This is a genomic window from Aldersonia kunmingensis, from assembly GCF_001646865.1.
GTDB lineage: Bacteria > Actinomycetota > Actinomycetes > Mycobacteriales > Mycobacteriaceae > Aldersonia > Aldersonia kunmingensis.
In genome coordinates this window covers 1-42,266 of sequence record NZ_LRRB01000104.1, presented here as the reverse complement: position 1 = coordinate 42,266, position 42,266 = coordinate 1, and the positions used below count along the sequence as shown (strand labels likewise).

At 66.9% G+C, this 42,266-nt stretch carries 36 protein-coding genes, 1 tRNA gene and 2 pseudogenes; 11 read left to right on the top strand and 28 right to left on the bottom strand.

Going from position 1 to position 42,266, the window contains the following annotated elements; all coding sequences use genetic code 11:
- Positions 1 to 270: pseudogene (locus A8G08_RS07825) on the bottom strand (PH domain-containing protein); the annotation flags it as partial.
- Between the two features lie 72 nt (positions 271 to 342).
- A complete protein-coding gene (crgA, locus tag A8G08_RS07820) occupies positions 343 to 606 on the bottom strand; it encodes a cell division protein CrgA (RefSeq protein ID WP_068272381.1) in 264 nt (87 codons plus the stop codon).
- A gap of 122 nt (positions 607 to 728) precedes the next feature.
- Between crgA and A8G08_RS07815 the strand changes: the two genes are divergently transcribed.
- The gene (locus tag A8G08_RS07815; RefSeq protein ID WP_068272380.1) at positions 729 to 1,496 is read left to right on the top strand and encodes a DUF881 domain-containing protein; all 768 of its coding nucleotides are present in this window, start codon (positions 729 to 731) and stop codon (positions 1,494 to 1,496) included.
- A 41-nt stretch (positions 1,497 to 1,537) separates the two neighbouring features.
- Entirely contained in the window at positions 1,538 to 2,182 is a 645-nt protein-coding gene (locus A8G08_RS07810; protein WP_068272377.1) for an aminodeoxychorismate/anthranilate synthase component II, read from the top strand.
- Positions 2,183 to 2,252: 70 nt separating this feature from the next.
- Here the strand turns inward: A8G08_RS07810 and pknB are convergent, their stop codons facing one another.
- From pknB to A8G08_RS27955, 8 genes and pseudogenes are all read right to left on the bottom strand, one after another.
- On the bottom strand, positions 2,253 to 4,145 hold the full coding sequence (gene pknB, locus A8G08_RS07805; protein ID WP_068272374.1) for a Stk1 family PASTA domain-containing Ser/Thr kinase: 1,893 nt from the start codon (positions 4,143 to 4,145) through the stop codon (positions 2,253 to 2,255).
- Positions 4,142 to 5,551: a serine/threonine-protein kinase gene (locus A8G08_RS07800; protein WP_245672716.1), complete on the bottom strand. Its 1,410-nt coding sequence runs from the start codon at positions 5,549 to 5,551 to the stop codon at positions 4,142 to 4,144. The genes pknB and A8G08_RS07800 overlap by 4 nt, the downstream gene beginning before the upstream one ends.
- Positions 5,552 to 5,698: 147 nt before the next feature.
- Positions 5,699 to 7,183, bottom strand: a complete 1,485-nt coding sequence (locus A8G08_RS07795; protein ID WP_068272372.1) for a peptidoglycan D,D-transpeptidase FtsI family protein — start codon at positions 7,181 to 7,183, stop codon at positions 5,699 to 5,701.
- A 52-nt stretch (positions 7,184 to 7,235) separates the two neighbouring features.
- Positions 7,236 to 8,690 carry an FtsW/RodA/SpoVE family cell cycle protein gene (locus A8G08_RS07790; RefSeq protein WP_068272371.1) on the bottom strand — a complete coding sequence of 485 codons (1,455 nt, stop codon included), beginning with the start codon at positions 8,688 to 8,690 and terminating at the stop codon, positions 7,236 to 7,238.
- A complete protein-coding gene (locus tag A8G08_RS07785; protein ID WP_068272368.1) occupies positions 8,690 to 10,129 on the bottom strand; it encodes a PP2C family protein-serine/threonine phosphatase in 1,440 nt (479 codons plus the stop codon). Before A8G08_RS07785 ends, A8G08_RS07790 begins: the two co-directional genes overlap by 1 nt.
- A 52-nt stretch (positions 10,130 to 10,181) precedes the next feature.
- Positions 10,182 to 10,646, bottom strand: coding sequence for an FHA domain-containing protein FhaB/FipA (locus tag A8G08_RS07780; RefSeq protein ID WP_068272362.1), 465 nt, complete (start codon positions 10,644 to 10,646; stop codon positions 10,182 to 10,184).
- Positions 10,647 to 10,851: 205 nt separating this feature from the next.
- Positions 10,852 to 12,060 carry an FHA domain-containing protein gene (locus tag A8G08_RS07775; RefSeq protein ID WP_245672717.1) on the bottom strand — a complete coding sequence of 403 codons (1,209 nt, stop codon included), beginning with the start codon at positions 12,058 to 12,060 and terminating at the stop codon, positions 10,852 to 10,854.
- Positions 12,061 to 12,168: 108 nt separating this feature from the next.
- A pseudogene (locus A8G08_RS27955) lies at positions 12,169 to 12,510 on the bottom strand (DUF3662 domain-containing protein); the annotation flags it as partial.
- 227 nt (positions 12,511 to 12,737) lie between these two features.
- On the opposite strand from A8G08_RS27955, the gene A8G08_RS07770 reads away from it, so the two are divergent.
- The 3 genes from A8G08_RS07770 (at position 12,738) to A8G08_RS07755 (ending at position 14,691) form a co-directional block, all read left to right on the top strand.
- Positions 12,738 to 12,823: transfer RNA gene (locus tag A8G08_RS07770), tRNA-Leu, on the top strand.
- A gap of 151 nt (positions 12,824 to 12,974) precedes the next feature.
- Entirely contained in the window at positions 12,975 to 13,331 is a 357-nt protein-coding gene (locus A8G08_RS07765) for a hypothetical protein (RefSeq protein WP_157108456.1), read from the top strand.
- Positions 13,332 to 13,596: 265 nt separating this feature from the next.
- Positions 13,597 to 14,691: an ABC transporter ATP-binding protein gene (locus tag A8G08_RS07755; RefSeq protein ID WP_068272346.1), complete on the top strand. Its 1,095-nt coding sequence runs from the start codon at positions 13,597 to 13,599 to the stop codon at positions 14,689 to 14,691.
- A gap of 46 nt (positions 14,692 to 14,737) precedes the next feature.
- On the opposite strand, the gene pcaC is transcribed toward A8G08_RS07755, so the two are convergent.
- The 7 genes from pcaC to A8G08_RS07720 form a co-directional block, all read right to left on the bottom strand.
- On the bottom strand, positions 14,738 to 15,100 hold the full coding sequence (pcaC, locus tag A8G08_RS07750) for a 4-carboxymuconolactone decarboxylase (protein WP_281182132.1): 363 nt from the start codon (positions 15,098 to 15,100) through the stop codon (positions 14,738 to 14,740).
- The gene (locus A8G08_RS07745) at positions 15,097 to 16,299 is read right to left on the bottom strand and encodes a lyase family protein (protein WP_068272341.1); all 1,203 of its coding nucleotides are present in this window, start codon (positions 16,297 to 16,299) and stop codon (positions 15,097 to 15,099) included. The genes pcaC and A8G08_RS07745 overlap by 4 nt, the downstream gene beginning before the upstream one ends.
- Positions 16,296 to 16,850, bottom strand: a complete 555-nt coding sequence (gene pcaG, locus A8G08_RS07740; protein WP_068272338.1) for a protocatechuate 3,4-dioxygenase subunit alpha — start codon at positions 16,848 to 16,850, stop codon at positions 16,296 to 16,298. The genes A8G08_RS07745 and pcaG overlap by 4 nt, the downstream gene beginning before the upstream one ends.
- On the bottom strand, positions 16,847 to 17,641 hold the full coding sequence (pcaH, locus tag A8G08_RS07735) for a protocatechuate 3,4-dioxygenase subunit beta (protein WP_068272336.1): 795 nt from the start codon (positions 17,639 to 17,641) through the stop codon (positions 16,847 to 16,849). The genes pcaG and pcaH overlap by 4 nt, the downstream gene beginning before the upstream one ends.
- A 39-nt stretch (positions 17,642 to 17,680) precedes the next feature.
- Complete coding sequence (locus A8G08_RS07730; RefSeq protein ID WP_068272335.1) at positions 17,681 to 19,027, bottom strand: MFS transporter; 1,347 nt, start codon at positions 19,025 to 19,027, stop codon at positions 17,681 to 17,683.
- A 42-nt stretch (positions 19,028 to 19,069) separates the two neighbouring features.
- A complete protein-coding gene (locus tag A8G08_RS07725) occupies positions 19,070 to 19,942 on the bottom strand; it encodes a shikimate dehydrogenase (protein ID WP_068272334.1) in 873 nt (290 codons plus the stop codon).
- Positions 19,943 to 20,072: 130 nt separating this feature from the next.
- Entirely contained in the window at positions 20,073 to 20,717 is a 645-nt protein-coding gene (locus A8G08_RS07720) for a TetR/AcrR family transcriptional regulator (protein ID WP_068272333.1), read from the bottom strand.
- An 82-nt stretch (positions 20,718 to 20,799) separates the two neighbouring features.
- Here A8G08_RS07720 and A8G08_RS07715 point away from each other — a divergent pair, with 82 nt between their 5' ends.
- The 3 genes from A8G08_RS07715 (at position 20,800) to A8G08_RS07705 (ending at position 24,642) form a co-directional block, all read left to right on the top strand.
- Positions 20,800 to 22,587: a sugar phosphate isomerase/epimerase and 4-hydroxyphenylpyruvate domain-containing protein gene (locus tag A8G08_RS07715; RefSeq protein WP_068272330.1), complete on the top strand. Its 1,788-nt coding sequence runs from the start codon at positions 20,800 to 20,802 to the stop codon at positions 22,585 to 22,587.
- A gap of 32 nt (positions 22,588 to 22,619) precedes the next feature.
- Positions 22,620 to 23,483 carry an exodeoxyribonuclease III gene (locus A8G08_RS07710; RefSeq protein ID WP_068272392.1) on the top strand — a complete coding sequence of 288 codons (864 nt, stop codon included), beginning with the start codon at positions 22,620 to 22,622 and terminating at the stop codon, positions 23,481 to 23,483.
- Between the two features lie 97 nt (positions 23,484 to 23,580).
- Positions 23,581 to 24,642 carry a zinc-binding metallopeptidase family protein gene (locus tag A8G08_RS07705; protein WP_068272328.1) on the top strand — a complete coding sequence of 354 codons (1,062 nt, stop codon included), beginning with the start codon at positions 23,581 to 23,583 and terminating at the stop codon, positions 24,640 to 24,642.
- Here the strand turns inward: A8G08_RS07705 and A8G08_RS07700 are convergent.
- A complete protein-coding gene (locus A8G08_RS07700) occupies positions 24,639 to 25,958 on the bottom strand; it encodes an MFS transporter (protein WP_222844248.1) in 1,320 nt (439 codons plus the stop codon). The two genes, A8G08_RS07705 and A8G08_RS07700, sit on opposite strands and share 4 nt — an antisense overlap.
- Before the next feature lie 36 nt (positions 25,959 to 25,994).
- Positions 25,995 to 26,552 (bottom strand): TetR/AcrR family transcriptional regulator, encoded by a 558-nt coding sequence (locus A8G08_RS07695; protein WP_068272326.1) that lies wholly within the window; start codon positions 26,550 to 26,552, stop codon positions 25,995 to 25,997.
- 186 nt (positions 26,553 to 26,738) lie between these two features.
- Between A8G08_RS07695 and A8G08_RS07690 the strand changes: the two genes are divergently transcribed.
- On the top strand, positions 26,739 to 28,235 hold the full coding sequence (locus tag A8G08_RS07690) for an MFS transporter (RefSeq protein WP_068272322.1): 1,497 nt from the start codon (positions 26,739 to 26,741) through the stop codon (positions 28,233 to 28,235).
- Between the two features lie 50 nt (positions 28,236 to 28,285).
- On the opposite strand, the gene A8G08_RS07685 is transcribed toward A8G08_RS07690, so the two are convergent.
- The 8 genes from A8G08_RS07685 to A8G08_RS07650 form a co-directional block, all read right to left on the bottom strand.
- Positions 28,286 to 28,777: a metallophosphoesterase family protein gene (locus A8G08_RS07685; RefSeq protein WP_068272318.1), complete on the bottom strand. Its 492-nt coding sequence runs from the start codon at positions 28,775 to 28,777 to the stop codon at positions 28,286 to 28,288.
- A 186-nt stretch (positions 28,778 to 28,963) separates the two neighbouring features.
- On the bottom strand, positions 28,964 to 30,142 hold the full coding sequence (locus A8G08_RS07680; RefSeq protein ID WP_068272315.1) for an MFS transporter: 1,179 nt from the start codon (positions 30,140 to 30,142) through the stop codon (positions 28,964 to 28,966).
- A gap of 53 nt (positions 30,143 to 30,195) precedes the next feature.
- Entirely contained in the window at positions 30,196 to 31,569 is a 1,374-nt protein-coding gene (locus tag A8G08_RS07675) for an LLM class flavin-dependent oxidoreductase (protein WP_068272388.1), read from the bottom strand.
- Between the two features lie 179 nt (positions 31,570 to 31,748).
- Positions 31,749 to 33,122, bottom strand: coding sequence for an LLM class flavin-dependent oxidoreductase (locus tag A8G08_RS07670; protein ID WP_068272312.1), 1,374 nt, complete (start codon positions 33,120 to 33,122; stop codon positions 31,749 to 31,751).
- 9 nt (positions 33,123 to 33,131) lie between these two features.
- Positions 33,132 to 33,863 carry an ABC transporter ATP-binding protein gene (locus A8G08_RS07665; protein WP_068272311.1) on the bottom strand — a complete coding sequence of 244 codons (732 nt, stop codon included), beginning with the start codon at positions 33,861 to 33,863 and terminating at the stop codon, positions 33,132 to 33,134.
- A complete protein-coding gene (locus A8G08_RS07660) occupies positions 33,839 to 34,684 on the bottom strand; it encodes an ABC transporter permease (RefSeq protein ID WP_084436023.1) in 846 nt (281 codons plus the stop codon). Before A8G08_RS07660 ends, A8G08_RS07665 begins: the two co-directional genes overlap by 25 nt.
- Entirely contained in the window at positions 34,684 to 35,766 is a 1,083-nt protein-coding gene (locus A8G08_RS07655; RefSeq protein WP_187344444.1) for an ABC transporter substrate-binding protein, read from the bottom strand. Before A8G08_RS07655 ends, A8G08_RS07660 begins: the two co-directional genes overlap by 1 nt.
- Positions 35,767 to 35,899: 133 nt before the next feature.
- Entirely contained in the window at positions 35,900 to 36,106 is a 207-nt protein-coding gene (locus A8G08_RS07650; RefSeq protein ID WP_068272309.1) for a PspC domain-containing protein, read from the bottom strand.
- 151 nt (positions 36,107 to 36,257) lie between these two features.
- Between A8G08_RS07650 and A8G08_RS07645 the strand changes: the two genes are divergently transcribed.
- The gene (locus tag A8G08_RS07645) at positions 36,258 to 36,596 is read left to right on the top strand and encodes a hypothetical protein (RefSeq protein ID WP_068272382.1); all 339 of its coding nucleotides are present in this window, start codon (positions 36,258 to 36,260) and stop codon (positions 36,594 to 36,596) included.
- A gap of 138 nt (positions 36,597 to 36,734) precedes the next feature.
- Here the strand turns inward: A8G08_RS07645 and A8G08_RS07640 are convergent, their stop codons facing one another.
- Positions 36,735 to 38,258, bottom strand: a complete 1,524-nt coding sequence (locus A8G08_RS07640; RefSeq protein ID WP_084436022.1) for a DUF4407 domain-containing protein — start codon at positions 38,256 to 38,258, stop codon at positions 36,735 to 36,737.
- Between the two features lie 542 nt (positions 38,259 to 38,800).
- On the opposite strand from A8G08_RS07640, the gene gltB reads away from it, so the two are divergent.
- On the top strand, positions 38,801 to 42,266 hold a 3,466-nt coding region (gene gltB, locus A8G08_RS07635), incomplete at its 3' end, for a glutamate synthase large subunit (RefSeq protein ID WP_068272298.1).

Genomic DNA, 42,266 nt, shown 5'->3' with positions numbered 1-42,266 from the left:
GAACGTGTGCACGCCGGTCAGTCGCCGCACGATCAGCTCGGCCGGTGGGCCCGGGCGGATGGCGAGGCGCGGTCGCTGGAGAAAGCCGAAGGCCGCGACCACGAGCAGGCCGAGCGCGGCGAGCCCTATCAGCAGTCGCCCTGCGGGCTCGTTGTCGACAAATACCGCCGCAACGAGCAGCACCAGGCCGCCGACCAAGACCGCCACCAGCGCAGGCGCGGGCGTTGACCAGTTCAGGTCGCGACCCGCGGTCGGGTCAGGCGCTGCCACGGTTATCCACAGGAGAAGTCCACAGTGTGGAAAAACGACAGCGGTGTAATTCGCGGCGATCCAGGGTTGCGATCAGCGCCATCGCATCGTCATGACCAGGCCGATCACCATCAGCCCGAATCCGATCGCGAAGTTCCACGCGCCCAGATTGTTGATCCACTCGATGCTCTCGGCGGCGAGGTAGTACACGATCAGCCACACCAGGCCCGCGAGCATGAAGCCCAGCATGATCGCCACGTACCAGGCCGGCGACGGACCGGCCTTCACCTTGACCGGCGTCCTGCTGGCGGGATTGGAGGAGTAATCCGGCTTCTTCCGGACCTTCGACTTCGGCATGACTTCTTTCACCCTTTCGGCTGTTCGAGGCGCTGCGGCGTGTTCGCGCGCGCCGTGCCCGGCGCGGTCGCGCTCCAGATTGGTCGCATCGCAACGTCCCTCTAAAGGCTAACCTAGCTGCAATGACACCCCCTCCGGAAGCCGGCGACCGGGCCTCGCGCAGGGCCGGCGGCACCGCATGGAAGGTGCTCGTGCTCGCCGTGCTCGCCCTGGCGGGGATGTTGTTCGCGACTACCCGCACGGTCTCGCACGGAAATGAACTGCGCAGCAGCGATTCCGGACGGCTATCGGATCTGGTTCGTGCCGCGCAAACCGATGCCGATGACGCCGAGCACGAGCGGGACGCCTTGCTCGACCGAGTGCAGCAGATGCAGCGCGACGTCGCCTCGTCCGACCGCGAGGTGGCCGGATTGCTCGAGCAGTCCGACGAGCTCGATGTCACGGCCGGTCTCGCCGAGCAGCGTGGGCCTGGGGTGATCGTGACGCTGACCGACGCGACCCGGGATGCGCGGGGGAGCTATCCGGCCGATGCGGTGCCCGACGATCTCGTGGTGCATCAGCAGGACGTGCAGAGCGTGCTCAACGCGCTGTGGGCCGGCGGGGCGGCCGCGGTAGGGATGCAGGACCAACGCATCGTCGGCACATCCGCGCCGCGCTGCATCGGCAACACGTTGCTGCTGCACGGCCGCACCTACAGTCCGCCGTACCGCCTCACCGCCGTGGGTGATCCGGCTCGGCTTCTTGCGACTCTCGACGCGGAACCAGGTATTCGCACGTTCCGGCAGTACGTGGCGAAGTTCGGCCTCGGTTTCGCCGTCGAGGTGCGTGATGACGTGACCGTCCCTGCTGCGCCCGCACCGGGTCCGGCGCATTTTGCACAGCCCGGTTAGGGCCTATGAGGGGGCGAAGGGCGTTCGCCTACCCTTGGTCCATGCGGATTCTCGTTGTCGACAACTACGACAGCTTCGTGTTCAACCTGGTGCAGTACCTCGGCCAGCTGGGCACGGACGCAGTGGTGTGGCGCAACGACGTCCCCGAACTCGCCGATCCCGTCGCGGTGGCAAAGGATTTCGACGGCGTGCTGATCAGCCCGGGGCCGGGCACGCCGCAGCGCGCGGGGTCGAGCATGGCCATGGTGTCGGCGTGCGCGGAGACCGAAACGCCGCTGCTCGGCGTGTGTCTCGGCCACCAGGCGATCGGTGCCGTTTTCGGCGGCACGGTCGATCGCGCGCCGGAGCTGCTGCATGGCAAGACGAGCCTTGTGCACCACAACGATGTCGGCGTCCTCGCCGGACTGCCCGATCCGTTTGTCGCGACGCGGTACCACTCCCTGACGGTCCTGCCGGAGACGATTCCCGCGGAACTCGAGGTGACAGGGCGTACCGAGACCGGCATCGTGATGGCGATGCGGCACCGCGAGCTACCGATCCACGGCGTGCAGTTCCACCCGGAGTCGGTGCTCACGCAGGGCGGGCACCGGATGCTGGCGAACTGGCTCGGTGTGTGCGGCGCCTCGCCCGCCGATGGGCTGGTTCGCTCGCTCGAAGCCGAGATGAACGCACTCGCGAACTACTGAATCCAGCGCGCGGCCGAAAACTTCGGCTCGCCGGTCCGGCGAAATCAGCCCGGACCGGCGAACCATTGGCTCAGCCCGGAATGCCGAGTGCGCCGACGCCCACCATGAGTGCAGCGGTTTTGCCCACGTCGGTACCGGCTGACGGCGTCTGGGACAGGATGCGGCCAACCTGTCCGGGATCCAGCGTGCGCTCCGGGCGCTGCTGAAGGTCTATCGCGGAACCCTGCCAGCCGGCGGCCCGCAATGTCCCGAGCGCCTGCGGAACTGTTTGCCCGGTGAGGTCGGGCATGCGAATCCGATCGCTGTCGGACACCCGGACGGTCACTGTCGCGCCCTTGTCGGCCTCGGTACCGCCGCCAGGACTGGTGGACAGGACCTCGCCAGCGGGGCGAGGGGAGATGGTCGGCTGGATCAGCACCTTGAACCCGGCACCCTCGAGGTTGGGCTGGGCCACGTCGATGCTTTGCCCGACGACGTTGGGTACCCGCACCTGCTCGGGCCCGCCACCGAGGGTGATGACGACGGCGCTGTCAATGTCGAGATTCACGCCCGCGCCCGGACGCTGGTCTATTACCTTGTCCAAGTCGACGGCGCTCGACGGTTGGCGCTCAGCGTTGTCGTCGATCCGCAACCCGACGGCTTCGAGCGCCGCCTTGGCCTGGTTGCGGTCCAACCCCGTCAGCTTCGGCACCTGCACCTGCTTGGGCCCAGTGGACACCTCGAGGATCACGGTGCTGCCCCCGTCGGCGCGTGAGCCGGCCAGCGGCCGCGTAGCGATGACCCGGCCCGCCTCGATGTCGCTGTCGGGTTTCTGCTGGATCTCCACGCGGAACCCGAGATCCTGCAGATTCGACTGTGCCTGTGCTGATGGCGCGCCTGTGAGGTCGGGAACGGCCACCTGGTCGACGGACCCGGTGGATCGCCACAACCAGCCGCCGCCGACGAGCAGGATGGCGGCCACGAGCAGGGCGAGCACCGTGTAGCGCCGCCGCCGGTTGGGTTTCGCTTCGCCGTTGCCGTCCGCTTCTACGCCGTTGTCGTAGCCACGGCGCGGCGGCGGGTTGTCCGGGCCGAGCAAGGTGGAGCGGTCCTCGTCGGTCATCACCATCGGCGCACTCGGCTTCTGGCCGCCGAGTACGCGGATGAGGTCGCTGCGCATTTCGGCCGTGGTCTGATAGCGGTTCGCCGGGTTCTTGCTCATCGCCTTGAGCACGACCGAATCGAGTTCGCGCGGAACGCCGTCATGGACCAGCGACGGCAGGCGGGGATCCTCGCGCACGTGCTGGTAGACGACGGCTACAGGTGAGTCACCGGTGAAGGGCGGTTCGCCGGTGAGGATCTCGTAGAGCACGCAGCCGACCGAGTACACATCCGAGCGGGCATCGACAGCGCTACCCTGCGCCTGCTCGGGCGACAGGTACTGCGCGGTGCCGATCACCGCGGCGGTCTGCGTCATCGGGCTGCCCGCATCCGCGATCGCGCGGGCGATGCCGAAGTCCATCACCTTCACCGCGCCGGCGCGGTTGAGCATGATGTTCGCCGGCTTCACATCGCGGTGCACGATGCCCTTGCGATGGCTGAAGTCGAGCGCGGCGCACACGTCGGCGATGATCTCCATCGCGCGCCGCGGCGGGATCGGTCCGTTCTGCCGGACCATGTCGCGCAGGGTGACCCCGTCGACGTACTCCATCACGATGAATGGCAGCGGGCCGGTCTCGGTCTCCGCCTCGCCGGTGTCGAACACCGCGACGATTGCCGGGTGATTCAGCGCTGCCGCGTTCTGCGCCTCGCGGCGGAACCGCAGGTAGAACGTGGGGTCGCGGGCGAGATCGGCACGCAGCACCTTGACTGCGACGTCCCGGTCGAGCCGGAGGTCGCGAGCCTTGTGCACCTCCGACATTCCGCCGAAGCCCAGAATCTCGCCCAGCTCGTAGCGGGCGGAGAGCTTGCGCGGAGTCGTCATCGGGCCCCTGCCGGTGGCGTCGTGGTCGTGGTGGCGGGCAGACGGCGGCGCTGCGTCGTCGTGGTTGTGGGCTCGTCCGTCGGCTCGTCGCCGCCGAACGCACCCGGAATCCTCGGTGGAGGAAAGTTCGGGAACAACCCGCGCGTGGTTGTGGTGGTGGTCGGTTCCGTCGTCGTCGGTTCCGTGGTGGTCGGTTCCGTCGTCGTCGGTTCCGTGGTGGTCGGTTCCGTCGTCGTTTCTTCGGTGGTCGTCGTCGGCTCCGGCTCGGTGGTGACTTCGCGGGTGGTCGTCGGCGGCGGGAGCGGCGGAGGTTCGACGACGGTGGTGGTCGGCGCGATCGGTTCACTGCCGCCGTTGTCGAGTAGCAGGAAGACCCCTACGAGCAGGGCAGCGAGCAACAGTCCACCCGCGGTCCAGGCAAGGAGCTTCTGGGTCGGGGTGAAGCCACCACTGTCGTCGTCGTACTCGGCCGGCTCCTGGCCGTACTGGCCCGTCTGCGAGGTGAGCAGGGCGGTGCTGCCGGCCGCGACCGGCGGCAGGACCCGCGACGACGTTCCGCCGGGAAGCGGCGGATTGTGTCCGGCCGCGACGGCTGCGACGGCATCGGCGAACTCTGTCCCGTCGCCGTAGCGGGTGGTCGGGTCCTTGGTGAGGGTGATCTCGATCAGCTGCCGGATATTGGCCGGGATGTCGGCGGGCATCGGCGCCGGTGCCTCGCGCACGTGCTTCATCGCGACCGTCACCGGGCCGTCACCGATGAACGGCCGCTGTCCGGCGAGCGCCTCGTAGCCGACCACCCCGAGCGAGTAGATATCGCTGGCCGAGGTCGCTTCCTGGCCCATCGCCTGTTCCGGCGCGATGTACTGGGCAGTGCCCATCACCATGCCGGTCTGGGTGACGGGCGAGGAGTCGACGGCCTTGGCGATACCGAAGTCGGTGATCTTCACCTGGCCGGTGGGCGTGATGAGGATGTTGCCCGGCTTCACGTCGCGGTGCACGACACCCGCGGTATGCGCCACCGCGAGCGCGCGGCCGGTCTGCTCGAGCATGTCGAGGGCGTGCGGAATGGAGAGTCGCCCGACCCGGCCGAGCACCGAGTTCAACGGCTCGCCGCGCACGAGTTCCATTACCAGATAGGCGGTTTCGGCACCGGCCGCATCGCGTGTCTCGCCGTAGTCGTAGACGCCCGCGATGCCGGGATGGTTCAGCTGCGCGGTGGTGCGCGCCTCGGACCGGAACCGCTCACGGAAGGTTGGGTCGCTGGAGAACTCGGTCTTGAGCACCTTGATCGCAACTCGACGGTCGAGCCGGTTGTCGGTCGCTTCCCACACCTGCCCCATGCCGCCGGTAGCGATCAATCGCTGCAGCCGATAGCGATCGGCGATCACCGCGCCGTTGTTCAGCACTGCTCCGCCTCTCGATCGCTCGTGTCCGGTACTGCTGGGATCGGTATTGCTTCGGTCCGCCGGGTCTTGCATCGTAGTGGCGGATTTTGTAGTGCCATCGTCCACGGTGGCCGCGTTCGTTTCGTTACCTGGGTCGTGGTGTCCATCTCACCCGGCCAATCCGGCTGCGATGACCGCGCGCCCGATTGGGGCGGCCACCGAGCCGCCGGTTGCTGCCAGTGCCCGGTCGCCGCCATTCTCGACGAGAACCGCTAACGCGATCTTGGGGTTCTGCGCCGGCGCGAAGGCGATGTACCACGCGTGCGGCGGGGTGTTGCGCGGATTCGCCCCGTGCTCGGCGGTGCCGGTCTTGGACGCGATCTGGACTCCGGGGATCTTGCCACCGCCGCCGGTGTTGTTCTCCGAGCCGATCATGAGATCGGTCAGGGTCGAGGCGACCTCGGGGCGAATCGCCTGCCCGACGGCTACCGGCTGGGTGGTAGCCAGCGCGGTGAGGTCCGGGCTCTGCAGCTGCGACACCAGGTGTGGCTCCATCCGGGTACCGCCGTTGGCGACTGTCGCGGCGACCACAGCGTTCTGCAGTGGAGTCAGCGCGACGTCGCGCTGGCCGATGCTGGACTGGCCGAGCGCCGCGTCGTCCGAGATCGAACCGACGGTGCTGCCCGCAACCGGAAGCGGGATGTTGCTCGGCGAGGCGCCGATGCCGAAGCCGAGGGCCTGCTCGCTCAGCGTGGAGGCGCCGGTCTTGATCCCGAGCTCGACGAACGCGGTGTTGCACGATCGTGCGAAGGCCTCGCGCAGCGACGCTGTCGGAGCCGGGCCGCACGGCGTCCCGTTGTAGTTCTCCAGCGTGGTCGACGTGTTGGGCAGCGTGATGTTCGGCGCGGCGGTCAGCTGTTCCTCCGGATTGCGACCCGAGGACAGCGCGGCCGCCGTCACGACCACCTTGAACGTCGATCCGGGCGGGTAGGTCTGCGAAATCGCACGGTTGAGCAGCGGCATGTTCGGGTCGCTGCTGAGCTCGTCCCAGGCTGCCGTCGTCGTCGCGCCGTCGTGGCTCGACAGCAGGTTCGGGTCGTAGCTCGGGGTCGACACCATCGCGAGGATATTGCCCGTACTCGGCTCGATCGCGACCACCGAGCCGGTGTAACCCTTCGCGGTCAGCTGGTCGTAGGCGACCTGCTGCATCGCCGGGTTCAGCGTGGTGACGACATTGCCGCCGCGCGGGTCGCGCCCCGCAAACAGATCGAAGAACCGGCGGCCGAACAGGCGGTTGTCCGACCCGTTCAGCACCGGGTCGGCGGCGCGCTCGAGGCCTGTGCTGCCGTACAGGAGCGAGTAGAAGCCGGTCGCCGGGGCATACGCGAGCGGGCTGCTCGGCGCCGACGGGTTGACCGGGTAGGTGCGCAGGTACTTGTAGCGGTCGTCGGTCGGCACCGACACCGCCAGGATCTGACCACCCGCGGAGATCTGGCCGCGCTGGCGCGCGTACTCGTCCAGCAGCACGCGCGAGTTCCGCGGGTCGGCGCGCAGGTCGTCCGCGTTGATGACCTGGACGTAGGTGGCATTGGCGAGTAGCGCGACGATCATGACCATGACGGCGATGGCGACACGGCGAAGCGGAGTGTTCATGAGGCGTAGCCCTGACGGAGGAGCGCCGGTGCGGCGTGGTCGAAGAATCGCCTCATGTGCGCCTCAACATTTCTGTTGGCGCGTCAGCGATCGGTCCGGGTGCCTTCTTCTTCGCGGGTGCAGGTGCTCGGGCTGCGTCGGAGATCTTGATCAGCAGCGCGAGCAGGATGTAGTTCGCGAGCAGCGACGAGCCGCCATAGGAGATGAACGGCGTGGTCAGCCCGGTGAGCGGGATCAGCTTGGTGACGCCGCCGACGACGACGAACAGCTGGATCGCGATGGTGAACGCAAGGCCGGCGGCGAGCAGCTTGCCGAAGCTGTCGCGCACGGCGAGGGCGGTGCGCAGGCCGCGGACGATGAACACCGCGTAGAGCATGAGTACCGCAGCCAGCCCGATCAGCCCCAGTTCCTCACCGATCGTGGCGACGATGAAGTCGGTCTTGGCGAAGGGCACTTGCCCCGGCCTGCCGCCGCCGAGCCCGGTGCCCGCCAGCCCGCCCGTGGCGAGGCCGAATAGCGACTGCGAGATCTGATACCCGGTGTTGTTGTAGTCATCGAACGGGTGCAGCCAGGTATCGACGCGAATCTGCACGTGTCCGAACGCCTGGTAGGCGAAGACGAATCCAAGTGCGAGCAAGCCGCCGCCGATGATGAGCCAACCGACGCGTTCGGTCGCGATGTAAAGCATCACCAGCACGGTGCCGAAGATCAGCAGCGACGTGCCGAGGTCCTTCTCGAACACCAGCACACCGACCGAGACGACCCAGGCAACGAGGATCGGGCCGAGGTCGCGGGCACGCGGGAAGTCCATGCCGAGCACATGTCTGCCGGCGGTGGTGAACAACTCGCGCTGCGAGACGAGGACCGAGGCGAAAAAGATGATCAGGAGAATCTTCGCGAACTCGCCGGGCTGGACGCTGAAGCCGGGCAACCTGATCCAGATCTTCGCGCCGTTCGTCTCGGACAAGGTGCCGGGCAGGAGCGCCGGAATGGCCAGCAGAACGAGCCCGGTGAGGCCGAGGGTGTAGCCGTAGCGCGCGAGCAGTCGGTAGTCGGTCAGCAGGATCAGGACCGCGAGGAACCCGATCAGCGCGAGCGCGGTCCAGAGCACCTGCTGGTTGGCATCAGGCGACGGAATCGGCAACGCGTTGAACCGGGCGTTCTGTGCCTCTGCAAGGTCGAGGCGATGGATCAGCACGAGGCCGAGCCCGTTGAGCAGCGCCACGATCGGCAGAAGCAGCGGATCGGCGAAGGGCGCGAAGCGACGCACGGCCAGATGGGCGACCGCGAACATCCCCGCGTAGGCCGCGGCGTACTTCACCAGGTCCAGGGTCAGTGCCTGCTCCTGACTTGCCTCGACCAGCACGAGCGACAGCGTCGTGATGAGCACCGCGAACCCGAGTAGCAGAAGCTCCGCGTTGCGCCGGTTGGACGGGCGCGGAGCTGGTGCGAAGCCACTCGGTGGACTGGGGATCGACCCGGTCGACGGAGATTGCGGTTCCGCCATCAGTTCGCTTCCCTGCAGTTCTGGCCGGGAATCAGGCTGGGTGTCGGAGTGGGGGTCGGTAGCGGGATCTGCTCGGGCGGCAGTGGGGCCGCCGGGACGACGGGCGGCGGTCCCGGCTCACCTGGCGGCACCGGGGGGGCCGGCGGGGGAGGAGGAGGGGTGGTCGTGGGTTCAGGCGGGCAGGTCGGCAGCAACTCGCCCTTGACCAGGTGGGCCATCTGCGCGCGCGCCTCGGCGAGCGAGCCGGACGGCAGCCCGGACATCACTTGCTCGCGGGCCGTCGGCTGGAGATCGTCGACGGTCAGAACACGGCAGGCGGTGGGTCGTGCATGCGGAGCGACGAGGGTGAGTTCACCCTGATCGCTCACGCAGCCGACGAGGCTCACCTCTTGCAGCGAGTAGCCGAAGATCGAGCTCGGGATACCGCGCATCACAACGACCCGGTTGACGTCGTCGCCGACGTAGTAGTTGGCGCGGACCAGTTTCGTCCCGACGCCCGCGCCGATTGCGAGCAGGAGGATGATCCCGGCGGAAATGAGCAACCAGCGCAGGCGGTGGCTCTTGCCCTCCTCGGGTTCCGGTTCGGCCACCACCCGCTTTGGCGCTGGCGGCGGCGGTGGCCGCAGCGCTGCGGCGCGACCGGCGGCCGTGTTCGGAGCGGGTCCGGGCTCTTGGTCCTCGCCGGACGCGGCACCCGCGACGATCGGGTGGCTCTGCCCGTAGTCGAGGTCGATGACATCGGCGACGACGACCGTGACGTTGTCCGGGCCGCCGCTGCGCAGTGCCAGCTCGATGAGGCGGTCCGCGCACTCGTCCTGCCCACCCTCGCTCAGCGCATTCGCGATCGTCTCGTCGCTCACGACATCGGAGAGGCCGTCGGAGCACAGCAGGTAGCGGTCACCTGCGCGGGCCTCGCGCATCGTCAGCGTCGGGTCGACCTCGTTACCGGTCAGCGCGCGCATGATCAGCGATCGCTGCGGATGTGAGTGAGCCTGCTCGGGCGTGATCCGGCCCTCGTCGACCAGGGACTGAACGAAGGTGTCGTCACGCGTGATCTGGGTGAGCACGTCGTCGCGCATCATGTAGGCGCGCGAGTCGCCGATGTGCACGAGGCCGAGCTTGCGGCCGGCGAAGAGAATGGCGGTGAGCGTCGTGCCCATGCCGTCGAGCTCGGGTTCGGCCTCGACGTGTTCGGCGATGGCGGCGTTGCCGTCGTACACCGAGGTCTCGAGCTTGCCGAGCAGATCGTCGCCGGGCTCGTCGTCATCGAGGTGCGCGAGCGCGGCGATCATCAGCTGCGAGGCGACCTCGCCCGCCGCGTGGCCGCCCATTCCGTCGGCGAGCGCGAGGAGGCGTGCACCGGCATAGACCGAGTCTTCGTTGTTGGCACGAACGAGACCGCGATCGCTACGCGCTGCGTACCGGAGGACGAGAGTCACCCTGCGTGGTCCTTCCGGTATGCAATGCGGACCGAGCTCGGGGCGTACGTGCTCACGACCGAAGCTCGATCACAGTCTTTCCGACGCGCACTGGGGTGCCGAGCGGAACGCGGACAGCGGTGGTCACCTTGGCACGATCGAGATATGTGCCGTTGGTGGAACCGAGATCCTCTACATACCAGTCGGAGCCGCGCAACGATAGCCGCGCGTGCCGAGTGGAGGCGTAATCGTCGGTGAGGACGAGCGTCGAATCGTCTGCCCGTCCGATGAGCACTGGCTGGGTACCGAGCGAAATACGGGTGCCGGCCAGCGACCCTTGCGTGACCACGAGATACCGGGCGTCCTTCTGGCGGTTGAACGATGACCACACCGTTGCGCTGCGCGATGAGCGTACGGGCACGCGCATACCGGACGCTGCGTAGATGTCGCTGCGCAGCGTGCGCAGCACGGCCCAGACGAACAACCAGAGGAGGATCAGGAACCCCGCCCGTGTGAGCTGCAAAATCAGACCCTGCACAGGGATACACCTCCTCCCGCGTCGACCCCGACATCGACGGCTTCCGAGCACGCATCCGAGCGGGATCGTGCTGGCAGCATCATAGGGTCTGAGGGATTGCGATCACGACAAGTTGTGGGCGCCGCGGCGGTGCGGTCCCGCGACAATCCGATCAAACGTCGTCTTGCGTGGTAACCGCATGCCGCGGCGACGACTACGGCGTGGATCAGGCGATCCGGACGATGATGTCGGAATGACCGGCCCGAACGACGTCGCCGTCGGCGAGCTGCCAGTCCTGCACGGTCGCGCCGTTCACCGAAGTGCCGTTGGTCGAGCCGAGGTCGCCGAGCATCGCGACCTGACCATCCCAGCGAATCTCGAAGTGCCGCCGCGAAACTCCCGTGTCGGGAAGCCGGAAGTGCGCCTCCTGGCCACGTCCGATCACGTTGCTGCCTTCGCGTAGCTGGTATGTGCGCCCGCTGCCGTCGTCGAGTTGCAGGGTTGCCGTGTATCCGGCCTGGTAGCCGCCCTGCTGGTCGTAACCACCCTGCTGGTTGTTGTAGCCGTAGTCGCCGCGACCGTACCCGGCGTTGTACCCGGGGTAGGCGTACCCCGGCTGCTGCGCGTACGACTCGCCGCCGTAACCGGCACCCGGCTGGGCGGGCGGCGAGTAGGAGCCGTCGTAGCGCGGATCCTGGTAGGAGGGCTCGGGCGTGTGTCCGCGATCGCGGTAGCCCTCGTCGGCCGGCGGCTCGTGGTCCGGGTAGCCGTGGTCGCTGTAACCGTGATCCGCGTACCCGGGCGCGTAGCGCTGGTCCTGGTGCGGCTCATTCGGGTACCGCTCCTGGTAGGCGGGTGCCTCCGGCGTCTCCCAAGGGGCGGGCGAGTCTTGCGCGTGCGACTGCTGCCCGTAGCCGCCGCGATCGTAGGCCTGGTAACCCTGCTCGCGGTACGGCTCACTTTCGTACGCGGGCTGTTGGGGCTGGCCACCCCGCTGGGCGTACGGATCGCCGGCGTGCCCGCCATCGGAGTAGGCCCGATCGGCCTGGCCGTAGCCCGCGGAGCCACCGGCCGCCGGACCGGGATCGACCGTTCCGCCTGCGGCGGGGCGGGGATCAATCGAATCGCCCGCGGAGAGACCACGATCCGGGCCGCGGTTCGTGCCCGGCTCGCGCTGCGGCAGGCGTGGGCGGTCGGCCTCGGGCTGCGGCGCCTGCTCCCGCTCCTGCGGTCGATCGCCGGGGACCTCGTAGCTGCTCGGGTGCTGCTGCGCCGCTCCACCGGCAAAGCCGCCATACGCCCGGAAGGCACCGCCTTCGTTCGCCCGGAAGGAGCCGTTGCGCTGTGCGCCGACATCCGCCGGCACGTAGGCACGGGACTCGTCGCCCGGTTCACCGGCGGAACTGCCGGGACCGTGGCCGGGGTTCTGCGTCATGGGACCTGCTCCTGGTTGAGGGGGGTTCGGACGGCGATCCGGACCTCGTGGTGGCCGGTTCGCAACGTTCGGACCAACGTCTGGATCGACGCGCCCGCGCGTGCGGAACTGACCGGTGTGCAGATTAGGCGACGGCTCGAACTCGACGTGCACGTCTCCATATGTCTGCCACCCTTGCTCACGGATGTAGCCATCAAGATGCCGTGAAAATGTGCGGACCGCCAGGTCGTGATCGGCCGCAAGGCGTTCGTGATCCGATGTGTTGATCGAGATGACATAGCTATTCGGCGCGAGGCGATGACCGCCGTCGAGGTCTCGCACCTGATCTGCGGCCTCCCGCTCGAGTGCGCTCTCCACTTCCTGAGGCATCACACTGCCACCGAAAACCCGGGCGAACGCATCGCCGACAGCGCTCTGGAGCCTGCGTTCGAACCGCGAGACGATTCCCATCGCTGCCTCCTTTCGACGACTTTCGCCGACCGCATTTTGCTCAGCAGTCAGCGTGTCGGCACATGCCGGACGTACCCGTCATGATATCGAGCAATTGCCTCATGGGTAACAGTGGAACGGTGCGCTGGGTCACCGTGGCCCGCCGCAGGTCAGCGCACGTTACGTGAGGTGGGACGACCGTTTTCAGTTCTCGCGGACTAGCGTGATAGTGTTCCGGTTCGTTGCTCGGGCGAGTGGCGGAATGGCAGACGCGCTGGCTTCAGGTGCCAGTGTCCTTCGGGACGTGGGGGTTCAAGTCCCCCTTCGCCCACCACAGCAGTTCGACAAACTGCAACACCACGGCCACAACCGATCAGGTTGTGGCCGTTCGTGTATCACCCCCGTTATCTGCACATGTACTCTGTGCCAGCCAACCTGTGGCAAACGCTCATTTAGACATTCCGAGAAACGGGGGGGATATACCGTTGAAGCTTCGTGCAGGCATGGCCGCGCTGGGTATCGCGGCAGCGATGGGTTCGATGATCGGATTCGCCACTCAGGCTCAGGCGGGTCCAGCTACGTTCCCCGGATTCGGAGACCTGAGCTTCCCAGATTTCGCCGTGCCCACGTGTGCACACGCTTCTGAGGGATCCCTCGCGGTGCTCAATTGCGATAACCCGTCGGATAACGCCGCTGCGTTGGCCATGGCGGTGAAGTGCAGCAACGGCGTCACACTGAACTTCGGTGACGTCATTGCGGCCCACGAGAATCGTCGCTTCGTCCAGGACTGCGGCCCTGGTGCTTCGGCCGTGTTCTGGGGTGGCGGCGTTCGCCTGCTCTGATCCTTCGCAGACAACTTTTGGCTACACATGTTCCAGCGTGTACAGGCTTTTCTCGTGCGCAGCGTCGGCAATGCCGGCGCTGCGCAGTCGTTTGAGCAGAAACCTATCCGGGCAACCATCCAGCGCGGCAGTTCGGCGACGTTTGCCCAACGTCTCGGAACTATCTCTATCTCGAGAGACTCAGAAAACATTCTGTCAGGTATGGTGACCCAAGCCACAACCTACGGCGGGTGATGCTTGCCGGATCGATTTGGGGAGGACAAGCGTGGGCGTCGAAGTCAGCACCCATCACGTAACGAAGCGATTCGGGTCGCAGACGATCTGGCAGGACGTGTCCCTGACATTGCCGTCCGGTGAGGTGTCCGCGCTGCTTGGCCCGTCCGGTACGGGTAAGTCCGTCTTCCTCAAGTCGTTGATCGGTCTGCTTCGCCCCGAAGAGGGCTCGATCCTGATCGACGGCACGGACATTACGACCTGCTCGCACAAGGAGCTCTACGAGATCCGCAAGCTGTTCGGTGTGCTGTTCCAGGACGGCGCGCTGTTCGGCTCGATGGATCTCTACGACAACGTGGCGTTCCCGCTGCGGGAGCACACCAAGAAGTCCGAGTCCGAGATCCGCAAGGTCGTCATGGAGAAGCTGGATCTCACCGGTCTGATCGGCGCGGAGAACAAGCTGCCGGGTGAGATCTCCGGCGGTATGCGCAAGCGCGCCGGCCTGGCCCGCGCCCTCGTGCTCGATCCGCAGATCATCCTGGTTGACGAGCCGGACTCGGGTCTGGACCCGGTGCGTACCGCGTACCTGTCTCAGCTGTTGATCGATATCAATGCCCAGATCGATGCGACGATTCTGATCGTGACGCACAACATTTCGCTCGCGCGCACCGTGCCGGACAACATCGGCATGCTTTTCCGCCGATCGCTGGTGATGTTCGGTCCTCGTGAAGTGCTGCTGACCAGCGACGAGCCGGTCGTCAAGCAGTTCATCAACGGTCGCCGGCTGGGTCCCATCGGAATGTCCGAGGAGAAGGACGAGACCCAGATGGCCCAGGAGCAGGCCATGGTCGACGCCGGTCATCACGACGGCTCGGCCGAAGAGGTCACCACGATCATCCCGCAGATCCGGGCCACCCCGGGCATGCCGGAGCGCCAGGCCGTCGGACGTCGCCGTGAGCGGGTCCGCGAGATCATGCACACCCTCCCGCCGGAAGCTCAGGCCGCGATCCAGGACAGCCTCGACCACGCCGACGAGTACAACCACGACTACGGCGACTACGACGAGAAGCCGGACTACGGCGGCGACGACGCCCAGACTCAGGCGATCCCGGCGTACCGGGACGAGAACTACCAGAGCGCCGGCTAACCGATACGTCAAACCGGGTGCCCACTGACGTGGGCACCCGGTTTTGCTATTCCGCTGCCAACACTTCCGCGGCAATCCGGAACGCGGAGTTCGCATCCGGCACACCGCAGTAGATCGCCGACTGCAGGATCACTTCCTTGATCTCGTCGGCAGTCAGCCCGTTCCGCCGGGCCGCGCGCACGTGCATGGCCAATTCCTCGTGATGGCCGCGAGCGATCAAGGCCGTCAGGGTGATCATCGAGCGGGATTTGCGGTCCAGGCCGGGCCGGGTCCAGATCTCGCCCCACGCGTAGCGGGTGATGAAGTCCTGGAAGTCGGCGGTGAAGTCGGTGGTATTGGCGATGGCGCGGTCGACGTGCGCGTCACCGAGCACTTCGCGGCGTACCGCCATGCCTTCGTCGTAACTCACGAGCTCCCCTTCAGATAGTTCCGGCCGCGTTCGACGGCGGTTTCGACAAGGAGGTCGGTGGCACCGAGGTACGACGCCGTGGGTGGCCTGCCGGTCAACCCGGCCATCGTCTGCTGCTCCGCCAAAATCCCGTGTGCCGCTTCAAGATTCGCTGCGGCGCGTGCGGTATCGAAGCGCAGGTTCGCGAGCAGATCTGCGGCCTGGTCCGCGGCGACGACGGTCCGCCGTGCCAGCGTTCGCAGCGTTGCCCACTCGGCATGCCATCCGCCGTCGGTGCGCTCATCGAGGCTCGCCGCGGACGCGGCATGCAGCGTGGCACCGAGGCCGGGCGCGGCGAGTGCCGCCCGGCGCAGCAACACGGTGAGGACGGGATTGTTCTTGTGCGGCATGGTCGATGAGCTGCCACCGGACCCTTCGGCGAACTCGCCGATCTCCGCGCGAGCACCCACCGAGATGTCGTTGGCGACGTGGCCCCAGGCGTCCGTGCACGTGACGAGTGCATCCCCGATGCGCGTCACAGCTGCTCGGCTCGTGTGCCACGGATGCGCACGAGCCAATCCGAGGCGGTCGGCCAACGCGTCGGCCAGCGAGACCGCTGCGGCCGCAGAACCACTCAGTTCGGTACCGGCGGCCAACGTTCCCGCAGCACCGCCCACCTGAACCGGCAGCGGGACCACCGCCTCGAGCGCGTCGGCAGCGTCGAGGATGCTCTGCAACCACACCGAGAACTTGCGACCTGCTGTGGTCGGCAACGCCGGCTGCGTCAGCGTGTGCGCGAGTATCGGTGCGTCCCGGTGCTTTTCGATCAAGCCGAGCAATGCCTGGACCTGCGTGACGAGCCGGGCGGCCACGACATCCAGCGCGTCGCGCAAGCACAGCAGGAGGGCGGTGTCGACGACGTCCTGGCTGGTGAGGCCTCGGTGGAGCCACCTCGCGGGCTCATCGCCGGCCCGATCGCGCAGGAGCGCCACGAGGCCCGAGACCGGGTTGCCATCCTGCTCAGCCCCTTCGGCAAGCGCAGCGACGTCTTCCGCGCCGACCAGACCGGTCAGATCGGCTGTCGCGGCGGTAGGTGCCACGGCGGAGTCGACAAGCACTGCGAGCCACGCGTTCTCAACCGCTACCAGCGCGTCGAGATACGCCCCGTCGCTCAGCAGCGCGCCGGCGCGGTGGTCTCCCGGCCACAACAGATCGCTCATTCGTGCCCGGGGTAGCGCAGGAACACCGTCTCGTCCTCGCCCTGCAGTCGGATATCGAACCGCAGACCCTGCTCGTCGCGTTCCGCGATGAGGGTGTTGCGGCGCTCCTCCGGAAGAGACTGCAGTAGAGGATCATTCGCCACACCATCGCCCGGCACGTACGCGCGGGTGAACAGCCGGTTGAGCAGTCCGCGGCCGAAAACGGTGACCATGATGAACGGCGCCTTGCCGGGCTCGGTAGGGCCCGGTTGGACCGTGGTGAAGCTGAAATGACCGGCGTCGTCGGTGGATGCGCGGCCGAAGCCGGTGAATGTCCAACCGTCGCGATGCAGCGATCCGGGTGACCGGGAAATCTCACCGTCGGCGTCGGCCTGCCAGATCTCCAGCATCGCATCAGGCACGGGCTTGCCGTCGCCGTCGGTCACGGTGCCGTGGAAGCGAATCGAACCGGGCGACTGCGGCGGAACGAGTTCGTCGCCGCGTTCGAAGGGGAGGGCGTAACCGTAGAACGGGCCGATCGTCTGTCCCGGGGTGGCAATCATGAGACTCATCGCGCCTCTCCCTCAGCGTTTTCGAAGACGGTGCGATTCGATCCGGTGAGCACGATGTCCCAACGGTAGCCCGTGCACCATTCGTGGGTGGTCACGTCGTGGTCGTAGCTCGCGACGAGCCGGTCGCGGGCCTTCTGATCGGTGATCGACTGGTAGATCGGGTCCAGCGCGAACAGTGGATCGCCGGGGAAGTACATCTGCGTGATCATCCGCTGAGTGAATTCGGTTCCGAACAGCGAGAAGTGGATATGCGCCGGTCGCCACGCGTTGCGATGGTTCTTCCACGGGTACGGTCCCGGCTTGATGGTCGTGAAGCGGTACCAGCCGTCGTCGTCGGTCAGGCAGCGTCCGACACCGGTGAAATTGGGGTCTAGCGGCGCCGGGTGCTGATCGCGCTGGTGCACGTAGCGGCCAGCGGCATTGGCTTGCCAGATCTCGACGAGCTGGCCGCGGATCGGATGTCCCTCGCCGTCGACGATGCGTCCGGTTACCACCGCGCGCTCGCCGATCGGCTCGCCATTGTGCTGAATCGTGAGATCCGATTCCAGCTTGTGCACGTCGCGCGCGCCGAACACGGGTGTCCAGAGTTCGAGTGTCTCCGGGTCCGCGTGGTGCAGGTCCTTGGTGGGATGGCGCAGGAGGCTGCTGCGGTACGGAGGGTAGTCGAGGCGCGGCTGGGTCTCTTCAATCCCAGCTTGCTGGTAGCCGGCCTCGATCGCCTCGATCTCGGCGTTCAGATCGGCCTGGCTGGCCGACGCGCTGTCCGGGTTGGTGTTGATGGTGCGGGTCATATCACTGCTCCGGGAATCTGGAATCCGAGGGGACCGGTCCTACTGGAGGACAAGCTCTTTTGGGGCGACGGCGTCTTTGCGCAGGCCGAGCTGTGCGGTGGGCACGTCCTTGGTCTCTCGCGCGGTCAGCGCGGCGGCCGCGGCAATGAGGCAGATGACGGCGGTGAAGAGGCTGATGACGGTCCAGCCGCCTTCCCGGACGCCGCCGAGCGCGGTGACGATCGACGGTGCGAAACCAGCCATCAGGAAGCCGAGCTGGGTGCCGATTGCCATGCCGGAGAAGCGGACCCGGGTGGAGAACATCTCGCCGTAGAACGAGGGCCACACCGCGTTGGCCGCTGCGTAGCCGCACGAGAAGGTGGCGACGGCGAGGGCGAACGTGATCAGGTGATTCCCCTGGCTCATGGAGATCATGTAGAACGGCATCAGTGCCGCCGAGGACAGCGCGCCGTAGATGAAGACCGGCTTGCGGCCGATCTTGTCGGCGAGCTTGCCGAAGAACGGCTGAGTGAGTAGGGCACCGATATTCGCCACAACCACGAGCCACAGTGTCAGGTCCGCGTCGAGACCGACCTTCTTGCCGTAGGCGAGGGCGAGGTTGGCGAAAACCGTTGAGACGACGGCGATGAACGCGCAGAGGATCACGCGAAGCACGTCCCGCCAATGGTCACGCAGCAGCGGTACGAGCGGCATCTTCGCGATCTCGCCGGCTTCCTTGGCCTGGGTGAATTCCGGGGTCTCGTGCAGCTGACGGCGAATGAAGTAGGCGACGACCACAACAGCGGCGGACAGCCAGAACGGCACGCGCCAGCCCCAGCTGTACTTGGCCTCATCGGGCAGCGCCATGAACGGGATCATGATGAGCGAGGCCAGGATCAAACCGCCCTGGGTTCCGGTCAACGTCCATGAGGTGAAGAAGGAACGTTGATCGTCGGGGGAGTGTTCGAGGGTCAGCGAACTCGCGCCGGCCTGTTCGCCGGCCGCGGACAGGCCCTGCATCAATCGGCACAGCACCAGCAGCACGGGAGCCAGCCAGCCGATCCTGTCGTAGCTGGGCAGGCAGCCGACCATGAAGGTCGAGATACCCATCAGCACGAGGGTGAACATCAGCACCCGTTGGCGTCCGACGCGGTCACCGAAGTGACCGAGGATGACTGCACCGACCGGTCGGGCGATATAGGCGAACCCGAATGTCGCGAACGACATGACCAGAGCCGCGTCATCGTCGGAGGGGAAGAACACGTGCGGGAAGATCAGCGCCGCGGCAGCGCCGAAGAGGAAGAAGTCGTAGTACTCCACCGCGCTGCCCATGAAGCTGGCCAGCGCCGCCCGTCGTGGCGTTCGCTGCGGAGGCGCCTGCGGGTGTGGTCGGGAAACAGTGCTCATATCGGGGCTCCTGGGTATGAATTCTGCTGGCTGCGGCGGAGTTCAGGAAGGGTTTGCGACGAGTCGGCGGAAGTGACGCGACATGCGAGCCGCGTCCGGGGTGATGCCGGTGATCAGAGCGAATGCATCGACGGCCTGATAGACGGCCATATGACCGCCGTCGAGGGTCCGGCATCCTGCTGCTCGCGCGGCCTGGAGCAGCGCGGTGTCGAGCGGACGGTAAACGATGTCGGCGACCCACAGGTGCGGGTGCAGGAGAGCGGGATCGAAGGCGATGCCGGGGTGTTCGGCCATGCCCATCGGTGTCGCGTGGACGACGCCGTCGGCGGCGGGGAGCAGCACCGACAGCTTGTCGAACGATGAGGCGTCGATGTGGGCGAGCGGGTGGCGCTGCGCCAGTCCGGCGACGAGTGCGGTGGCTTTGTCGATGTCGACGTCGACGACGGTGAGGTGCCCGGCGCCGAGTCGCAGGAGTGCGTCGGCGACGGCGGTGCCCGCGCCGCCGGCACCGACCAGTACGACGTGATCGAGTGCGGCGTCGGGCAGGCCTTCGACGAATCCGCTGGCGAAGCCGGTGGTGTCGGTGTTGTGGCCGACCAGACCGTCGGCGGTGAAGAGCACGGTGTTGACGGCGCCGATCGCGGCGGCGACAGGATCGATCCGGTCCAGATGCGGCAGCACGATCTGCTTGCACGGGTGGGTGACGTTCACGGCGTTGTAGCCGAGAGTGCGCGCCCAGTCGAGGATCTCGCCGACGCGGGTGGGGGCTACGTTCAGGGCGTCGAGGTCGAGGGTCCGGTAGACGTAGTCCAGACCGTGGGCCCGACCCTCGGCCATGTGCAGGGCCGGGGTCAGTGACGGGCCGACGCCGGTGCCGATCAATCCGACGACGTAGCCGGTGGGGCGCTGGTTCATGAGCCACTCTCCGTAATGTACGAACTAGTACGTTCAGAAAGCAGTACAGCACCGTGCGCCACGCCGCGTCAAGGCAAAAGTGTGATCGAGATCTCGGTCGATTGACCGGTTCGGCGCGAGGCGCCGGGATTCAGGCCCGGTTGGTTAGCCAGCCGACGACCATGTCGCCGAGCATTCTGCGCAGGTGGGCGCGCTGAGACGTCTCGGTCAGGTCGACGTCGAAGAGGTATCCGAAGGTGAACTGGTTCGCTACCTGGAACACGCAATACGAGCTGATCACGAGGTGGACATCGAGGGCGACCACGTCTTCACGGAACACCCCGGCATCACGACCGTCGCGCAGGATCTCGTCGAGCAGCGAGGTGGCCGGCGCCGACAGTTCCGGCAGGTCGGCGAGCTTCCGGATGAACTCGCCGCGGTGGATGTTCTCGATCGAGACCAGCCGGATGAACTCGTCGTGGGCGATGTGATGGTCGAAGGTGACCTCGGCGAGACGCCGGATGGCCTCGACGGGATCGCGATGATCGACCTTCAGCTTCTGCTCGGCCTCACGGATGCCGCGATATGCATTCTCGAGAACGGCCAGGTAGAGGCCCTCTTTGCCGCCGAAGTAGTAGTAGATCATCCGCTTAGTGGTGCGGGTGCGCTCGGCGATCTCGTCCACCCGGGCGCCGGAGTAGCCGGACTCGGCGAACACCTCGGTAGCGATCGCCAGCAACTCGGCGCGGGTGCGCTCGGCGTCGCGCAGGAGTTCGGCTTTCGGCTTTGCGGCCACGGCGGATGAGCTTACTGCGCTCGCCCGCAGTTCCGGTCGCGCCACCCTTGTTCGCTAATTAACTAATTGGTACATTCGAGTGATGCAGACCTCGATCGCGACCGTGTCGCTGTCCGGATCACTCGTCGAGAAGCTGCACGCATGCGCGGCGGCTGGGTTCGATGGAGTGGAGATCTTCGAGCCCGATCTCATAGCGAGCGACCACTCGCCGGAGGAGGTCCGTGCACTCGCCGGCCGGCTCGGCCTCGAGCTTTACCTCTATCAGCCGCTGCGCGATCTCGAAGGCGTCGACGAGGAGACCTTTGCCGACAACCTCCGCCGCGCCGGCGCGACCTTTCGTACCGCACAGCGGCTCGGTATCGACCTGGTCCTGGTGTGCAGCAATGTCGCCACGGCGACCGTCGACTCGGATGAGGTGTCGGCCGATCAGTTGCGTCGGATCGGTGACCTGGCGCAGGAGTTTGGGATCCGCATCGCCTACGAGGCATTGGCCTGGGGTCGTTTCGTCGACGACTACCGGCGCGCGTGGCGGATAGCGGAACTGGCCGACCATCCGGCCGTCGGCGTATGCCTGGACAGTTTCCATGTCCTTTCCCGTGGCCACGACCCAGCGGCGATCGAGCAGATTCCTGCCCACAAGATCTTCTTCCTGCAACTCGCCGACGCCCAGCCGTTGAGCATGGACGTGCTGTCGTGGAGTCGGCACCATCGCAAGTTCCCAGGTGAGGGCGCGTTCGATCTCGCCGGCTTTGTCCGGCATGTGCTCGCCGCCGGTTACGACGGCCCGTTGTCGCTCGAGGTATTCAACGACACCTTCCGGCAAACCGACCCCGGTCCCACCGCAGTGCACGCGCTGCGCTCGTTGCTGTGGCTGCAGGACGCGCTGCACCTCATCCCGATCACGGACGCGAAGCCGCCGGTCGGCTTCGACTTCGTCGAGATCAAGGCCGAGGACACGAGCGAGGTCGAGGTGCTGCTGGGCCAGCTTGGCTTCACCCCGCGCGGCAGGCATCGCAGCAAGCCGGTGTCGTTGTGGACCGCCGGGGCGGCGCGTGTGGTGCTCAACGAACAGCAGGCGCGCGACCAACTGCCGCACGTCGCCGCAATCGGACTCCAGGTGCCCGACGCCGACGCGACCTCGCGCCGCGCCGCCGAACTCATGGCGCCCGTCGCCTACCGGCGGACCTACGCCTCCGAACAACCCTTCGGCGCCGCGATCGCACCCGATGGCACCGAGTTCTTCTGGGTCACCGATCCACCCGACGGTGTCCCGGCGTGGGTCGGCGAGTTCCGCGATGGCCTGACCGAGGCGCCGGGCGCCGTGCATCGGATCGACCACGTGAACCTGTCGCAGCCGTGGCAGACCGCCGACGACGCGGTGCTGTTTCTCGCCGGCATTTTCGGCCTCTCGGCGGACGCTCCCGGTCAGTTGCCCGGGCCGACCGGCCTTATCCGGAGCCAGGTGGTGCGGACGGACGACGGTGCAGTGCGTATGCCGCTCAACGTCGCTCCGCAGGCTATCGACGCCGCGCAGTTGCCACAGCACGTCGCGTTCGGCTGCAGTGACGTGATCGGACTCGCGCGCGCGGCGCGCGGAGCCGGACTCGAATTCCTCGCCGTCCCCGACAACTACTACGACTATCTGCGCGGGCGGTTCGGCCTCGACGAAACCCTTGTCGCCGAACTCCGCGACCTCAGCCTGCTCTACGACCGGGGGCCGGGCCGGGACGGCGGACATTTCGTGCACTTCTACACCCGCACGGTCGGTTCGGTGTTCTTCGAGTTCGTGCAGCGCTTCGACGGATACGACGGCTACGGGGTCGACAACGCGCCGGTGCGGCTCGCGGCGCAGCGTCCACGGCGAAGCTGACCGATTCGTGGGTGCCCACTAGCGTGGACACCATGCGGGTCGCGACCTGGAATGTGAACTCCGTCAAGCAGCGGCTTCCTCGCCTGCTGCCCTGGCTCGATGAGCGCGCCCCGGACGTCGTCTGTCTGCAGGAAACCAAGCTCGGCAACGAGGCCTTCGCCGAACTGCTCGCCGACCAGCTAGCCGAGCGCGGATACGAGTACGCGGCGAATGGCGAAACACAGTGGAACGGCGTCGCACTCCTGTCGCGGGTCGGTCTGACCGATGTCGTCAGCGGACTCCCTGGCGCGCCGGGCTTTCCCCATCTCGAGGCGCGTGCGGTGTCGGCGACGTGCGGCGGCGTTCGGGTGCACTCGCTGTACGTGCCGAACGGCCGCGAGCCCGATTCCGACCATTACCGGTACAAGCTCGAGTGGCTGGACAAGCTGCGCGCGGATGTCGAGTCAGGGCCGGACGAGGTGCTGGTGTGCGGCGACATGAACATCGCTCCTACCGATGCCGACGTGTTCGATCCCGATGCTTACATCGGGCAGACCCATGTCACCCCGCCCGAGCGGGCGGCGCTCGCTGCGCTGCACGACCTCGGCCTCCGCGATGTCGTGCGGGATCGCTGGCCCGACGAGCGGGTGTTCAGTTACTGGGACTACCGCGCCGGGATGTTCCACAAGGACCTCGGAATGCGGATCGATCTCGTTCTCGCAGGTGCCCCGGTCGCGGAGCGGGTACGCGCGGCGTGGATCGATCGCCAGGCGCGCAAGGGGACCGGCCCGAGCGACCATGCGCCGGTGATGGTGGACCTCGACGAAGCGCCGGATGGGGACATCGGGCCGATGGTGCCGCCACCGTCGGCGCACGCGCCCAAGCGTGGTGCACACAAGCTGCCGCAGGCCCGCTGAACGAGATTCGGCCCGGCCGATTGTTGGCCCGCGCGGCGCGCTGCTGCGTGCAAGACTGGGCCGAGCCCGCCGCGGGCGGGCAGACGAGTGAGGCCCGATGATCGCATTCGCTTGCCCCCGTTGCCGCGGGTTCGTTGCGTTCGAGGACAAGTCCTGCAAATGGTGTGGCTGCGAGGTCGCACTGCACCTGCCGAGCGAATCCATGGTGCTCGTCGAAGGCGAAAACGGCGCGGTGACCGTCGACGGCAGCGGCTGGCATGCCTGCTCGAACCGGCACTGGTTGTGCAATTGGCTGGTGGCCGACGACTCGGGGACCCCGCTGTGCCTGGCCTGTTCACTGGTCCGTCGCCGACCCGATTCGGATGACACGATCGCCATGGAGAAGCTTGCCGAGGCGCGAACGGCATTGCGCCGGTTGGTCTTCCAGTTGCGTGATCTCGAGTTGCCGATCACTCCGTTCTACGACCGTGACGGCGGACTGGCCTTCGACCTGCTCTCGACGTACTCGAACAATGAGAAGGTCCTCATCGGTCACGCCAACGGCGTGATCACCATCGACCTGGTCGAGACCCTCGACGACTACCGGGAGCGCCTACGCGTCGCACTCGGTGAGCCGTACCGGACCATGCTCGGGCACTTTCGGCACGAGATCGGCCACTACTACCAGGCGGTCCTCGTCCGTGACGGGGCTTTGCTCGACCGCTGCCGGGAACTCTTCGGCGACGAGCGCGCGAGCTACTCCGACGCGCTGGACCGGCATTACGAGTTCGGTGCCCCGGAGGACTGGCGCAGGGCGTACATCTCCGAGTACGCGACGATGCACCCGTGGGAGGACTTCGCCGAATGCTTCGCGCACTATCTGCACATCACCGACACGCTGCAGACAACCGCCGAGGCCGAGGTGGTCTGGCACGCGAATCCGCAACGGGGATACCCGATTTCGGACGTCGTGCCGCAGCGTAGCTACCGAGGCGAGAACGCCGACCGGATGCTGTGGGACTGGACCTGCGCCACCGTGTTCTTCAACCTCGTGAACCGGTCGATGGGTAAATCCGACCTGTACCCGTTCGAGATCAACGGTGTTGTCGCGGAGAAGATTTCCTTTGTACATGACGTCGTTCGGCACGCCGCAGACAGAAATGTGTCCGGCGCTCGCTAGCCGGGATCTGCCGCTTTGCCGGGGATGGAATCGCGCAGAGCGAGCGCCGCGAGCGCACCAAGCACCAGCACCACGGGCATGACCCACAGCGCCGCACGGAAATCGCCGAGAGTGGGATCGTTCGGCAGCAGATAACCCGGGATCACCTGCAGTGCACCGCCGACGATGAAGCAGACACCGTTGACGACGGCCGCAGAGCTGCCGATCAGGTTGGGCGACACGGATTCTCCGGCGACGGTGAATCCGAGCATGTGCGTTCCGGCGAACAGGCCAACGGCGAACATGACCACCATGCTCGCGCCTGGACCGTTCGCCGGGCCGTAGATGAAGAGCGTGACGGCGACTGCTTGTAAGAGCAGACCGATCACTGCGGGGCGGCGGCGGCTGTGCCACCGGTTCGAGACCACGTTGACCAGTGGAGCACCGAACGCCATACCCAGCCATGCCAGCGCGGTAAGTACAGCCGCGAATCCCGAAGACGCACCCCGCGCATCCTGAACGCGCGGGCCCCACAGCACCCCCACCGAGAGCATCGTGCCGAACGCCGCCCCGGCGAAAAGCGCGGACAGCACGACCTGCCGATTGCCGATGCAGGCACGGAGGTTGCGCAGGATCCCGACCCACACATTCGTGGTGGGACGGGCGATACGAGCGGTCCCCGGGGCGGGCGCGGGATCGCGGACGAGAAAGCCGAACGCGATGGTGAGCAACACTCCCGCCGAGGCGAATCCGGCGAGTAGTTGCTTCCAGGTCATCAGCTCGAGCAGCGCGGAGATCGTGGGCTGGCCGATCGCCGACCCCACCGATGCGCACATCTGCACCAACCCGAACATGAGGCCGTACCGGGCGGCGTCGAACCATTTGCCGCCGACATAGCCGGCGCCGACGAAGCCGAAGGACGCACCGAGAGCCAGGACGATCTGAGCGAGCACGAGCATGCCGAACCCACTGGTTGCGGCGTAGAGGAAGGCACCGACCGTGACGAGCGCGACGGCTAGTGCGAGCAGCGGTCGGGTGCCGTATCGGTCGAGTAGCGAGCCCGAGAAGAACTGAAAGATCGCGAAGAACACGGTGTAGACCGAGGCCGCGGCGCTGACCTGGGCGAGGCTCAGCCCGGCGTCCTCTTGGATCTGTGGCGAGACGATCGCATAGCCGGTCTGGATCGCGAACAGCCACACGACGAACGCGGTGGCGAGGAGCCAGATGACCCAGGCCTCGGGTCCGCCGAGTCGCGCGGTGTCCTTGCCGAAGAACGACGTTGCCGCGCGGGTGTAACCGTCGGTGGGGTCCGACATCACGACCACAAACTCTTCCACCGATGCGGAGGCCGCGGGGTGGAATGAGCGGCGGGGCTAGGGGCGCTTCGCCTTGATGGGTTTCGCGCCGGTCGCGCTGAGCAGGCGCTTCACGACCTTCCGGTGCAGCACGGGTTCGCTTTCGGGCAGTCCGAGCAGGGCGGCGAGGTAGATGCCGTCGCCGACCAGTCTGACGATCTCGGCCTGGACTGGATCGTCGATCTCGCGCTGCAGTCCGGAATCCCACGACCGCATTACCTCGACGAGGGCCTGCTGCACCTCGCTATCGGTGCCGTCGACACTGCGCATCACGGCGAGCATCGAGCGGAACAGTGCGACCTCGCGCGCGTCGGTCGAATCGCCGGGTGCGAGGTACCACTCTGCAACCGATTCGCCCTGTTCGACGGCCTCGGCGAGCTGGGAATCGGCCCGTTCCCCGAGACGCCGAACCATCCCCGCGAACAGCGCGTCCTTGGATTTGAAGTGGTAGAGCAGGCCGCCCTTGGACACGCCTGCGGCTGCGGCAACCGCTTCCAGCGTGACCTGTTGCGCGCCGCGCTCGAGCAGCAACTGTTCGACGGCGTCGAGGATTCGATCGCGGGTGCCTGCGGCCATGGCGTCAGTCTAGCTACTGTACCGGCTGGACGGTTTAGTGCTAGGCTGACTGTACCGGCTGGACGGTTTACTCGCGCTCTGGCCGACCCCGTGTGAACGGAAGATCCGTTGCGTTGAACGGAGTGAACGCTTCCGTTCACTCCGGAAATCGGCGCGCGGCGAAGAGCAATTTGGAGAGGTGCAGAAATGACTGTCGTGGCCGAGCGCGCCGTTGTGCGCGCAACAGCCGGGGCAAAGGAATGGCTCGGGCTGGTGGTGCTCGCCTTCGCGGTGCTGCTCATCGCGATCGACGCCACCGTTCTCGACGTTGCGCTGCCGTTCATCAGCGCCGACCTGGAGCCGACTGCGCCGCAGCTGCTGTGGATCATCGACGTCTACTCGTTCGTGCTCGCCGGCCTGCTCATCACGATGGGCACGCTGGGCGACCGCATCGGCCGACGCCGGCTGCTGCTCATCGGCGCCGCCGGATTCGGCGTCGCGTCGGCGATTGCGGCGTTCGCCGTCAGCCCCGAAATGCTGATCGCCGCACGTGCATTGCAGGGTGTCGCCGGTGCGACGCTCATGCCCGCGACACTCGGCTTGATCCGCGCGATCTTCACCAACCCGCGGCAGCGCACCACGGCGATTGCCGTGTGGGCGGCGATGGCCGGTGGTGGCGCGGCGGTCGGCCCGCTGCTCGGCGGCTGGCTGCTCGAGCACTTCTGGTGGGGCTCGGTGTTCCTGATCAACCTGCCGCTGATGCTCGCGCTGATCGTGTTCGGGCCGTTGGTCATTCCTGAGGCGCGCGATCCGAAGCCGGGCAAGTTCGACATCCTCAGTGCGGCGCTTTCGATGCTCGCTGTGCTGCCGATCGTGTACGCGATCAAGGAGATTGCGGCACACGGCCCGAGCCTTGTCGCGGGTGTCGCGGCGATGCTCGGCGTGCTGGCCGGCGCGGTATTCGTAGCGCGTCAGCGCAGCCTGACCGACCCGATGCTCGACCTGAGCCTGTTCGGCAACCGCGCCTTCCGCATGGCGGTGACCACCGACTTCCTGTCGGTGTTTGCGCTCGCCGGACTGCTGTTCTTCGGAGCGCAGTACCTGCAGGTGGTCGCGGGGCTGTCACCTCTCGAGGCGGGCCTTGCGATGCTGCCCGGCACTGCGACGAGCGTCGCCGCCTCGATCGGCGCGGCCTGGCTCCTCCGCAGCTTGCGGACGGGTCTCGTCCTGGCTTCGGCCGTAGCCACATCGGCGCTCGGCTCGGCGGTCCTGCTCGCCACCCAGGCGGGCGGCAGCATCAACGCCTTCGTCATCGGATTCGTGCTCGTCGGCGCCGGTGTGGGTACCGCGCTGACGGTGACCTCCGACATCGTCGTGAGCTCGGTCGAACCGGCACGAGCCGGTGCCGCATCGGCGGTGGCCGAGACGGCCTATGAGCTCGGTGCCGCGGCCGGTGTCGCCGTGCTCGGCAGTGTCGTCCTCGCGGTGTTCCGTGGCGGCATCGACCTTTCGGGGCTGACGCCGGAGCAGGCGGTGACCAGCGAAACGCTCGGTGGCGCGGCCGAGGTCGCGGGCGAACTCGGCAACCCCGCGTGGTTTGTCGAGGCAATGCACGGCGCGTTCGTGAGCGGCATGCACGTCGCCGCCGCAATCACCGCGGTGGTGCTTGCGGTCGCGGCAATGCGGGCCATCCGCCTGCGCTGATCGGCGAAGCATCCAACCGGTCGTCATCGGCCGGTTGGGTGTGGACCCGATCAAAGCCGGTGCAGCTCAACCTCACTCAGCACCCCGTCGGCAACGACGGCAGTCATGTAGGTGCAAGACGGCTGCCGCCTCCGATCGGTCGGTGACCCGGGATTGAGCAACCGCAGCCCGGTCTCAGACGTCGTGTCCCACGGAATGTGGCTGTGCCCGAACACCAATACGTCGGTGTCCGGAAAGGCGGCCGACATTCGTCGCTCCCGTCCGCTCGAGTTGCCGGTCTCGTGCACGACGGTGAACCGCACGCCGTCGAGCGTGGCATCGGCGCGTTCGGGCAGTCGAGCTCGAATGTCGGCGCCGTCGTTGTTGCCCCAACAGGCGAGCAGCAGGCGGGCACGGGATTCGAGCGCGTTGACCAGGTCGACGTTCATCCAGTCACCCGCGTGGATCACCACATCCGCACGGTCGACCTCGTCCCAGACCGGCGTCGGCAAATCGCGCGCACGCTTGGGCACGTGTGTGTCGGAAATGATCAGCAGCCGCACGGGTCCAGTCTGCCGGTGCCCAGCGTCACAGCGCCCCTGGAATAGCTAGGCGGCCTATGCGTTGTAAACGTGTGGGTCGGTGCGTTCCGAATCCCCCGGGCTCAAACCTTTGCCTCCGCAGAGTTCCGTTCGGCTGGAACTGCGGTGTGCCACACGCCGAGAGGCGATCGAGCGCATCGACCCTTTTCACGTCTTCTCCAGGTCCGCCAACCCCGGCGCGCGTGCCGCGAACTGCGGCACCGGATCGATGATCCACCGCCGCATTGCCGCCGCGCCCAGTCCGGAGACCCCCGCGATCGCGGCCGCCGCCACGGCGAGCACACTCACCGCGCTGGTCAGCCCCACCACGATCGGACCGGCGAACATGCCCACGTCGTGCATGAGCCGCCACGCTCCGAGGAATTCGGCACGCTGTTCGGGTGGTGCCACGTCCGCGCCGATAGTCATGATCACGCCGTTGCTCAGGCCGTTCGCGAACCCGAGCACGATGCCAACCATCCCCATCGTGATCGCACCGCCGGTAAGCGGCAGCATCAGATAGCCAACGGCGAACAAGACCATCGACGGCACTGCGACCGCACTTCGCCCGAATCGGTCCATCAGCACGCCGGACGGGTACGACATGAGCACGTCGACCGCGCTGGCGACGCCGAAGATCAGACTCGTTGTTGTCGCGCTGAGCCCGATATGCGCTGCCCAGAGGGGAAGCAGCGCGTTGCGAGCCGCTCGGGCGGCGCCCATTGCCAGCGCGCCCGAACCGAGAGTGGCGAGCAGTCTGCGGTGCTCGACGACCACGGCGAACACGGAGTCCGCTGCCGGTGTGCGTTCATCGGACGGGTCGGGCAGCGTCGCCATCAGGGCACCGGCCGCGATGGTCGCGATCAGCTGGATCCACAGCCCGCCGCTGAGCCCGATGAAGTGCACTGCGGCCGCGCCGAGGAACGGCCCGATGAAGAACCCGAGCCGCGCCGAGCCCGCAAGGGCGGACAGGGCGCGGCCCCGATCGTTCGGCGGCACCGCGGCAACCAGATAGGACTGGCGGGCCAGGCCCCACACCGCGGCCGCGATGCCGGAGACGAGCAATCCCGCTCCGAGCACGATGAGCGAGTTCGCCAGAATGCAGGCCAGCATGCCGAGCGCACCGAGTGTCGAACCGAGCACGACGGCCCAGCGCTCGCCGAGTCTGGCGACCGTTCGCCCCGCCGGAAGGTCGCCGATCACCATGCCGAGCCCGCTCAGCGCGACGATCAGCCCGGCGAGGCCGGGCGATGCGCCGAGCGCGAGGGCCTGCAGCGCGAAGACCGGTGCCGCCGCGCCCTGACCGACGCCGAAGATCGCCGCAGGTGCGAACACCTGCAGCGTCATCGCCCGCAGTCGAACGGGTTCGGCAGTTACTCCTGTGTCGTTGGTACAGCCACTCACCGGGCGGCCGCGACGAGTTCCGGCTCGCTCACCTCGCCGGCACCAGCGAACTGACTCTCCGGACGCGGCAACCCGAAGTGGTCACGCAGCGTGGTGCCTGTGTACTCGGTTCTGAACAGGCCACGTTCCTGCAGGATCGGAACGACGGTGCTGGCGAACACCTCGAGGCCGCCCGGGTACAGCGGCGGCATCACGTTGAAACCGTCTGCGGCACCGTTCGTGAACCATTCCTCGAGGATGTCGGCGATCTGTTCGGGCGTGCCCGCGACGACGTTGTGCCCGCGACCGCCGGCGAGGCGGTGCAGCAATCCGCGCAGGGTTGGACGCTCGCGCTCGACGATTCCGGCGATAACCTGCACCCGGCTGCGGTCGTTGTCGGTGACATCGCCCGAGCCTGCGAACAGATCGAGCGGCACCTGCTCGTCGAGATCGAGGTGGCCCAGCCGCAGCCCGAACACGCGCTCCAACTGCGCAAGTCCGTATTCGGGCACGGTCAGTTCGTTGAACTCACGCTGAAGTGCCTTGGCGCCGGACTCGGTGTCGGCGATGAATGGGCTGATGCCGGGCAGGATTTTCACGTGGTCGGGGTTGCGGCCGAACTCCGAGGCGCGCTTCTTGATGTCGGTGTAGAACGCCTGGGCGTCCTCGATCCGCTGGTGTGCGGTGAAGATCGCCTCGGCATAGCGTCCGGCGAACCCGCGCCCCTCGTTCGAGGCACCGGCCTGGACCAGCACCGGGTGGCCCTGCGGGGTGCGTGCCGCGTTGAATCGACCACGGACCCGCACGTGCTCGCCGGAATGGTTGACCTCGTGAATCTTCGAGGTGTCGGCGTAGATTCCCGCGGCCCGGTCGAGGACGATCGCGTCGTCCTCCCAGCTGTCCCACAGCGCGATGACCGCGTCGACGAACTCACGTGCGCGCGCGTAGCGGTCGACCGGCTCGGGGTGCCCGTCCAGCCCGAAATTCGCGGCCGCCAGGTCCGACGCGGTGGTGACGATGTTCCAGCCGGCGCGGCCGCCGGAAAGGTGATCGAGCGACGAGAACAAGCGGGCGAGATTGTAGGGCGCGTAGTAGGTCGTGGACGCGGTGCCGATCAGGCCGAGACGGGTCGTGACCGCGGCGATTGCAGTAAGCGCTGTGATCGGTTCCACGCCGAGCGGGACCGAGTACTCGACCTTCTGGTGCAGCGCAGGGATATCGGCGAAGAAGACCGCATCGAACTTCGCGTCCTCGGCGATACGGCCGAGTTCCTGGTAGTAGGTGATGTCGTAGATCCGGTCCGGCTGGCTCGCGGGGTGACGCCACGCCGCCTCATGGTGACCGGCCGGGTAGATGAAGGCATTGAGGCTGAGTTGACGTAGCGCAGACATGCGCGCCATTCCACCGGAGATCGTTAGCGGACAACACCTTTTGCGTTGCCGTGAATAGAAGGCGCGCGGTATCGATCACCGCTTGATGCACGGCTGAGGACTACCCGCTCGCTGCAGTGGCCGAGGCGAACGGGATCGCGGCGGGCGCGCTGGACCGGCCGCCGCGTTGCAAGACCCGCTCACCGCGAGGTAGTGACGAGCTCCGGCTCGTGCACTTCGCCGGCACCGGCGAACTGGCTTTCCGGACGCGGCAATCCGAAGTGGTCACGCAACGTCGTTCCGGTGTACTCGGTACGGAAGAGGCCGCGTTCCTGCAGGATCGGGACGACCGTGCTGGTGAACACCTCGAGTCCGCCCGGGTACCAGGGCGGCATCACGTTGAAGCCGTCCGCGGCGCCATTCTTGAACCACTCCTCGATGGTGTCGGCGACCTGTTCCGGCGTACCGGCGAAGACGCGATGGCCGCGGGCACCGGCGAGCCGGTGCAGCAATCCGCGCACGGTCGGGCGCTCACGCTCGACGATTCCGGCGATCACCTGCACGCGGCTGCGCTCGTTGTCGGTGACATCGCCTGCGCCCTCGAACAGTTCGAGCGGGATCTGCTCGTCGAGACCGAGATGCCGCAGGCTGAAGCCGAACATCTTCTCCACCTGAGCGAGGCCGTACTCGGGCACGGTCAGCTCGTTGAACTCGCGCTCGAGCGCCTTGGCCTCCGCCTCGGTGTCGGCGATGAACGGGCTGATGCCGGGCAGGATCTTCACGTGGTCGGGGTTGCGACCGAACTCCGCGACTCGCTTCTTGATGTCGGCATAGAAGGCCTGCGCGTCCGACAAGCGCTGGTGCGCGGTGAAGATCGCCTCGGCGTAGCGGCCGGCGAACCCACGCCCCTCGTTGGAGGCACCGGCCTGGACGAGCACCGGGTGGCCCTGCGGAGTGCGCGCCGCGTTGAACGGCCCGCGCACCCGCAGATGCTCACCGGCGTGATTGATCTCGTGGATCTTCGCGGGGTCGGCGTAGATACCCGACTCGCGGTCGAGCACGATCGCGTCGTCCTCCCAGCTGTCCCACAGCGCCACGACGGCATCGACGAACTCGCGGGCGCGTGCGTATCGCTCGGTGTGTTCCGGGTGCTGGTCGAGCCCGAAATTGGCTGCGGCCAAATCGGTTCCGGTGGTGACGATGTTCCAGCCCGCGCGCCCACCGGAGATGTGGTCGAGCGACGAGAAGAGCCGGGCGAGGTTGTAGGGCTCGTAATACGTCGTGGACGCGGTGGCGATGAGCCCCAAATGGGTGGTGGCGGCGGCGATTGCGGTGAGCAGGGTGATCGGCTCGAGCCCGGGTGCGGCGAAATGCTCGACGTTCTGGCGCAGTGCCGGACCGTCGGCGAAGAACACCGCATCAAACTTGGCGGCCTCGGCAGTGCGGCCGATCTCCTGGTAGTAGGTCACGTCGTAGATGCGGTCAGGGCTGCTCGACGGGTGCCGCCAAGCTGCTTCGTGGTGGCCGGACGGGTAAATGAAGGCGTTCAAGTTGAGCTGGCGAGGTTCGGTCATCGGTGCTCCTTAATTTCGGACGCCGAGGCTGTCGAGCAGTTCCTGGCGGTACGCGGCGAATGTCGGGTCGGCATGTTGGCGTGGGCGGGGTAGATCGATGCGGCGGTCGAGTCCGATCTGCCCCTCGTGCAGGACGAGGACCCGGTCGGCGAGGACGACTGCCTCGTCCACGTCGTGCGTCACGAGCAGCACTGCGGGACGGTGCCGCGCGCACAGTTCCTGCAGCAGCGCGTGCATCTTGATCCGGGTAAGCGCATCGAGCGCGCCGAACGGTTCGTCTGCGAGCAGCAGTTCCGGCTCGCGGACCAGAGAGCGCGCCAACGCAACGCGCTGCTGCTCGCCGCCGGACAGTTCCTTGGGCCATGCCCGTTCGCGTCCGGCCAGCCCGACCTCATCCAGCGCCTGAATGCCGCGCTGCCGGGCGTCCGGGCCGCGTAGGCCGAGGATCACGTTGTCCAGTACTCGCGCCCACGGCAGCAGCCGCGAATCCTGGAACACCACAGCGCGTTTCGCCGGGACGGTCAGCTCGCCGGAACCGGGCACATCGTGGTCGAGCTTGGCAAGCGCACGCAGCAACGTGCTCTTGCCCGATCCGCTGCGGCCGAGCAGGGCGACGAACTCGCCCGGCGCGATGTCCACATCGATCCCGCGCAATACGACCCGGTCGTCGAAGCCGCGGACCAGGTTGTGCGTGTTGACGCTGAGTCCCGCGCCGTTCAATCTCCCAGTGACTGTCGCCATGACAATGCCCTCCGCTCCAGTCGGCGCACGGCGGTATCGCTGATCAGGCCGAACAGCGCGTACACGACCAGGCCGACGACGATGACGTCGATCTGCCCGTAGGTGCGTGCCTGGGTCATGAGGTAGCCGATGCCGCTCGTCGCGTTCACCTGCTCCACGACGACGAGCGCGAGCCAGGAGATGGTCACAGCCATCCGCAGTCCGGTGAAGAAGCCGGGCAGCGAACCGGGGAGTGCGACGCGACGGACGAACTGCCAGCGCGAAAGCCCGACGGTCTCAGCGAGTTCCACATGCTTGGCATCCACGCCGCGCAGCTGGGCGTGCGTGTTGATGTACACCGGGACCAGCACGCTGGTGGTGATCACGATGATCTTCATCTGCTCGCCGATGCCGAACCACACGATGAACAGCGGAATGAGTGCCAGTGTCGGGATGGCCCGCTTGATCTGGATCGGGCCGTCCACAATTGCCTCGCCGAGCCGGGTCAGGCCTGCCAGCAGCGCGAGCACCAGGCCGATCAAGACCCCCAGCACCAGCGAAATTGCCGCCCGCTGAACCGAAGTGAGCAGGTTGCTCTGCAGCCGGCCATCGGCGATGAGGTCACCGGCGGTCTGCGCGACGGTCCACGGCGCGGGCAGGGTTTCGGGATCGAGCGCTCCCGCCGCCGAGCTGATCACCCACGCGGCTACCAGCAGCAGCGGCCCGATAGCCGCGCCGAACGGGATCGCCCGCCCGGGTCCGAGCCTGCGGCGCGAGGCCTTCCGCTCCCGGAGTTCGGTGCTACCGCGGGCCTGTGCCCGCGGCAGCGCCTGAACTGCCATCAGCTGGACTTCCGCTCGAAGCTCGCGCCGACCTCGTTGACGGTCTGGGTGATCACCTCGTCGAAGCGCAGGTCGATTGCGTCGGCGGCCTTGATCTCCTTGGGTAGCTGGCCGGCGCGGTCGATGACGTCGATGGTGGACTGCTGGCGGTCGATGATTTCCTGATCGAGGTGCGGGAACGAGTACTGGCCGAGCGAGGCGACGATCGCCTGGCCCTCCTCGGGCTTCAGCTTCTGCTGCCAGACGTAGTACTTCGCGATGAATTCGTCCGGATGCTTGTTGGTCCAGTCGATCGCGCGGACGAGCGAGGCAACGTAGGCGCGCAGCGCGGCTGCCTTGGCCGGATCCTGCAGCACCTCGCGCCGGGCGTAGAGGTAGCTCAGCCCGGTAGCGGTGCCCGAGGCTTCCGCTTCGGAGAGAGTGTGCGTGCCGGGCGTACGCAGCACGCGCGTCAGCGTCGGTTCGCTCAGCGGCGCGACGTCCACCTGACCGGTGCGTACCGCGTCCGGGAACTCGGACAGCTGCAGCCGAACAAGTTCCACGTCTTCGGGTTTCAGGTTGGCCTTCTCGAGCGCGCGCAGCACGACGACCTGCTGGGCGGTGCCCTCGGCGAACGCGATCTTGCGTCCCTTCAGCTCGGCGACGGTGTCGAGGTCGTCATGGCCGGGGCCGACGGTGATGCGGATGCTGTTCGGGTCGGTCTGGAATGCCGCGATGATCGGCACGTCCTGGCCGGCGAGCTGCGCCTGAATCGGGGGAGTGTCACCGACGAGAGCGACATCGGCGGCTCCGGCACGGAACGCCTCGAGGATCGACGGCCCGCCGACGAAGTTGGCGAATTCGTGCGCGAACGGCAGTTTGTCCAATTCGCCTGACGCGCTGAGGAATCCCTTCTGCCGTTCGGACTGATCGGCGATGACGAGTTTGGTGCCCGCCGGGATCTCGGTCGGCAGCGCGGCATCGGCCGCCACGGCGTTATCGGGGGTGTCGTCGGACGCGCATCCGGATATCAGGGAGGCGACGCCAGCGGTCGCGGCAATGAGCAGGGCCGGGACACGGCGCTGCAGACGGAAGGCATGCATTTCCCGATCACAACGGGGATCGTTAGCTTGCAACACCTTTTCGATAGCCGTGAACTAAAGGCTCCCGCGCGCTCTCGATCTCGAGCCGAAAGTACGGGTGTTTCAACGCGTTGTTGAGCGGCGAGAATGATTCTTACTGCGCCGGCATGATCACGATTGCGGCCAGATAGGCAATGATGGCCGCGCCGCCGCTGAACACGGTCGCAACGACGACCGCCAAACGGATCAGGGCGATGTCCCAGCCCGTGTACTCGGCGAGGCCACCGCAGACCCCGGCCACCATCTTGTCGGAATTCGAACGGGTCAGGCGCTTCACGCCACCGTTTTCATAGGTTGTCATGCCTGCCAGTGTTGTTCGCCAGGTGATGCCCGCACATCGGGGAAGCACCCGATTTCCACCCTGAACTTTCCCCGGGGGGCGACACCGCGGCACCGTGAACGCGGGCGGATCAGCCCACCGGGTTTGTCTGCGATCGGCAACAATGGCGTACATGGCACGTGACGTCTCCAACGACAACCCACTGACGCCAGCAGAACAACTCGATTCCGACGAGGTTCGCAACGACGACGGCGACGAGGTCGTCGATCCGCCGCAGCAGTGGATCGACGCCGACGAGGATGAAACGCTCGGCGAGCGGCTGGCCGCCGAGCTACCCGACGTCGGGCCCGACGACATCGACCCCGCTGACGCCGACACCGACGACGGGACGATCCAGCTGCAGTCCAACGACGCGATCGATCGGCTGGACCCGACCGTGCACGGTCGCACCGAAGGACAGATCGACGGCACACCCGAGGACGGCGATTCGTTCTTCGACATCAACGAGTGAGCCAACCCGCCACGGACCGATCCGACCAAGCGTCGACGATGGCCCCTACGACTACTGCTGACGAATTTCTCCACAGTCCTGCACCGGCGGCCGAAACGCTCGCGACTGCGCAGTTTCCCCGCAGGAAGCCACGTGCGTTCAGCGCGGCAGCGACCGCCGCGAGAACCGCGCATTGATCGCCGGACGACCACCGAGCGCCTGGCGTTCCTGCGACGCATCCTGGATGCGGTCGACGCTGGCGTGCACGACCTCGTCGATAACCACGGGCTCCTGATCCGGCTGCGGCACATCCTCGGTCCGCACAGTCACCCGCGACGTGTGCCGCACGGTCACCGTGAACTCCTCGACCTCCTCGATCACCTGCCGCGCCATCCGCACCGGGTAGGTGGCAGTCGTATCAATAGCGCGCGAAACCGAGGCGGGGACGAACGGGCTGAACAACCGGGTCGCAGCGCGGGTCGCAGATTCGATCGAATCCAGGAGGTCCGGGCTGCGCCGCTCGGGCAGTGCGGGACTGCGGCCTGCCGGGCTTGCCTCGAGCGCTCGCACCGGTTCAGCCGGAAGTACGCGCGCGGCAACGACAGGTGCGGCAACAGATTCCACGGCGGTGGCGACGCGAGCCATTTCCCGCTCCTGCACGATCGCGGTATCGGCGGCCAGCACCGCGCGATCCTGCTCTGCGCGCGCGGCGACATGTCGGTCCTGCGTTGTCTCACCACGCCACCGGCGCAGCAGCATCGGTAGCAGGGTCAGCATCGTGGCGAACGCGATGAGGATCAGTCGCAAGACGAGCGCGCCGGGGTTGTCGAAGGTGTAACCGTTCATTGCGAGCCAGCGATCACCGAGCCCGCCGGACGATTGCGCTGCCGCGTCATCGTGCGCGCGGTCCACCGCGGCGGTGCGGTCGTTGATCACCGAGTCGAGCTGCGCGGCGCGTTCGTCGCGGTTGTCCAGCGCAGAGTTCAGCTCGGCCTGCGCATCGGCGAGCAGTTCGTTCGCCGTCAGTGATTCCGGGCCCGTGCCGGGGACGCCGGTGATCCGGGTCGGTGGGCATTCGGGGGAGGGGTTGAACTCGCAGCGCGCGGTGACGAGTGCGTCGTCGCGGAGAGCGCGGGCGTCGGTGACGGCGGTGTCGAGCGCGGCGCGGTCGGTCTGCGCCCGGTCGAGTTCGTTCTGTGCGCGCACGACGGCAGGGGACTGAGCGGCACCGGCCTGCGCCTCATCGGAGAGCCGCCGGTCGACTGCACCGGCGAAAAGCACAGTGGCCAGCAGTTCGCCGATGACCAATCCGACGACAAGAGCGACGCCGATCCGTCCGGCAAGGCCACGGCGTGCGGGTGTTCCACCGGCGATCGCACGCGCCACCGCGGCGACGATGACACCGAGCGGAAGTGCTGCGGCGGCGGCGGCCGGCCACGGCCAGGACGTCGTCTGAGTCAGTGCCGCGGTGGTAATCAGCCAAGCCAGCAGACCCACGAGGGCCACGAGCGCGCCGGCAAGCGCGAACGTGGACCGCTCCTCGGCCTCGGGCAGCTCACCGCGGTGCCCGCCGCCGAGCACAACGAGCGCGGACTCGAGGCGGCGGACGAGGGTGTCCGGACGCGTCGGTGCGCCTGCCTGTTCTGGGCCCACAGGTTTCGGGCCGTCTGGTTCAGTGCTCACGCCATTCCCCCTTCGAAGTCATGCCCGGCGCATGGCAAGGTCGACGCCGGAAGTGATCTTGGTCTCCCACACCCTGTCAGTTATCACCCAGCGAGAAGCGTGCCGGATACCCCGCTGTGGGCAGGTTCACACGGAATCTACTTGTCAGTAGCGCCACATGCCGTTCGTGCAGAACCGTGCAAATTCTGCCTTACACTGTGCGTAACCGAGATGCGGCAGCGGCGCCGACATTTCCCAGGTAGAAGGGTGTATAAGGGTGCCCTTGGTTGGTGGTTTCCCGAGGGTTTGACTTATCGTTGCCATTTGATGTCGAACACTCTTCGACATCTGTGCGCGAACAGTACAAACGCCGAGACGCTGTCCACGATGCGATAACACCGCTAGGAAGCCATCAGAGTCCGGGTAATTGCTGTTCGCAATCGATCGCGAGACAGTGTCGCGAACCGATGTCCTGCGACGCTGCAGGTCGACAACCGCAGATCCCCTCTGCACCAGGGATGACCACCGACGCTGCTGGTTATCGATGCACACGAAGGCTAGGTATGAAGGAATTCGAGCGGAGCCCGCGCAGCGAGCAGGCCGCACTCCCAGGCCATCGGTCCCCCGGACCCATTGGCCTCTACGACCCTATCAATGAGCACGACGCTTGTGGCGTTGCATTCGTTGTAGATATGTACGGTCGTCGCAGCCGGGACATCGTCGAAAAGGCCATCACCGCCCTGGAGAACCTCGAGCACCGCGGTGCAGCTGGTGCCGAGCCCAACACGGGTGACGGTGCAGGCATCCTGATCCAGGTTCCGGACAAGTTCTACCGCGCCGTTGTCGACTTCGAGCTGCCCGAAGAGGGCGCCTACGCGACCGGTATCGCATTCCTTCCGCAGGCCCGCGCCGAGGCGCGCAAGGCCGGCATCGGTGTCGAGCAGATCGTCGAGGAAGAGGGCCTCGCCGTGCTCGGCTGGCGTGCCGTCGAGACCGATGAGACCTCGCTGGGCGCGCTCGCGCGCGACGCGATGCCGACCATCCGTCAGCTCTTCATCGGGCAGCGTCCGGGCTCGCGTACTCCGGTGACGGGCATGGAACTCGAGCGCCGCGCCTTCGTCATCCGTAAGCGCATCGAGCACGAGCTCGTGTCCAAGGTTTCACGCGGCGATTCGGTGCCCCAGGGCGTCTACTTCCCGAGCCTGTCCGGCAAGACCATCGTCTACAAGGGCATGTTCACCACGCCGCAGCTCAAGGCGTTCTACCTCGACCTGCAGGACGACCGGGTGGAAAGCTCGCTCGGCCTCGTGCACTCGCGCTTCTCCACCAACACGTTCCCGTCGTGGCCGCTGGCGCACCCGTTCCGGCGCGTCGCCCACAACGGCGAGATCAACACCGTCACCGGCAACGAGAACTGGATGCGTGCCCGCGAGGCGCTCATCTCGTCCGACGTGTTCGGCGACAGCGAGACGCTGAAGAAGATCTTCCCGGTCTGTACCCCCGGGGCGAGCGATACCGCGCGCTTCGACGAGGTGCTCGAGATGCTGCACCTCGGTGGCCGCAGCTTGCCCCATGCCGTGCTGATGATGATCCCCGAGGCGTGGGAGCGGCACGAGAACATGAAGCCCGCGCACCGGGCCTTCTACCAGTACCACTCGGCCCTCATGGAGCCGTGGGACGGTCCCGCGTCGGTCACGTTCACCGACGGCACCGTCGTCGGCGCCGTGCTCGACCGCAACGGCCTGCGCCCCAGCCGCATCTGGGTCACCGACGACGGCCTCGTCGTGATGGCCTCCGAGGTCGGCGTGCTCGACATCGAGCCGTCCAAGGTCGTGCAGAAGGTCCGGCTGCAGCCGGGCCGCATGTTCCTCGTGGACACCGAGCAGGGCCGGATCGTCTCCGATGAGGAGATCAAGGATCAGCTCGCCGCCGAGCACCCGTACGAAGAGTGGCTCGATGCCGGCCTGCTGAAGCTCGCGGACCTGCCCGATCGCCCGCACGTGCACATGTCGCACGACCGCGTCCTGATCCGGCAGCAGATCTTCGGCTACACCAACGAAGAGCTGAACATCCTGCTTTCGCCGCTCGCCAAGACCGGCGCCGAGGCGATCGGCTCGATGGGCACCGACACGCCCATCGCCGTGCTCTCGGCCCGTCCTCGGCTGCTGTTCGACTACTTCTCGCAGCTGTTCGCGCAGGTCACCAACCCGCCGCTGGACGCCATCCGCGAAGAGGTCGTCACCAGCATCTTCAGCTCGCTCGGCCCGGAAAAGGACCTGCTCAACCCGGGTCCGGATTCGTGCAAGCAGATCGTGCTGCCGCAGCCGATCCTGGACAACGACGATCTCGCCAAGCTCGTCCACATCAACGACGAGGGCACCAAGAGCCACCTGCGCTCGGTGGTCGTGCGTGGTCTGTACCCGGTCGCCGAGGGCGGCGAGGGTCTGCGCAATGCGCTCTCGGCGATTCAGGCTCAGGTCTCCGTGGCCATCGACGGCGGTGCGCGCATCATCGTGCTGTCCGATCGCGAGTCCAACGAGAAGCTGGCGCCGATCCCGTCGCTGCTGCTCACCTCTGCCGTTCACCACCACCTGGTCCGGGAGAAGACCCGTACCAAGGTCGGCCTGATCGTGGAGGCCGGTGACGCCCGCGAGGTGCACCACATGGCCATGCTCGTCGGCTTCGGCGCGGGCGCGATCAACCCGTACATGGCGTTCGAGTCGATCGAGGACATGCTCGATCGCGGCGGATTGACCGGCATCACGTACGAGAAGGCTGTCGCCAACTACGTAAAGGGCGCCGGCAAGGGCGTGCTCAAGGTGATGTCCAAGATGGGCATCTCCACCTTGGCCTCCTACACCGGTGCACAGCTCTTCCAGGTGATCGGCCTGTCCCAGGAACTCGTGGACGAGCACTTCACCGGCCTGCGCAGCCACCTCGGTGGCATCGGCCTCGACGAGATCGCGGCCGATGTCGCGGCTCGGCACGCCACGGCCTTCCTGCCGAACCCGAAGGAGCGCGCGCATCGCGAGCTCGAGGTGGGCGGCGAGTACCAGTGGCGCCGTGAGGGCGAGTACCACCTGTTCAACCCGGACACGGTGTTCAAGCTGCAGCACGCCACCCGCAGCGGGCAGTACTCGATCTTCAAGGAGTACACGAAGCTCGTCGACGATCAGTCCGAGCGTCTCGCGTCGCTGCGTGGCCTGTTCCGCTTCCGCACCGAAGAGCGCGAGCCCATCTCCATCGACGAGGTCGAGTCGGTCGAGGAGATCGTGAAGCGGTTCTCCACCGGCGCGATGAGCTACGGCTCCATTTCGTCCGAGGCGCACGAGACCCTCGCGATCGCGATGAACCGAATCGGTGGCCGGTCGAACTCCGGTGAGGGCGGCGAGGATCCGCGTCGTTTCGATCCGGACGAGAACGGTGACTGGCGGCGCAGCGCGATCAAGCAGGTCGCGTCGGGCCGGTTCGGTGTCACCGCGCACTACCTGACCAACTGCACCGACATCCAGATCAAGATGGCGCAGGGTGCCAAGCCGGGTGAGGGCGGCCAGCTGCCGCCGCACAAGGTGTACCCGTGGGTCGCCGAGGTCCGTGGTTCGACGCCCGGCGTCGGGCTGATCTCGCCGCCGCCGCATCACGACATCTACTCGATCGAGGATCTCGCACAGCTGATCCACGACCTGAAGAACGCGAACCCGCAGGCGCGGATTCACGTGAAACTTGTCTCCGAGGTTGGCGTCGGCACCGTCGCCGCGGGTGTGTCGAAGGCACACGCCGACGTGGTGCTGATCTCCGGTCACGACGGTGGCACGGGTGCGTCGCCGCTGACGTCGCTCAAGCACGCGGGTGCGCCCTGGGAGCTCGGCCTCGCCGAGACCCAGCAGACCCTGCTGCTCAACGGTCTGCGCGACCGCATCGTCGTGCAGGTCGACGGCCAGATGAAGACCGGACGCGACGTGGTGATCGCCGCGCTGCTCGGCGCCGAGGAGTTCGGTTTCGCAACCGCGCCGCTCGTCGTCTCGGGCT

What these genes read in the sequence shown, in the direction of transcription:
- A8G08_RS07745 (WP_068272341.1), bottom strand. Translation starts at nt 16,299, where the DNA reads ATGAGCGATCTGTTGTGGCCGGGAGACCACCGCGCCGGCGCGCTGCTG.
- pcaG (WP_068272338.1), bottom strand. Translation starts at nt 16,850, where the DNA reads ATGAGTCTCATGATTGCCACCCCGGGACAGACGATCGGCCCGTTCTAC.
- pknB (WP_068272374.1), bottom strand. Translation starts at nt 4,145, where the DNA reads ATGACGACTCCGCGCAAGCTCTCCGCCCGCTACGAGCTGGGCGAGATT.
- A8G08_RS07725 (WP_068272334.1), bottom strand. Translation starts at nt 19,942, where the DNA reads ATGAACCAGCGCCCCACCGGCTACGTCGTCGGATTGATCGGCACCGGC.
- A8G08_RS07710 (WP_068272392.1), top strand. Translation starts at nt 22,620, where the DNA reads ATGCGGGTCGCGACCTGGAATGTGAACTCCGTCAAGCAGCGGCTTCCT.
- A8G08_RS07690 (WP_068272322.1), top strand. Translation starts at nt 26,739, where the DNA reads ATGACTGTCGTGGCCGAGCGCGCCGTTGTGCGCGCAACAGCCGGGGCA.
- A8G08_RS07645 (WP_068272382.1), top strand. Translation starts at nt 36,258, where the DNA reads ATGGCACGTGACGTCTCCAACGACAACCCACTGACGCCAGCAGAACAA.
- A8G08_RS07655 (WP_187344444.1), bottom strand. Translation starts at nt 35,766, where the DNA reads ATGCATGCCTTCCGTCTGCAGCGCCGTGTCCCGGCCCTGCTCATTGCC.
- A8G08_RS07680 (WP_068272315.1), bottom strand. Translation starts at nt 30,142, where the DNA reads ATGACGCTGCAGGTGTTCGCACCTGCGGCGATCTTCGGCGTCGGTCAG.
- A8G08_RS07665 (WP_068272311.1), bottom strand. Translation starts at nt 33,863, where the DNA reads ATGGCGACAGTCACTGGGAGATTGAACGGCGCGGGACTCAGCGTCAAC.
- A8G08_RS07670 (WP_068272312.1), bottom strand. Translation starts at nt 33,122, where the DNA reads ATGACCGAACCTCGCCAGCTCAACTTGAACGCCTTCATTTACCCGTCC.
- A8G08_RS07695 (WP_068272326.1), bottom strand. Translation starts at nt 26,552, where the DNA reads ATGGCCGCAGGCACCCGCGATCGAATCCTCGACGCCGTCGAACAGTTG.
- A8G08_RS07730 (WP_068272335.1), bottom strand. Translation starts at nt 19,027, where the DNA reads ATGAGCACTGTTTCCCGACCACACCCGCAGGCGCCTCCGCAGCGAACG.
- A8G08_RS07775 (WP_245672717.1), bottom strand. Translation starts at nt 12,060, where the DNA reads ATGACGCAGAACCCCGGCCACGGTCCCGGCAGTTCCGCCGGTGAACCG.
- A8G08_RS07795 (WP_068272372.1), bottom strand. Translation starts at nt 7,183, where the DNA reads ATGAACACTCCGCTTCGCCGTGTCGCCATCGCCGTCATGGTCATGATC.
- A8G08_RS07815 (WP_068272380.1), top strand. Translation starts at nt 729, where the DNA reads ATGACACCCCCTCCGGAAGCCGGCGACCGGGCCTCGCGCAGGGCCGGC.
- pcaH (WP_068272336.1), bottom strand. Translation starts at nt 17,641, where the DNA reads ATGACCCGCACCATCAACACCAACCCGGACAGCGCGTCGGCCAGCCAG.
- A8G08_RS07705 (WP_068272328.1), top strand. Translation starts at nt 23,581, where the DNA reads ATGATCGCATTCGCTTGCCCCCGTTGCCGCGGGTTCGTTGCGTTCGAG.
- A8G08_RS07715 (WP_068272330.1), top strand. Translation starts at nt 20,800, where the DNA reads ATGCAGACCTCGATCGCGACCGTGTCGCTGTCCGGATCACTCGTCGAG.
- A8G08_RS07790 (WP_068272371.1), bottom strand. Translation starts at nt 8,690, where the DNA reads ATGGCGGAACCGCAATCTCCGTCGACCGGGTCGATCCCCAGTCCACCG.
- A8G08_RS07650 (WP_068272309.1), bottom strand. Translation starts at nt 36,106, where the DNA reads ATGACAACCTATGAAAACGGTGGCGTGAAGCGCCTGACCCGTTCGAAT.
- A8G08_RS07810 (WP_068272377.1), top strand. Translation starts at nt 1,538, where the DNA reads ATGCGGATTCTCGTTGTCGACAACTACGACAGCTTCGTGTTCAACCTG.
- crgA (WP_068272381.1), bottom strand. Translation starts at nt 606, where the DNA reads ATGCCGAAGTCGAAGGTCCGGAAGAAGCCGGATTACTCCTCCAATCCC.
- A8G08_RS07675 (WP_068272388.1), bottom strand. Translation starts at nt 31,569, where the DNA reads ATGTCTGCGCTACGTCAACTCAGCCTCAATGCCTTCATCTACCCGGCC.
- A8G08_RS07660 (WP_084436023.1), bottom strand. Translation starts at nt 34,684, where the DNA reads ATGGCAGTTCAGGCGCTGCCGCGGGCACAGGCCCGCGGTAGCACCGAA.